This is a genomic window from Veillonella sp. T34266-5, assembly GCF_002959815.1.
Lineage (GTDB): Bacteria > Bacillota > Negativicutes > Veillonellales > Veillonellaceae > Veillonella > Veillonella atypica.
Map to the genome: position 1 here is coordinate 173,015 of NZ_PPCZ01000004.1, position 57,671 is coordinate 230,685.

The 57,671-nt window shown below is 39.6% G+C and carries 46 protein-coding genes (2 of these 46 running past the window's edge); 32 read left to right on the forward strand and 14 right to left on the reverse strand.

The genetic code is table 11. The annotated features are described in order from the left end of the window. From hydF to VIHSUH07_RS02595, 3 genes are all read right to left on the reverse strand, one after another. On the reverse strand, positions 1 to 374 hold the beginning of the coding sequence (gene hydF, locus VIHSUH07_RS02585) for a [FeFe] hydrogenase H-cluster maturation GTPase HydF (protein ID WP_105083785.1). It extends 913 nt beyond the left edge of the window; only the first 374 of its 1,287 coding nucleotides appear in the window; its start codon is at positions 372 to 374; the stop codon falls past the left edge of the window. After that, positions 374 to 1,285: a ParB/RepB/Spo0J family partition protein gene (locus tag VIHSUH07_RS02590; protein ID WP_105083786.1), complete on the reverse strand. Its 912-nt coding sequence runs from the start codon at positions 1,283 to 1,285 to the stop codon at positions 374 to 376. The genes hydF and VIHSUH07_RS02590 overlap by 1 nt, the downstream gene beginning before the upstream one ends. A gap of 115 nt (positions 1,286 to 1,400) precedes the next feature. Further along, on the reverse strand, positions 1,401 to 2,174 hold the full coding sequence (locus tag VIHSUH07_RS02595; RefSeq protein ID WP_105083787.1) for a ParA family protein: 774 nt from the start codon (positions 2,172 to 2,174) through the stop codon (positions 1,401 to 1,403). A 401-nt stretch (positions 2,175 to 2,575) separates the two neighbouring features. Between VIHSUH07_RS02595 and VIHSUH07_RS02600 the strand changes: the two genes are divergently transcribed. The 3 genes from VIHSUH07_RS02600 to VIHSUH07_RS02610 all read left to right on the forward strand — a co-directional run bounded on the left by VIHSUH07_RS02600 (position 2,576) and on the right by VIHSUH07_RS02610 (position 7,103). After that, entirely contained in the window at positions 2,576 to 3,328 is a 753-nt protein-coding gene (locus VIHSUH07_RS02600) for a methionine synthase (protein WP_105083788.1), read from the forward strand. A gap of 384 nt (positions 3,329 to 3,712) precedes the next feature. After that, positions 3,713 to 6,145 (forward strand): homocysteine S-methyltransferase family protein, encoded by a 2,433-nt coding sequence (locus VIHSUH07_RS02605; RefSeq protein ID WP_105083789.1) that lies wholly within the window; start codon positions 3,713 to 3,715, stop codon positions 6,143 to 6,145. Positions 6,146 to 6,245: 100 nt separating this feature from the next. After that, on the forward strand, positions 6,246 to 7,103 hold the full coding sequence (locus VIHSUH07_RS02610) for a methylenetetrahydrofolate reductase (protein ID WP_105083790.1): 858 nt from the start codon (positions 6,246 to 6,248) through the stop codon (positions 7,101 to 7,103). Positions 7,104 to 7,656: 553 nt separating this feature from the next. Here VIHSUH07_RS02610 and rsmG read toward each other — a convergent pair. The 8 genes from rsmG to rpmH all read right to left on the reverse strand — a co-directional run bounded on the left by rsmG (position 7,657) and on the right by rpmH (position 15,285). Continuing rightward, positions 7,657 to 8,406 (reverse strand): 16S rRNA (guanine(527)-N(7))-methyltransferase RsmG, encoded by a 750-nt coding sequence (gene rsmG, locus VIHSUH07_RS02615; protein WP_105083791.1) that lies wholly within the window; start codon positions 8,404 to 8,406, stop codon positions 7,657 to 7,659. A gap of 729 nt (positions 8,407 to 9,135) precedes the next feature. Then, positions 9,136 to 11,007, reverse strand: coding sequence for a tRNA uridine-5-carboxymethylaminomethyl(34) synthesis enzyme MnmG (mnmG, locus tag VIHSUH07_RS02620; protein WP_105083792.1), 1,872 nt, complete (start codon positions 11,005 to 11,007; stop codon positions 9,136 to 9,138). A 39-nt stretch (positions 11,008 to 11,046) separates the two neighbouring features. Continuing rightward, on the reverse strand, positions 11,047 to 12,432 hold the full coding sequence (gene mnmE / locus VIHSUH07_RS02625) for a tRNA uridine-5-carboxymethylaminomethyl(34) synthesis GTPase MnmE (RefSeq protein ID WP_105083793.1): 1,386 nt from the start codon (positions 12,430 to 12,432) through the stop codon (positions 11,047 to 11,049). Between the two features lie 238 nt (positions 12,433 to 12,670). After that, positions 12,671 to 13,456: an RNA-binding cell elongation regulator Jag/EloR gene (jag, locus tag VIHSUH07_RS02630; RefSeq protein ID WP_105083794.1), complete on the reverse strand. Its 786-nt coding sequence runs from the start codon at positions 13,454 to 13,456 to the stop codon at positions 12,671 to 12,673. An 8-nt stretch (positions 13,457 to 13,464) separates the two neighbouring features. Further along, complete coding sequence (locus tag VIHSUH07_RS02635) at positions 13,465 to 14,121, reverse strand: YidC/Oxa1 family membrane protein insertase (protein ID WP_005375962.1); 657 nt, start codon at positions 14,119 to 14,121, stop codon at positions 13,465 to 13,467. Positions 14,122 to 14,346: 225 nt separating this feature from the next. Then, a complete protein-coding gene (gene yidD, locus VIHSUH07_RS02640) occupies positions 14,347 to 14,601 on the reverse strand; it encodes a membrane protein insertion efficiency factor YidD (RefSeq protein ID WP_105083795.1) in 255 nt (84 codons plus the stop codon). Positions 14,602 to 14,723: 122 nt separating this feature from the next. Continuing rightward, on the reverse strand, positions 14,724 to 15,071 hold the full coding sequence (gene rnpA, locus VIHSUH07_RS02645; protein WP_105083796.1) for a ribonuclease P protein component: 348 nt from the start codon (positions 15,069 to 15,071) through the stop codon (positions 14,724 to 14,726). 79 nt (positions 15,072 to 15,150) lie between these two features. Beyond that, entirely contained in the window at positions 15,151 to 15,285 is a 135-nt protein-coding gene (gene rpmH / locus VIHSUH07_RS02650; RefSeq protein ID WP_004692946.1) for a 50S ribosomal protein L34, read from the reverse strand. Positions 15,286 to 16,733: 1,448 nt separating this feature from the next. Between rpmH and dnaA the strand changes: the two genes are divergently transcribed. The 9 genes from dnaA to VIHSUH07_RS02695 all read left to right on the forward strand — a co-directional run bounded on the left by dnaA (position 16,734) and on the right by VIHSUH07_RS02695 (position 26,401). Continuing rightward, positions 16,734 to 18,359 carry a chromosomal replication initiator protein DnaA gene (gene dnaA, locus VIHSUH07_RS02655; RefSeq protein WP_105083797.1) on the forward strand — a complete coding sequence of 542 codons (1,626 nt, stop codon included), beginning with the start codon at positions 16,734 to 16,736 and terminating at the stop codon, positions 18,357 to 18,359. Positions 18,360 to 18,676: 317 nt separating this feature from the next. Then, positions 18,677 to 19,798 (forward strand): DNA polymerase III subunit beta, encoded by a 1,122-nt coding sequence (gene dnaN, locus VIHSUH07_RS02660; RefSeq protein WP_105083798.1) that lies wholly within the window; start codon positions 18,677 to 18,679, stop codon positions 19,796 to 19,798. A gap of 31 nt (positions 19,799 to 19,829) precedes the next feature. Beyond that, positions 19,830 to 20,060 (forward strand): RNA-binding S4 domain-containing protein, encoded by a 231-nt coding sequence (locus VIHSUH07_RS02665; protein WP_005379450.1) that lies wholly within the window; start codon positions 19,830 to 19,832, stop codon positions 20,058 to 20,060. A 3-nt stretch (positions 20,061 to 20,063) separates the two neighbouring features. Further along, positions 20,064 to 21,164 carry a DNA replication/repair protein RecF gene (gene recF, locus VIHSUH07_RS02670; protein WP_105083799.1) on the forward strand — a complete coding sequence of 367 codons (1,101 nt, stop codon included), beginning with the start codon at positions 20,064 to 20,066 and terminating at the stop codon, positions 21,162 to 21,164. Next, a complete protein-coding gene (locus tag VIHSUH07_RS02675; RefSeq protein WP_105083800.1) occupies positions 21,151 to 22,050 on the forward strand; it encodes a DUF721 domain-containing protein in 900 nt (299 codons plus the stop codon). Before recF ends, VIHSUH07_RS02675 begins: the two co-directional genes overlap by 14 nt. A gap of 134 nt (positions 22,051 to 22,184) precedes the next feature. Continuing rightward, positions 22,185 to 22,436, forward strand: coding sequence for an extracellular matrix regulator RemB (gene remB, locus VIHSUH07_RS02680; protein ID WP_105083837.1), 252 nt, complete (start codon positions 22,185 to 22,187; stop codon positions 22,434 to 22,436). A 109-nt stretch (positions 22,437 to 22,545) separates the two neighbouring features. Further along, a complete protein-coding gene (gyrB, locus tag VIHSUH07_RS02685; RefSeq protein WP_105083801.1) occupies positions 22,546 to 24,447 on the forward strand; it encodes a DNA topoisomerase (ATP-hydrolyzing) subunit B in 1,902 nt (633 codons plus the stop codon). A 10-nt stretch (positions 24,448 to 24,457) separates the two neighbouring features. Then, a complete protein-coding gene (locus VIHSUH07_RS02690) occupies positions 24,458 to 25,939 on the forward strand; it encodes an amino acid permease (RefSeq protein ID WP_105083802.1) in 1,482 nt (493 codons plus the stop codon). A 144-nt stretch (positions 25,940 to 26,083) separates the two neighbouring features. Further along, a complete protein-coding gene (locus VIHSUH07_RS02695) occupies positions 26,084 to 26,401 on the forward strand; it encodes a YbjQ family protein (protein ID WP_105083803.1) in 318 nt (105 codons plus the stop codon). Positions 26,402 to 27,081: 680 nt separating this feature from the next. On the opposite strand, the gene VIHSUH07_RS02700 is transcribed toward VIHSUH07_RS02695, so the two are convergent. Further along, the gene (locus VIHSUH07_RS02700; RefSeq protein ID WP_105083804.1) at positions 27,082 to 30,144 is read right to left on the reverse strand and encodes an efflux RND transporter permease subunit; all 3,063 of its coding nucleotides are present in this window, start codon (positions 30,142 to 30,144) and stop codon (positions 27,082 to 27,084) included. Next, entirely contained in the window at positions 30,141 to 31,205 is a 1,065-nt protein-coding gene (locus tag VIHSUH07_RS02705; RefSeq protein ID WP_105083805.1) for an efflux RND transporter periplasmic adaptor subunit, read from the reverse strand. Before VIHSUH07_RS02705 ends, VIHSUH07_RS02700 begins: the two co-directional genes overlap by 4 nt. Before the next feature lie 190 nt (positions 31,206 to 31,395). On the opposite strand from VIHSUH07_RS02705, the gene VIHSUH07_RS09665 reads away from it, so the two are divergent. Then, positions 31,396 to 31,533 carry a hypothetical protein gene (locus VIHSUH07_RS09665; protein WP_199176826.1) on the forward strand — a complete coding sequence of 46 codons (138 nt, stop codon included), beginning with the start codon at positions 31,396 to 31,398 and terminating at the stop codon, positions 31,531 to 31,533. A gap of 589 nt (positions 31,534 to 32,122) precedes the next feature. On the opposite strand, the gene VIHSUH07_RS02710 is transcribed toward VIHSUH07_RS09665, so the two are convergent. After that, positions 32,123 to 33,472, reverse strand: a complete 1,350-nt coding sequence (locus VIHSUH07_RS02710) for a hemolysin family protein (protein ID WP_105083806.1) — start codon at positions 33,470 to 33,472, stop codon at positions 32,123 to 32,125. A gap of 476 nt (positions 33,473 to 33,948) precedes the next feature. On the opposite strand from VIHSUH07_RS02710, the gene VIHSUH07_RS02715 reads away from it, so the two are divergent. From VIHSUH07_RS02715 to VIHSUH07_RS02800, 19 genes are all read left to right on the forward strand, one after another. Further along, on the forward strand, positions 33,949 to 34,548 hold the full coding sequence (locus tag VIHSUH07_RS02715) for a class I SAM-dependent methyltransferase (RefSeq protein WP_105083807.1): 600 nt from the start codon (positions 33,949 to 33,951) through the stop codon (positions 34,546 to 34,548). Between the two features lie 366 nt (positions 34,549 to 34,914). After that, positions 34,915 to 35,610 carry a hypothetical protein gene (locus VIHSUH07_RS02720; protein WP_105083808.1) on the forward strand — a complete coding sequence of 232 codons (696 nt, stop codon included), beginning with the start codon at positions 34,915 to 34,917 and terminating at the stop codon, positions 35,608 to 35,610. Between the two features lie 213 nt (positions 35,611 to 35,823). Then, on the forward strand, positions 35,824 to 37,758 hold the full coding sequence (locus tag VIHSUH07_RS02725) for an LTA synthase family protein (RefSeq protein ID WP_105083809.1): 1,935 nt from the start codon (positions 35,824 to 35,826) through the stop codon (positions 37,756 to 37,758). A gap of 11 nt (positions 37,759 to 37,769) precedes the next feature. Beyond that, the gene (locus VIHSUH07_RS02730; RefSeq protein WP_105083810.1) at positions 37,770 to 38,528 is read left to right on the forward strand and encodes a glycosyltransferase family 2 protein; all 759 of its coding nucleotides are present in this window, start codon (positions 37,770 to 37,772) and stop codon (positions 38,526 to 38,528) included. A 48-nt stretch (positions 38,529 to 38,576) separates the two neighbouring features. Continuing rightward, positions 38,577 to 39,704 carry a glycosyl transferase family 1 gene (locus VIHSUH07_RS02735; RefSeq protein ID WP_105083811.1) on the forward strand — a complete coding sequence of 376 codons (1,128 nt, stop codon included), beginning with the start codon at positions 38,577 to 38,579 and terminating at the stop codon, positions 39,702 to 39,704. An 18-nt stretch (positions 39,705 to 39,722) separates the two neighbouring features. Beyond that, entirely contained in the window at positions 39,723 to 40,652 is a 930-nt protein-coding gene (locus VIHSUH07_RS02740) for a VirK/YbjX family protein (protein WP_105083812.1), read from the forward strand. A 57-nt stretch (positions 40,653 to 40,709) separates the two neighbouring features. Next, positions 40,710 to 41,747 (forward strand): glycosyltransferase family 9 protein, encoded by a 1,038-nt coding sequence (locus VIHSUH07_RS02745; protein ID WP_105083813.1) that lies wholly within the window; start codon positions 40,710 to 40,712, stop codon positions 41,745 to 41,747. A gap of 2 nt (positions 41,748 to 41,749) precedes the next feature. Continuing rightward, on the forward strand, positions 41,750 to 42,406 hold the full coding sequence (locus VIHSUH07_RS09785) for a CatB-related O-acetyltransferase (protein WP_105083814.1): 657 nt from the start codon (positions 41,750 to 41,752) through the stop codon (positions 42,404 to 42,406). Next, on the forward strand, positions 42,396 to 43,568 hold the full coding sequence (locus tag VIHSUH07_RS02755) for a glycosyltransferase (RefSeq protein ID WP_105083815.1): 1,173 nt from the start codon (positions 42,396 to 42,398) through the stop codon (positions 43,566 to 43,568). The genes VIHSUH07_RS09785 and VIHSUH07_RS02755 overlap by 11 nt, the downstream gene beginning before the upstream one ends. Before the next feature lie 200 nt (positions 43,569 to 43,768). Further along, a complete protein-coding gene (locus tag VIHSUH07_RS02760) occupies positions 43,769 to 44,947 on the forward strand; it encodes an AAA family ATPase (protein WP_105083816.1) in 1,179 nt (392 codons plus the stop codon). Then, positions 44,940 to 45,521 carry an RloB family protein gene (locus VIHSUH07_RS02765; RefSeq protein WP_105083817.1) on the forward strand — a complete coding sequence of 194 codons (582 nt, stop codon included), beginning with the start codon at positions 44,940 to 44,942 and terminating at the stop codon, positions 45,519 to 45,521. The genes VIHSUH07_RS02760 and VIHSUH07_RS02765 overlap by 8 nt, the downstream gene beginning before the upstream one ends. Positions 45,522 to 45,609: 88 nt before the next feature. Beyond that, complete coding sequence (locus VIHSUH07_RS02770) at positions 45,610 to 46,788, forward strand: glycosyltransferase (RefSeq protein WP_105083818.1); 1,179 nt, start codon at positions 45,610 to 45,612, stop codon at positions 46,786 to 46,788. 280 nt (positions 46,789 to 47,068) lie between these two features. Further along, entirely contained in the window at positions 47,069 to 48,958 is a 1,890-nt protein-coding gene (locus VIHSUH07_RS02775; protein WP_233187803.1) for an LTA synthase family protein, read from the forward strand. A 98-nt stretch (positions 48,959 to 49,056) separates the two neighbouring features. Continuing rightward, complete coding sequence (locus tag VIHSUH07_RS09770) at positions 49,057 to 49,182, forward strand: hypothetical protein (RefSeq protein ID WP_255404407.1); 126 nt, start codon at positions 49,057 to 49,059, stop codon at positions 49,180 to 49,182. A 31-nt stretch (positions 49,183 to 49,213) separates the two neighbouring features. Then, positions 49,214 to 50,263, forward strand: coding sequence for an AAA family ATPase (locus VIHSUH07_RS02780; protein ID WP_255404408.1), 1,050 nt, complete (start codon positions 49,214 to 49,216; stop codon positions 50,261 to 50,263). Between the two features lie 188 nt (positions 50,264 to 50,451). Continuing rightward, positions 50,452 to 51,759 (forward strand): S-layer homology domain-containing protein, encoded by a 1,308-nt coding sequence (locus VIHSUH07_RS02785; protein ID WP_105083820.1) that lies wholly within the window; start codon positions 50,452 to 50,454, stop codon positions 51,757 to 51,759. A gap of 267 nt (positions 51,760 to 52,026) precedes the next feature. Then, positions 52,027 to 53,355 (forward strand): S-layer homology domain-containing protein, encoded by a 1,329-nt coding sequence (locus VIHSUH07_RS02790; RefSeq protein WP_105083821.1) that lies wholly within the window; start codon positions 52,027 to 52,029, stop codon positions 53,353 to 53,355. A gap of 751 nt (positions 53,356 to 54,106) precedes the next feature. Further along, positions 54,107 to 55,315, forward strand: coding sequence for a hypothetical protein (locus VIHSUH07_RS02795; protein ID WP_105083822.1), 1,209 nt, complete (start codon positions 54,107 to 54,109; stop codon positions 55,313 to 55,315). Between the two features lie 224 nt (positions 55,316 to 55,539). Further along, positions 55,540 to 57,671, forward strand: the 5' portion of a protein-coding gene (locus VIHSUH07_RS02800; protein ID WP_105083823.1) for an autotransporter outer membrane beta-barrel domain-containing protein. It continues 64 nt past the right edge of the window; 2,132 of the gene's 2,196 nt are visible here — the first part of the coding sequence; its start codon is at positions 55,540 to 55,542; its stop codon lies off the right edge, out of view.

Sequence of the window (57,671 nt, forward strand, 5' to 3'; positions counted from 1 at the left end):
TTGATGAATAATGCGATAGGCACATTGTTTTGTTTCAACTTGTTAAGCCACATCATATCATCAGCAGTGGGCGCTTCATCATTACGCAACACATAGACAGCGAGATTGATTTTTTTGATAATTTCTTCGGATTTTTCAATGCGAAGAGCGCCCAGTTCCGATGTATCGTCAATTCCCGCCGTATCGGTAATGACCACAGGTCCTAGAGGCAATATTTCCATAGATTTGCTAACAGGATCAGTCGTAGTGCCTGCCACCTCAGACACAAGGGATACTGGTTGATCCGTTAGCATATTAATTAAGGTCGACTTACCCGCATTACAACGGCCAAAAAAGCCGATGTGTACGCGATTCGCCTTTGGTGTTTGTTCCATTATACGCGAAACTCCATTGTTTCTTCATGTTCTGTGCTCTCCTGAGCATCCATATACGCAATAAGACGTTCTAATTCAGTTTCAGAGCTAAAGGCAATTTCAATTTTACCTTGTACCTTCTTACCGGCTCTAAATTTAATAGATACTGGAGAACCTAGGCTCAATTTTAAACGATCTACCAATGCGCGAACCTCAGCTGTATCATGTGGCTCTGTAGTGTCTTTAGATTTAGTCTTTTTAGACATCATTGCTTTCACGAGCTGCTCTGCTTGACGAGCACTTAATTCGCCCTCTTTAATGCGCTCTGCTGCTTCTACTTGTTGCGCTGCGCTACGTAGAGCCAATAAAGGGCGAGCTTGACCAACAGTTAAATCGCCTTCAATTAAATCTTTTTGAACAGATGCAGCTAATTTCAAAAGGCGCATCATATTGGCAATATAAGAACGACTACGTCCAAGTCGTGCAGAAATCATCTCCTGAGTTTGCTTATACGTATTCATCAAACCTTGATACGCCAAAGCTTCTTCAATCGGATCCAAACCTTCACGTTGGAGATTTTCTACTAAAGCGACTTCTGTCATTTCCTCTGTATTATAATTTTTTACAACTACAGGTACTGTTTCTAAGCCCACCATCAATGCCGCGCGATAGCGGCGCTCACCGGCTACGATTTGGTATTTATCCTTTTGCTTGCGAACGACGATTGGTTGAAAAATGCCTAGATTCTTAATGGACTCAGCCAAAGTAGCTAAACTTTGTTCATCAAAATTCTTACGTGGTTGATCCTCATTAGGAATTACATCCCCTATAGGCAACTCGTGAACTTCACGTTCAGGTAAAGCCGTCTCTATGGACTGTTCTCCCATCATTGCTGCCAATGTTTTACGTTCCTTTTTCTGTTTCATCGCCATAATAATCCCCAATCTATTAGTACTTTCACACCGTATATATAAAATGCAGCACAAACCAATATACAGTTTGTGCTTACATTACAGAATCATATTTATTTAGTCTATTCTATACCAATTATTTCGTTTTCTTAGAATCTCGAATAACCTCTTTAGCTAATTTAGTGTAAACAGCTGCACCCTTTGATTTTGGATCATATACAATAATCGGTTCCCCATAACTTGGTGCTTCACTGAGGCGAACATTTCGAGGAATAATTGTTTTATACACCTTAGTACCAAAGAACGATTTTACCTCATCTGCCACTTGGACAGACAAATTAGTACGTCCATCAAACATGGTAAGCAACACACCTTCAATTACAAGGTCTTTATTAGATGTTTGTTGCACGATTGTAATCGTCTTAACAAGTTGACTAACACCTTCCAAGGCATAAAATTCAGTTTGAATTGGAATCAAAACACTGTCAGCCGCTGTGAAAGCATTCAATGTTAGCAAACCAAGAGATGGCGGGCAATCAATAATGATAAAATCATACTCATCGCGTACAGAAGCAATGGCTTTTTTCAAAATTGTTTCACGTGAAACAATCCCTACTAATTCTACCTCAGCACCAGCCAATTGAATCGTTGCAGGCGCTACAAAAAGCTTTTTAAGCATTGTAGATTGAATAACATTAGCAATGTCTTCGCCATCTATCAACACATCGTGAACACATAATTCCAAATCATCTTTTTCAATGCCTAATCCAGAACTAGCATTACCCTGCGGATCCAAATCTATTAATAACACCTTTTTGCCTGCATCAGCTAAACAAGCACTGAGATTAACAGATGTTGTAGTCTTGCCTACACCGCCTTTTTGATTAGTAATCGCTATTACTTTGCCCACAAAATTCACCTCAACTTTACGTTCAAAAATATTTCATTTCATTATAACATAGGGTACGCAAAAGAAATAGAACTTTATAGGTGTGACCATCATTTTTCAAACAAAATCTAAAACAAATAAGAATGTTTCACGTGAAACATTTCAAAAAAAACATATGTTCACCGACATGATATATCAGCTTATAAATTTATTTGATTATGTATCATTACTAAATAGATTTACACCATTAGGTATAAAATAATTACGTATAACTTTTTTCTATGGACGCACCTTAATAAATTATATGAAGCTATAACCTTTACAGTATATATAGATATATTTATACTTATAAAAGACAGTATTTTAATAGGTTTAACATTTTAACCATACAATCTATTTTATTTTTAAAGGAGGCGTTTCACATGCCCATTTATAACGGAATGCTTCCCGTCATCAACAAAGATGAAGTAAAGCGATATGCAGGACTTCGTCATGCCGAAGATTTTCCAGAAAAATTCGTCGACGAAGCTTGTAAAGAAATCCAATTATTAGCGACACCAAAGGGTGTCTACCAAGAATATGATTACGATGCGGAAAACAAAGTTATCCTAAGTAATCCGCCGCTCAAAATTGAAGGATCTATCATTGAAAAACATCTTGAAAAATCTACAAAGGTGTATGTGCTAGGTGTTACTGTCGGCGAAGACGTTGAAAGACGTAGCGAACAGCTATTCAAACAAGGCAACTACACCGTAGGTCTATTGCTAGATGCGGCGGCAACAACTGCAGTTGAACAAGTGGCTGACCAAGTTAACGAGGTAATCAATAACATTGCTAAGAAACAAGGTTATGCACCTACATGGCGTTTTAGCCCAGGCTATGGCAACTGGCCTTTAGAAATTCAACCACAACTTGGTAAAATCATCAAAACCGAACAAATCGGCCTACAAGTCACAGAAAACTTCTTATTATTTCCAAGAAAATCCGTAACAGCTATTATCGGTTTGATGCCAGGAGATCAATGTTTGACAACAAAACGCGGTTGTAGCTCTTGCTCACAAAAAGATTGCCAATCAAGAAAACTTCCAGAAAAAACAACGGCTACAAAACCAGAAACAAGCAAAACAACAGCCGAAACATCTGGTATAGCTATGAAAGCACAACCAACAGAATAAAATTTTAACACACGATGTTTCACGTGAAACATTACCTTGTACATCTGTACCATTGTACCCATTCTGTACCATTGTACCCATGTGCAATCAAAAATGTTTCACGTGAAACAATCTATTTATGATATTGAAAAGATGCAATTGTTATAATGAACTAGTGGATTGAAAACCCGCATATAGAATAATTTAGAAAGATAATTGTGAATGAACATTACTTTCGCAGCGACTTTGGCCCTGCGGAGCCCGAAGGGCGTAGACAGACCCGGCCGGTGGAGCGAGAAAGAAATGTTCATTCACAGCTCTAATGTTTACATACATTAAGGCGGGTTGACATCACAGAGTTCATATATCAATAATTGCATCTATTATATATAAAGGATGATTCACATGTACATTTTTGACGGCGCTATGGGTACAATGCTCCAAGCAGCAGGCCTAGAAGAGGGCTATTGCCCAGAATTATTTAACGTGGAACGACCAGAAGTAGTAAAAAATATCCACGCACAATATTTGCAACATGGTAGTGATGTAATTACTACTAATACATTTGGCGCATGCGGCCTTAAATTAGAAGATTACGATTTACAAGATCGTGTAAAAGAAATAAATATAGCAGCTGTAAAGGTTGCCAAAGAAGCAATTGCAGAGTTCAAGCCAACCGCTCGTGTAGCCGGTTCTATGGGCCCTACAGGACGTTTTTTACAACCATTGGGTAATATGAGCTTTGATTCTATTTATGATACATATAGAGAACAAGCAGAGGCTTTGATTGAAGGCGGCGTTGATTTCATCGTTATCGAAACAATTATCGACGTACAAGAAATGCGTGCCGCTCTATTAGCATCTTTGGATGCTCGTGAAGCAGCAGGTAAGACTAAAGAAGATGTACAAATCATCTGTCAATTTTCTTTTAGTGAAGACGGTCGTACCATTACAGGCACACCACCAGAAGTGGCTACCACAATTGTAGAAGCAATGGGGGCTGATATCATTGGCATTAACTGTTCTCTTGGGCCTGAACAAATCACACCACTTATTGAAAAAATTGCTAGTGTCACAAATTTACCTATTATTTGCCAACCAAATGCAGGTATGCCACAACTTATTAATAAACAAACGGTATTCCCACTTTCAGCAGAAGACATGGGCCCATTAATGATTCCAATTGTTGATGCAGGTGCAAGTTATGTAGGTGGCTGCTGTGGTACAACACCAGCTCACATTCAATCCATTTCTAACGCTGTGAAAGCACATACACCTAAAGAACGTGCTCACATTGAACCTAAAACAGTAATTACAAGCCGTACAAAATTACTTGAACTAGGCCACAATGTGAAACCATTAATCATCGGCGAACGCATTAACCCAACAGGTCGTAAAGTACTTGCTCAAGAGCTACGCGATGGCTCTTTCATCCGTGTAAAACGCGACGCCTTAGACCAAGTAGAGGCTGGAGCAGACATCCTCGATGTGAATATGGGTGTGGCAGGTATGGACCAAACGCCTTTAATGGAAAAGGCCATTTTTGAATTATCTATGCTTGTAGAAACACCACTATCCATCGATACATTAGACCCTAAGGCTATGGAAGTAGCCCTTAAAAACTATCCAGGCCGTGCATTAATCAACTCTGTCAACGGTGAAGAAGAATCCATTACACACGTTATGCCATTAGCTAAACGGTATGGTGCAGCATTGCTTTGCTTGCCAATTTACAGTGGTGACTTACCTGAAAAGGCTGAAGATCGCGTTGCTTTAGCTGAAAGCATCGTAAATCGTGCATATGGCTATGGTTTACAACCACATGACTTATTACTAGACCCATTAGTTCTAACACTTGCCAGTGGCGAAGACAGTGCACGACAAACGCTTAGCACATTGCGTTTATATAAAGAAAAATTTGGTTTTCCAACAGTAATGGGCTTGTCCAATATTTCCTTCGGTATGCCTCAACGTCCATATCTAAATGGTCAATTCTTAACAATGGCTCTCGCATCTGGCTTGACAACACCAATCATGAATCCACTTAACTATGCTGCTAAAAAAGCATTTGTATCAAGTACTACACTTCTTGGTTGGGACCCAGGTTCTGCAGAATTCATAAAAGAATATGGTTACGAAGACGAAACTACAGCACCAGGTAACGCAGCACCAAAAGGTCCAGATAAAGCATCCTTCGATAGCAATGACCCATTAGCAAATATTCGCGCTTGTGTAGAACAAGGTGAAAAAGAAGCTATTATCGATTTAGTTAAAAAAGCCTTAGCCGATGGTATTGATCCATTGGATCTTACGAAAAAAGGCTTATCTGAAGCGATGAACGTAGTAGGAGACAAGTTCGGTTCTGGTAAGTTATTCTTGCCACAAGTAATGCTTGCTGCTGAAACAATGCAAGCCGCTTTCAACACGATTAAAGAAATTATTCCTGCTAGCGACAGCTTGGATAAAGGTACAGTCGTTGTAGCTACCGTTAAAGGCGATATCCACGATTTAGGTAAAAATATCGTAGCGGCCTTGCTTGAAAATAATGGTTATAAGATCGTCGACCTCGGTAAAGATGTTGAGCCAGAAGTTATCGTACAAGCCATTAAGGACAACAAGGCTGCTCTCGTTGGTATCTGTTCCTTGATGACTACTACAATGCCTCAAATCGACAACACAATCGCTGCTATTCGCGCAGCCGGCCTTAAAACGAAGGTTATGGTTGGTGGTGCCGTAGTTTCTCAAGACTACGCAGACCAAGCGGGCGCAGATATTTACGCCAAGGACGGCATCGCGGCTGTAAACCACGCGAACGATTTCTTTGAAACTTTGAAATAATTGCTAATCTAGGCATATAATATAAGTAATACTCATAGTGAAAGCCTCACATAACGCATGCGAGGCTTTCACCATACATAGAATGAATACGAGGTATATGATGACATTACGTGAGAAACACCAAAATGGCCAGTTCACCATCACCGTTGAATTGGACCCACCTAAAAGCAGTTCTGCCCAAAAGGTTTTTGAACAAGCAGCGCGCCTAAAAGGCAAGGTTGACGCCATAAACATTGCGGACAGCCCTATGTCTAAAATGCGCATGAGCCCAATTTCTTTGTCCTATTTATTACAACATAACGAAGAAATCGAAACAATTTTCCATCTTACATGCCGAGACCGCAATATTATAGGTTTACAATCCGAATTACTCGGTGCTGCAGCACTCGGTGTTAATAATATTTTGACACTAACTGGCGATAAACCAGACCATGGCGATCATCCATTCGCACAATCCGTATTCGAAGTAGACTGCATGGGTCTACTTAATATAGCTAAGACATTGAACTCAGGAAAAGACCTTGCTGGTAATGACCTTGATGAACCAACAAGTTTCTATATCGGAGCTACAGGCAACCCTGGTGCTTCTGATTTAGAAATCGAACGTCAGAAACTAGCTGCTAAAATCAAAAATGGGGCCCATTTCGTGCAAACACAACCAATCTATGATTTAGAACAAGCAAAACGCTACATCGATAAAATGTCCGAATTCAATGTACCTATTATGCTTGGCTTGATTCCTCTTAAAAGCTTTAAAATGGCAACATACCTTCATGAAAAAGTACCTGGAATCAACCTTACCCAAGACATTCTAGACCGCGTAGAAAAAGGCGGAAAAGAAGCGGGTACAGAAATCGCTATCGAAACACTGGAACAAATCAAGAAAATCGCTGCAGGCGTACATATCATGCCGCTTAATGATATAGATACGACTTTGCATATTATTGATCACGTGTAATCTTTAAATACAATAGCAAAAGGAATGACCTCCCAAAACCTCCACCGGCCGGGTCTGACTCCGCCCTTCGGGCTTCGCAGAGCCAAAGTCGGTTTTGGAAGGACATTCCTTTTTATTCATTTATAAGACATTACACGTGATTAAATAATATACAAATCTTAAAAGAACAGGGAACAAATCAAAATAGATTTGTTCCCTGTTTTGTTTCCGATATAGCCGTTAGTATTAATATGCTACAATCTTTTTCTATTTATTGTTACTCATAATATAAGTTTAATCTAAAAACACCTTTCAAAAAATGACTTTACCTTCACTGTGGATTTCGATTCTCGAAATCTTACGTTCAGGACTAAGTGATGTGTGGCTCCCATGCGTCGCTACGCTCCTTTGTTAGCTCACACCCTACTTATGGCCCTGCGGAGGCCATAGGCCGGAGTCAGACCCGGCCGGTGGAGGCTTTTGTTATAACAGAAAATAAAAATAGACCATTCCAAAAACGATTTCGGGCTCCGCGAAGCGCAGTAGCGTATCGTTTTTGGGGATGGTCTATTTTTTATAACGGTTTATCCTTTATCTCTTTTGGTTTTCTAGGATATTTCCCAGGTGTTTTTCCTGTTTTCTTAATGTACACGATAGCTCGTTTATCGTCCAATGTTGGTAAGGTCACGGTTTTTACATCTTCGATGGATGCTTTTAATGTGCTAAGGGCTTTATCAGATTCGCCGATTTCTTCTTCGTAGATGGCGCCTTTTAAGGCGATAACATAGCCGCCTTGTTTAACGTAGGGCACGGTCCATTCTAATAAGATTGGTAATCTTGCAACGGCACGGCTTGTGGCGATATCAAAGCTTTCACGATACTCCTGATGACTCAAATCTTCAGCGCGTCCATGCAAGGTCTTGCAGTTCGTCAATTGCAATTCGTCGATAACGGACTCAAGAAAGGTAAGGCGTTTCTTGAGGGAGTCAAACAAGGTCACGTGCAAGGTTCTGTCATAGATGGCCAAGGGAATGCCAGGGAAACCAGCACCTGTTCCGACATCGATAATGGAGGATCCAGATTTGATAATTTTCGGATCATAACAAGATAGAGAATCAATCATGTGCTTAACCACGACTTCTTTCATATCCGTAATACCGGTGAGGTTAAGATATTTATTTGTTTCAATCATGCGTGCATAGTACACGTAGAAATCTTTTGCTTGCTGCGGTGTGCATGGCAATCCAAATGATACCATTTGTGAAAGCATATATTCTACAAACTCAGATTCACTAGCGATAGGCACATCATATTTTTCTTTCATCAGTGCTCCTAACTATATGTATGTAATTCAGGATAAAATTCATTTATTCGCACTGTAAGGCCTGTTTATGTGCTTCTAGGATAAATTACACTAAAAAAGAGCATACAAGCGAAATATAAGAGTCATATTTGTATCTATTATACCATATTCTCAATATATTCTCATTTTTAATATAAATAAGACTACAAAAGAGGGGCTATGCATAAGAAATAGACTAATTTTAATTATTATCATTTAAATTATATTATTGAGAAATCGCTTCATCTTTTTCAAGTACATTTCGAACACTTCATCCTGTTTTAAGATTTTCTATTTATTTCAAATTTATCACTATGAACTTTTCTTCATATATAAATTATTTTGTCTATTCTGAATGTACATCAAATGTGTTTATCCAGTGTACATATTTTACCTGTAGAATAATATGTGTTTTATAAATATTCATATAAATATACAAACATCTACCGATATAACTCTCTGTTACATAAAAACAAAACTTGCCAATCACCCTATTTATAGATACACTACCATTAATAGGGAGGTGGTACCCATGAAACAAAAATGTATGTGTTTCTTATTTAAACTTGGGCTATCCTTATTTACTCCAGATTATATGAGTCAAGGTCGCGAAGTCAATGAGCATCAGGAACGGGAAACCTTATAACAGAAAAAGCTAGTTAATCAAAAACGATTAGCTAGCTTTTTCTGTTATGTAATTACTTATCGCAATTATTTACTTCGATTATATTGTTCTAGTTGAATCAACAGTACAGACACATCCGCCGGTGATACGCCAGAGATACGGCTGGCTTGGCCGATGGAGTGAGGGCGAATTTTGTTGAGCTTTTGTTGTGCTTCAAGGGAAATACCTTTAATTTCTGTATAATCCCATTCTTTTGGAAGAATTTTTTCTTCCAGTTTGCGAACCTTCTCAACTTGTTCCATTTGCTTTTTGATGTAACCTTCGTAGGTAATGGCAATATCCATAGCTTCTTCTACGTCAGGTGTAAAGCGTTTCAAACCGAATGCATCAGCTACGGTAGCATAGGAGAGTTCATTACGTTTTACTAAATCATATGCGTGGATGCCTGTTTTGATAGGAGCTGTGCCCAAGCTTTCAAGTAAAGCTTGTGTTTCCTTGGACGGATTGACAGGTGTGTTTCGTAATAATTCCATGCCTTCTTCAATGGCCGCTTTCTTAGCTGTGAATTTAGCCCAGCGATCGTCTTTCACAAGGCCGATTTCACGACCTTTTTCGGTAAGGCGCATGTCCGCATTGTCTTGACGAAGCAATAAACGGTATTCACTACGGCTCGTCATCATGCGGTACGGTTCGTTGGTACCTTTTGTCACGAGATCATCGATGAGAACACCGATATATGCTTCGGAACGAGCGAGGATGAAAGGTTCTTTGCCTTCAATCCACAACGCTGCGTTAATACCAGCCATGAGGCCTTGTGCAGCCGCTTCTTCATAACCAGATGTGCCATTGGCTTGACCTGCAGAGTAGAGGCCTTCAATATGTTTCACTTGAAGGGCTGGCGTCAATTGTGTTGGGTTCAAGCAATCGTATTCAATGGCATAGGCAGGACGCATGATTTCGACGTTTTCAAGACCAGGGATGGTGCGAAGGAATGCGTATTGTACGTCCATAGGAAGGGATGTACTCATGCCTTGTACATACATTTCATTTGTGCCCGTTCCTTCTGGTTCTACGAATAATTGATGGCGTTCTTTATCGGCAAAGCGCACCACCTTATCTTCGATGGAAGGGCAGTAGCGCGGGCCAACACCTTCAATTTTACCGCTGTACATAGGAGCACGATGAATATTGCTTTTAATAATCTCATGCGTTTCCTTATTCGTATACGTCAACCAGCACACATCTTCGTTGCGGTTGATCCATTCGTCCATAAAGGAAAAGGCATGATGATGTGCATCGCCTTCTTGAACGGCCATATTTTCAATATTAAGCGTCCGTTTATCTACGCGGGCCGGCGTGCCAGTCTTAAAGCGCATCAATTCAACGCCATTATCTAGTAGGGATTGAGAAAATTGTTCCGCTACCCGTTGCCCATTTGGGCCACCTACATAGTCGATATCGCCGATGAGGATCTTGCCTTTCAAATAGGTCCCTGTACAAAGAATGACAGCCTTAGCGCCATAGAATTCGCCAAGCTCAGTAATGATGCCCGTTACCTTGCCATCCTCAACCTTGAGCTCCGTAACCATGATTTGCTTAACATTGAGATTATCCGTATTTTCCAAGGTATGTTTCATCAAATGCTGGTATTTAATTTTATCTGATTGGCAGCGCAAGGAATGCACGGCAGGGCCTTTACCCATGTTGAGCATACGCATTTGAATAGCCGTAGCATCCGCATTGATACCCATTTGACCGCCCAACGCATCGAGCTCATACACAAGATGGCTTTTACCAGGACCGCCAACGGCAGGATTACACGGCATAAGTGCAATATTATCCAAACTGATGGTCGCCATCAACGTGCGATGACCCATGCGGGCGCAGGCGAGGGCCGCCTCACAACCAGCATGACCGCCACCGATGACAATGACATCATAATTATCTACAGTATACATATCTATTGAATTCCTTATATTTATTACTTATTTTGAAAGTTATTTACCTAAACAGAAGCGGCTGAATAGTTCGTCGATCATGCTTTCACGGATGGTATCGCCCGTGATGTCGCCTAGTAGTTCCCAGGCGCTGCGCAAATCGGTAGCTACAAAGTCTACTGGCATGCCCATGTCGATGGAGGATAGGGCTTGTTCTACTTGAGCCTTCGCTTGTTCCATGAGGCTGATATGTCGCACGTTACTAATCGTGGCGCTGTTGTCTTGTTTTACACGACCGCCATAGACGAGTTCTTGCACCCATTTGGAGAGAACTGCAGATCCTTCGCCGTCTTTGGCACTGATGCGCTCAATAGCTGTAAAATTCCCGTGTTCTTCGATATTTTCGTCTGTAACAACTTGTGCCACGTCGGACTTATTAAGGAGTACGATGGTATTCAAACCGCTCACAGAGATCAAAATTTCGATTTCTTCAGGGGTCAATGGGGTAGACCCGTCGATAACGCAGAGCACGATATCTGCTTTGTTGATATAATCGCGAGCACGCTCCACGCCGAGAGCTTCTACCGTATCTTGTGTGTCTCGAATACCTGCCGTATCGATAAGGCGCAATGAAATGCCTTCTACGGTCATATATTCTTCAATACTATCCCGCGTCGTCCCCGGAATATCCGTTACAATAGCGCGGTTTTCACGCAAGAGAGCGTTCATAAGGCTCGATTTACCTGCATTTGGGCGGCCTACAATAACCGTCGTAATACCGTCGCGAATAAGGCGACCTGTATTCGCTGTGGACAACAAATCGTCCATAGTTTTCAAAATAGGTTCTAGTTGATCCCGAACCTCTTGGCTTGTTACATCCTCGATATCCTCCTCAGGATAGTCGATAGTTACCTCTAAATGAGCAATCATGGCGATGAGCTGTTCACGCACATCTTTTACAAAGGACGAAACCGTGCCGTCCAGCTGCGATACAGCGAGAGAGAGGGAGTCCTCCGTTTTTGCTTCAATAATATCAATGATCGCCTCTGCTTGAGTGAGGTCGATACGTCCGTTCATAAAGGCACGCTTCGTAAATTCGCCGGCCTCTGCCATGCGCACATCGTGATTGACGAGCAATTTCAGAATTTGTCGAACCGGCACAATACCGCCATGACACTGAATTTCTACCACGTCCTCTGCGGTGTAAGAATGAGGGCCTTTCATTAATAACACAAGAACCTCGTCGATGGTCTTATTCGTCGCTGGATCCACAATAGTCCCGTATTGAATCGTTCTATTTTGGCGGTCCATCAATGGAACGGTGCCAGCGCTCTTGAACAGGCTATTTACAATAGGAAAACTATCCTTGCCGCTGACCCGAATAATACCAACCCCGCCGATGCCGGGCGGCGTTGCAATGGCCGCTATTGTATCATCTATATACATAAAAAACTCCGTACTTCGAATATCTTTAATTTCTTCGCCTGTGAAAGTTAAACTAAACCAATCTTACCCATGCGAAGATTACCTTAGGTTAGCTTTCACCATAACCTATCGTATTACGTATAAATAAAATGGTGGTGGCGGTGGCATTCTGAAACCGACTTTGGCCCTGCGGAGGCCGTAGGCCGGAGTCAGACCCGGCCGGTGGAGGTTATCAGAATGCTATCGCCACCAAACACTTTTATTTTTTGTAAGAGATCACGATATGGCGGAATGGTTCATCACCAGCGGATTCTGTGACGATGTGTTTATCATCATGCAACGCCGTATGAATGATTTTGCGTTCAAATGCATTCATAGGTTCTAAGGAAACCTTTTGACGATTACGTTTTACCTTAGCTGCAAGACGTTTTGCAAGATTGATCAACGTTTCTTCACGACGAGCTCGGTAATTTTCCACATCCACCACGATGTGACAATGGCCAGACACCTCTTTGTGAGCCACCAAATTCGTTAAATATTGGATAGCATCAAGGGTTTGACCGTGTTTACCAATCAAGATACCAAGGTCTTCACCATGTACTTGGAACGTGATTTTATCACTGGTAAACATCTTTTCAATCATCACGATAAGGCCCATTTGACCGAACATCTTTTCAAGGAATTCCTTACCTTTTTCAGCGATGATTTGTTGTGTTTCTTTTGAAAGCTCTTGTTTAGCTTTCACAGATACCGGTGAATCATCAACAGATTCAGCCACATCGCGTTCATCAGTCGCAACAGGCACATCCGACACAGCATCAGAAGTCTCAGCGATGACTTCTTTTTCTTCTTCCGTAGCCGCAGCTGCTACCGTTGTATAGAACAAACGAACCACAGCTGGTTTACGGCCAATACCTAAAAAACCATTAGAAGGTTGTTCAATAACCTTTGTTTCTACCAATTCACGGCCATCTATAGAAAGTTCTGCAACCCCTTTAGCGATGGCATCTTCAATCGTTTTAGCAGATACATCGATAAATTCCATAGTGCCTCCTATTTATTAGCTTCTAAGCCTTTGTAAATGAAATGTTGTTGCACCAATTGGAACACATTGGATACAATCCAGTAAATAACAAGACCAGATGGGAAGTTCAAGGAAATGTAACCGATGAACAATGGCATAAAGATTTGCATAATCTTTTGTTGTTGTGCAGCGGCACCACTAGCACCCATACCAGTTTGTCGGGACATAAGCCATGTGGACAAAGCACTCAATACTGGCAAAATGTAGTATGGATCTGCTTCGCCAAGGCTAGGAAGCCATAAGAAATGTTCGAATTCAGGATTGTAAGGATATCCTTGCAATGCGTAGAAAATAGCGATCAAGAACGGCATTTGCACCAATAAAGGCAAGCAGCCAGCCAATGGGTTTACACCCATTTCTTTATACATAGCACCCATCTCAGCTTGTAAACGTTGAGGGTCGTTTTTGTATTTTTCTTGAAGCTCTTTCATGCGAGGTTGTAACTCTTGCATTGCTTTCATAGATTTAATTTGTTTTACTGTCAACGGCGCTAAAATCGCTTTAATAATGACAGTAATAATGATAATAGCCACCCCATAGCTTGGGAAGCCGACCATGTCAGTGAAGTTGAAAGCATATGTCACAAGTGTGCGCATAAATTCAACTAAATAGTTAAAAATTTCCATTGTTTCTCCTTCGAGTGCAGGTCTAAATTGGGTTCCTTCGCGCATCCATATATCGTTATGGTATGGTCTAAATTTCATCCATACAGATGCTCAGGTATTTCCAAAACTGTGCTCGCTTAGACGAATGTTAATCGTGAAAGTTTTTACTAATATTATCTTTCACTAACACCATTCTACTATTGATTGTGAAAGACTCAACTAGTGTTAGCTTTCAGCAATATCCATCTACGGAACGGGATCGTACCCGCCCTTATGGAATGGATGACAACGCAAAATACGTTTTAGCCCAAGCCAGCTACCTTTCAAAGGCCCATATTTTTCAATAGCCTGCAGAGTATATGCGGAACAAGTGGGATAATATCGGCAACATCCCGGTTTGAGAGGGGAAATGGCAATCTGATAGAAGCGAATAACGAGCCATAAAACAAAGGTTACACCTCGTTTTATATAGTTTGATATAGTTATACATGTTTCTTTCATAGAATTCACCCTAATGTAGCTTAAAGGCTTAGTTTAAATATATGCATATAAACCCGTAAGCTTCATAATACGCGAATAGGACCAAAGCATAGCGCTGTCCATGCTTGTGGTCCTATATAGGATTATACTAAGAGCTTGCTTTTACGCAATAAGTACAGTATTTCCTTTTCCGCTCGTTCATAGGTTGCGTCCTTCAGAGGGCCACGTCCAACGATAACAATATGATACCCTTCGCGAATTTGATGCTGATTGAGGCGATACACCTCTTTCATAAGGCGACGTGCTCGATTGCGTTCAACCGCACAACCCACCTTTTTACCCGTCACAAATCCGATACGAGTCTTTTGCTTCGCTACAGGCATACGATATAGAACGCATAGGCGTCCTACCTCGTAATTACCATGCTTATACACAAGGCGATATTCATTATTGTTTATAATACGTCTCGTTTTATCTAAGCGGTAATCCATTGTATCGTCCGAGTCCTATAGAATAGAAAAACTTGGCAAGAGCGCCAAGTTTTCTGAAAGCTCTTGCTGAGCCATTATATTATGCAGATAAGCGTTTTCTGCCTTTAGCACGTCTTCTTTTTAATACGAGACGGCCACCGATAGTTTTCATGCGTTCACGGAAACCATGGGTACGTTTTCTCCAAAGAGTATTTGGTTGATATGTACGTTTCATTAGTAAAACACCTCCTCGTTATATATTTGTTTTACTTATACCATAACAGGGTAATTATAGAGGGAAAACGCAAATCTGTCAATAAAAAACAGGTGTTTTCTTAGCATTTTTAGTATGTGCGAAACCGATATCACACTATTTTTGAATATATAATTTGTTTGCTGCCAACATTTTCATAATTTAGTAATGAGGAAAGGGCCATGATTTTTCGCTCCACCGGCCGGGTCTGACTACGGCCTGCGGCCTTCGCAGGGCCAAAGTCGCTGCAAAATCATGGCCTTTTCCTCATTCTACTATGACTATGAAAACGTCAAACAAATTATATTACATTCAAAGATCATCCTATCGGTTTCGCATCACTAAAAATAAACAAGTAAATACCTGTTTTTTTATTGAAACAGATTGCGCGCACCTTCCATTAGCGGGGAAGACAGAATCTACTATTTTAAAGCAACATACATACACCTCTTTTGAAATAGAACAGGCCTGTTCTATTTCCGGAACACCCTATACACATACCTATTTTGAATTACTACACGCCTGTTCTATTTTTCAGAACACACTATACACATACCTATTTTGAATTAGTACACGCCTGTTCTATTTTCCAGAACACCCTATATACATACCTATTTTGTATTAGTACACGCCTGTTCTATTTTCCGGAACACTATATACACATACCTATTTTGAATTAGTACACGCCTGTTCTATTTTCCGGAACACCCTATACACATACTATTTCGAATTAGTACACGCCTGTTCTATTTTTTAGACACCACATATTATCCTTCTTCCCATTATGAAATTTGTTTATTTTAACTAGTTTTAGATTAAAATAGGTTTGATGGTCACTTTTTCGCGACTTTGGCCCTGCGAAGGCCGTAGGCCGAAGACAGACCAGGCCGGTGGAGCCCAATAGGGGCAAAATGCATTTTGCCCCATTTTCCTTCTACCCATATGAAATTTGTTTATTTTAGCAAATTTTAGATTAAAGTAGGTTTGGTGGTCACTTTTTCGCGACTTTGGCCCTGCGGAGCCCGAAGGGCGGAGTCAGACCCGGCCGGTGGAGCTAAAAAGTGACCATCAAACCGAATTCAGATCAAACTGCTAAAATAAATAAATTCCATAAAAGTTATCCACAGATTGAATGACAATCTCCCTCATTTTTGGTACAATTATATATGAATTTGGTAAAAATTATATGTTTTAATAAGTTTTTTCGGATAGTTTAGAAAAGTTATCCACATTTTTTCTCTTTTAACCTGTGAATAGTATAAACTCAGTATTTATAAGGTTGGAAGGGAATTTTATTTTTTCTTATTCACAAGTTGTGCACAGGTTATTCACAGGGTTTTGTGGTTTTTCCACAGTTTTAGAATAAGTTATGCACATAATTACCAAAGTTATACACAATTTTAATAAAAGTTATACACAAGAGGCACAACATGCAAGCAGCTGATATTAATGATATATGGGAACATATATTACAAGTAGCGAAACAAACACTGCCACCTGCGATTTATTCAAGTTTAAGTACTTCTCTTATACCGATGAGTATAGATAATAATTCTATACACATTGGAGTTATGCAGAGTTTTATAAAAAACGTCATTGAATCTCAGCAAATGGTAAGTAAGATGTTAACAGATGCCATCCAGCAAGTGACGGGCAAGCAATTAAATATGGTGTTACTGGACGTATTTCCTCAAAAGGGAGAAACACCAGCACCGCCACAAGTAGCAGATACTTTCACAGGTAATACTACGGATAGTAGTTATACAGGTACAAGCACATTAACAAATACTAACGTAAGTGATATGGACAGTAGTATCGAAAAATCCTCAACACCTGCGAAGCAGGAGGTTCCATATCAAGAGGAGTTTTACACACCGGTGTACGCGGATCCTGTGTATATCCAGCGCAAAGAGGTGGATGAGTTAATTCCAGATGAGCCGATGTTTCCTGTAGAGCAGCCACAAACGGCGCAAACCTTGCAGTCTACGGATATTCCTATCGATTTATCATCGTCTCAGCTCAACAGAGGCTATCGATTTGATAATTACATTACAGGCAATGCAAACCGCATTCCTTTTGGGGCGGCCCAAAATGTGTCGGAACATCCAGGCGGCGATTATAATCCGCTATTTATCTACGGTCCATCCGGTCTTGGCAAAACGCATTTAATGCACGCTATCGGCAATGCCATCGTTGAAAGATATCCTAATCTCAAGGTGATGTGCACGACGAGCGAAAAGTTCATGAATTTATTCATCGAATCCATACGCAAGCGGCAAGGCGAGTTGTTCCGCAATACGTTCCGCAACATCGACGTATTGCTCATCGACGATATTCAGTTCTTGGAAAATAAAGAGGGAACAAAAACAGAGTTTTTCAACACCTTCAATGAATTATTGGACAATAACAAGCAAATCGTCCTCACCAGCGACACCATGCCGAACGATATGGATCAGTTCGAAGAGCGCTTGCGTTCTAGATTCCAAGCGGGTTATGTGGCGACCATGGAAAATCCAGATTTGGAAACGCGCATCGCCATTTTGAAAGCCCTCGTTGAAAAGGAAAACAACAAGAATCGTAATCTCATTATCGACAACGATGCCATCAACTACGTGGCGTTGCAATTCGACGAAAACATCCGCGTACTACAAGGGGCTTTCAACAAGCTCATCGGTACGGCATCCTTGGAACAACGGACGAGCAGCATCGATTTGGAATACACGAAGAAAACATTATCCGACATCATCACGACGGAGCGCGTAACCCTCATCGACATCGAGTCCATTCAAGACTTTATCAGTACCTATTTCAACATTAAGAAACAAGATTTGTTAGGCAAGAAACGGAAGGCTCAATTCGCATTTCCACGGCAAATTGCCATGTATTTGTGTCGCGATGTGATTAATGAAAGCTACCCACAAATCGCAGCGGCTTTTTCCAGAGATCACACGACGATTTTGCATGCGTACGATAAGATCAGTAAAGAAATCGACAAGAATCCGGAAACGAAACAGATTATCCTAGACATCAAAGCAAAGCTTTCATCACTTAACTAAATCACTCAACTAAAACGGGTGTGGATAACTCTGTGGATATATTGTGTATAAATCTGTGGATATGGCAGAAATCAATATTTTCTGTGACTATGTGGATAACCTAAAACAAGGTATACACACACTTATCCACAACTGTGGAAACGCATGAAATCTAGAAAACTTTCACATGTACACACATTCACAGCGCCTACTACAAATACTACTAAACTAACAAACAAATCAAAAACATATCAGAAAACCGATCTATCGTTGATTATCTATAGAGGACTAACGAAAATCGCACAACGAATATTACAAACAAGGAGAGTATTTACGTTATGAACATCAAATTTCCTAAGGCCAATCTACAAAAGGCCATCAACGTTCTACAAAAGGTATCTCAAAATAAGACAAGTTCAAATCTACCAGGTTCCATTTATATAACGACAAAAAACAATCAAGTGGAATTACAAGGCAACGATTTCGAATTGGGCATCAAATTAACAATCGACGCCGAAATCTTAGAACCAGGTACATTAGTGGTTGCTTCTCGTTATTTCCAAGAATTAATCCGCAAATTACCAGGCGAAACAATTCAATTAAGTAAACCAGAGGATGGCAATACGCTAAAAATCACGTCCGGTTCTTCTGAATTTAATTTAGTAACCTTGCATCCAGATGATTTTTCCTTGGTAGAACAAATTCACGACCAAGATTATGTGAATATCGATAGCCAAGCTATGAAAGAACTCATCGACCTTACAAACTACGCTGCAGCAAGCGACGATGATCGACCTGTATTTGCTGGTGCTTTGCTAGAAATTAAAGATGCAAACGACAAAGAAGTGACCATGGTTGCTACCGATACACATCGCATGGCTGTTAAAAAGGTAACTATCGATGAACCTGCCACATCCCCTATGCGCGTCATCATTCCAACAAAGGCTTTGGCAGAAGTATCTCGTTTATTGCCAACCGATAATCCTTCTATTATTAAAATCATTTGGAACCGCACACAAATCGTGTTCATGTTCGAATCCATCTACATTATTTCCCGCTTGATCGAAGGCACATACCCAGAATACGAAAAGGTAATTCCTGCTCAATTCGACTCCAGTGCCGTTGTAGACCGCAAGGACTTTGCCGGCGCTGTTGATCGTGTATCCTTGTTGGCAAAGGATATGAGTTATAACGTAATTCGCTATGACTGGTCCGAAGAACAAGTGACTTTGTCCAGCCAAAATGCTGAAATCGGTATGGCGAAGGAAGAAATTCCTGTGGAATTTAAGGGCACACCGTTCACCATTTCCTTCAATGGTCGTTACATTTCAGATATTTTGCGTCACAGTACAGGCGATAACATCCATATGTACTTAAAACAAAATGGTCCTGTTGTGATTCGCCAAGATAATAATCCGAACTATACGTACGTAGTTACACCTGTTCGTACGAATTCTTAATTCTGTAATTTGTCCACCATAGGAGGACGTTATGAAACAACAACCTGTACCAATCCATACGGAGTACATTCAAATCGATCAATTGCTCAAATTGGAAGGCGTCATTGAAACAGGGGGCCAAGTAAAAGGCCTCATCGATGATCAAGTTCTTACATTAAATGGCACTATCGTTACAGAAAAACGTAAAAAATGTCGCGTTGGCGATGTGATTGGTGTAGAAGGCCTCGATGTGGAATTCATCGTTACCAAAGAGGAGGCATAATCGGTGAGAATTAACTCACTGCAATTGTTCCAGTTTCGCAACTATAAGGATTTAACAATAGATTTGCAGCCTGAAATCATCGTCTTGTACGGTACCAATGGGGCTGGTAAAACCAATATTTTAGAGGCTATTTACGTCGGTACCATTGGTAAAAGCCACCGCACAAATGACACATCGGATATGCTATTATTCAATGCTGATGAAGCGGGCATTGTGGTGAACTTTGAGAAAAAGGATACACCGCAAAAGGTCAATATCAAGCTATTTCGCCAAGGGCCTAAGGATATCCGCTTAAATGATACTAAGATTTCCCAGAAGGAATTGATAGGTACATTAAATACGGTCATATTCTGCCCAGAGGATTTACAGCTTATCAAGGGGAGCCCATCGGGTCGGCGTAGATTTTTAGATATGGAAATATCCCAAACCAGCGCTACCTATTATCATAAATTGTTACAATACAATCGGTTATTGCAGCAACGGAATACATTATTAAAGGAATATCGCGGTAAACAAAATATTCCTCTTGCTGAATGGGATGTACAACTGGCGGATATGGCGGCTTTCATCGTAAAAAAACGGATGGAAAGTCTAAAGAAAATCAATTTGCTCATCGATTTGATGAATCGTAAATTGACGGGTGGCCTTGAAAATCTAACTATCGGCTATGAACAACCGTATGGGGAGGAAGGCCATATCGTGTACACGAAGGAGGCCTTTTACGATTTATTGCAAGACGCATTGCCTCAAGATCGTCATCGCATGACGACGAGCGTAGGACCTCATCGCGATGATTTACGATTCTTTTCCGATGCTATCGATTTAAAAAAATTTGGATCCCAAGGACAGCAGCGGACGGCCGTGCTTTCACTAAAACTGAGCGAATTAGAATTCATCAAATCTGAAGTAGGCGAATATCCCGTATTGCTGTTAGACGATGTGTTGAGCGAGCTTGACGAGGCTAGACGGAACAATTTGTTGCAGTTCATTCATAAACGCATTCAAACCGTCATTACCACGACGGATATACATGATTTTGAAAACCTGCAAGGGGTTCAATTTATTCAATGTCAGGAGGGGCACATCCATTATGGAAAGCCTTGATATGTGCTTAGCTGGTGGCCTACATGAGTTAGGTTTACTGGAACAATTCAAACTGAATACACTTATTCATCATTGGCGTGATGTGGTGGGCCCCATTTTTGCTGGTCATACGCGCATTATCGATATCAAGCCTCCAAAAATCGTGCTCAGCGCCGATACTTCGCAGTGGATGCAAGAGGTTAAAATGAACCAAAAACGCATCCTTAAGGCTATCAATGACTATTATAAGAGTGATATCATCACCGAAATGGGCCTTATCATGCATCGGCAGAGCTATGTGAAAGAAACGGTTAATACCGAAATTTTGAAAATCGATATGCCCGATATAGATGGCTATATCGACATGTCGAAAATCGCCTTGTCCGATGATGATATGAAATCCATTGATGTTATGGTTGAAAGCTTAGCAGAAGAGACATTAAGAGAACCATTTCGTAAGGTGCTCATTAGTAGTCGTAAAAAGGAAATCTATTTACTAGAACATGGATTTCATCGATGCGATCGCTGCCATACATTGATGAACAGGCAAACAAAATATTGTGTGTCCTGCGAATATGAAATGCATCGCAGTCATATTAATGATATAAAAACACAAATCAGACGACGTCCGTATATAAAATATAGCGAAGCTCAACAATACATAAAATGTACCTTTAAAGATTTTTCCATAGCCATGCGAGAATTGATCTACTTCTATCTAGATAAGGTCTACCATGGATCTATTAGCCGAAACCATATGTACATGGCCACCATGCTCATTACCCACAAACGGCTTGAAGAATTGACAGACCAACACGTTATCAACCTGTGTAATAAATACAGATCAAAATTCTTGAGCGAAGAAAAAACTAAGGAGCTAAATATGCTTAGGGGTATATTGGAATAACATTAGGCTGTATGAGGTGGATGGGGAGTACTTTCGCAGCGACTTTGGCCCTGCGGAGCCCGCAGGGCGTAGACAGACCCGGCCGGTGGAGCGAGAAAGCACTCCCCATCCGCCTCAAAAGAATAAGGAGATTTATGTACTTACATATTGGCGATAATTTTAGTATCCCTATGAATTCAATTATTACTATGATTCATGCGGAATCTGGTAAGCATCATAGGACGGGCATTTCGCATTATGACGCAGAGGTCGTGTATGTGGTGCCCGAGGATAAGGTAAAAACATATATTGTAACAGATGATGGTGTGTATGCTTCTGGTATATCACTTAAAACATTAAAAAAACGGATTGATGAGTTTTATATGCTTTTAAGTAGCAAATTATAGGGCTTTCACGATACAAGCAATCTATAGTATAATAAAGAGATAATCTAGCACCGCAGATGTGTTGTGTATGAGCATGTTGCGGTTTATGTCGTTAGGAGGAGTTTGTTTAATGGCTGAAGAAAATTATGGCGCTCAGAATATACAAGTTCTTGAGGGTCTAGACGCGGTCCGTAAACGCCCAGGAATGTACATTGGTAGTACGTCCATTCGCGGTTTGCATCACCTCGTTTATGAAGTAGTAGACAATTCAGTGGACGAAGCGCTCGCAGGGTATGCGACGCATATCGAAGTGTCCATTAATGAAGATAATAGTATTACCGTTGTCGATGATGGTCGTGGTATTCCAACAGGAATGCATGAATCCGGCATGTCTGCGGTAGAGTTGGTTTTAACAAAATTGCATGCTGGCGGTAAATTCGGCGGCGGCGGTTATAAGGTGTCCGGCGGTCTTCACGGCGTAGGTATTTCCGTAGTAAATGCGTTGAGTGAATGGACTAAGGTGCAAGTATCTCAAAATGGCATCATTCAAGAAATCGATTTTGCACGCGGTCATAAAACATCCGAATTGCACGAAATCGGCAAGGCTGAAGGTACAGGTACGACGGTTATTTTCAAACCAGATCCTGAAATCTTTGAAACAACGGTGTTCAATTTTGATACCTTGAAAATTCGCTTACAAGAATTGGCATTCCTTAATAAGGGCCTTCGCATCACATTGAGCGATATGCGCCAAGAGGAACCTCGTATTGAAAGCTTCCACTACGAAGGTGGTTTAAGTTCTTTCATCGCATTCTTGAACGAAAACAAAGAAGTTGTTAACCCAACTGTTATCGACATTGAAAATACAAAGGATGACGTTGTGGTAGACGTGGCATTGCAATACAACGATAGCTACAGCGAAAACTTGTTGTCCTTCGTAAACAACATCAACACTGTTGACGGCGGTACCCATCTATCCGGCTTCCGTGCTGCCTTGACGCGTACCCTCAATGATTACGGACGTAAATCCGGTTTGATTAAGGAAAATGAAAGCAATCTTTCCGGTGAGGACGTACGTGAAGGTTTGACAGCAGTTGTGTCTGTGAAAGTATTAGAACCTCAGTTCGAAGGTCAAACTAAAACTAAACTTGGCAATAGTGAAGTTAAAGGTATTACCGATGTTATCGTGTCTGAAGGTCTTAAAACATTCTTTGAAGAACATCCACAAGATGCGAAGAAAATCATCGAAAAAGCAACGATGGCAAGCCGTGCTCGCGAGGCAGCTCGTAAGGCCCGCGACTTAACTCGCCGTAAAAATGCGTTGGAAGTATCTAGTCTTCCTGGTAAATTGGCAGATTGCTCCGAAAAAGATACATCTATGACAGAAATTTATCTCGTCGAAGGTGATTCTGCGGGCGGTTCTGCAAAACAAGGCCGCGACCGTCGTTATCAAGCGATTTTGCCATTGCGCGGTAAGATTCTTAACGTAGAAAAAGCGCGTCTTGATAAGATTTTGGCAAATAACGAAATTCGCTCCATGATTACCGCATTCGGTACAGGCATTGGTGACGAATTTGATATTACAAAATCCCGTTATAACAAAATTATCATCATGACAGATGCGGACGTTGACGGCGCTCACATCCGTACATTGCTTCTTACATTCTTCTACCGCTATATGAAACCATTAGTAGAAGAAGGCCATATCTACATCGCACAACCGCCTTTATATCAAATTAAAAAAGGTAAATCCCATTGGTATGTGTACTCTGATGCAGAATTGACTGCTAAGCTTGATGAAGTAGGCCGTGATGGTATTACAATTCAACGTTACAAAGGTTTAGGTGAAATGAACCCTGAACAATTATGGGAAACAACAATGAACCCTGAAAATCGTACGATTTTACAAGTTAGCTTAGAAGATTCCATCGAAGCTGATAAAATCTTTACGGTTCTTATGGGCGACAAGGTTGAACCTCGACGTAAATTTATTGAAGATAACGCAAAATATGTGCGCAATCTAGATTTGTAAGAGGTGACCCATGGCAGATAATCAGAATACTAACGTAGAGTATACTTCTAATACTCAAAAACATTTAAAACGATCCCTCAAAGCGCGTCATATGAATATGATCGCCTTGGGTGGTGCCATCGGTACAGGCTTATTCGTAGCCGGTGGTGAAGTAGTAAGTACGGCTGGTCCTGGTGGCGCTCTTGTGGCCTATGGCCTCATCGGTATCATGGTATATTTCCTCATGACATCCCTTGGGGAAATGGCGACGTACTTGCCGATTCCAGGTTCTTTCGGAACCTACGCAAAACGCTATGTAGACCCTGCCTTTGGCTTTGCTTTAGGTTGGAACTACTGGTTTAACTGGGCTATTACATTGGCTGCCGAAGTGTTGGCAGGGGCGCTTATCATGAAATATTGGTTCCCTGACGTGCCGGCCATCGTTTGGTCCGCATTGTTCCTGTTAATTCTATTTGGGCTTAACTATTTGTCCACTCGTTCCTTTGGTGAAAGCGAATACGTATTCTCGTCCATCAAGGTTATTACCGTTTTCGTATTCCTATTCTGCGGCTTTATGCTCATCTTTGGTATCGGCGGTACATCCCCTGGACTTGAGAACTGGACAGTAGGGGAAGCACCATTCGTAGGCGGTTGGGAATCCATCCTCGCTATCTTCATGGTAGCTGGCTTCTCCTTCCAAGGTACTGAACTTATCGGCGTAGCCGCTGGGGAAGCAGAAGACCCTGAAAAGAACGTGCCAAAAGCGATTAATTCCATCTTCTGGCGCATTTTGTTGTTCTATATTGGGGCTTTCACAGTTATCGGTTTCCTCATTCCTTACACTGATCCAAACCTATTGAATTCCAGTGTAGAAAACGTATCCATCTCTCCATTTACACTCGTATTTGACCGCTTTGGATTCGCGTTCGCCGCTAGCTTTATCAATGCTATCATCTTAACAGCCGTATTGAGTGCTGGTAACTCTGGCCTTTATTCCTCTACGCGTATGCTCTATGCACTCGCTAAGGAAGGTCAAGCGCCACAAATCTTTGCTAAACTCAATAAACGCGGCGTTCCAGTACCAGCATTGGTATTGACTACAGCTATTGGCTTGTTTGCATTCCTTACAAGCTTCATCGGCGAAGGTACAGCGTATACATGGATTGTTAACATCTCTGGTCTTTGCGGTTTCATCGCTTGGGTAGGTATTGCCATTTCCCATTATCGTTTCCGCCGTGCGTTCATTGCACAAGGCAGAGACCTTAAAGAATTGCCTTACAAGGCGTGGTTGTTCCCATTTGGTCCAATCTTGGCGTTCATCCTATGCGTCATCATCATCTGTGGCCAAAACTACTCCGCTTTCACAGGCGACACCATCGACTGGTATGGCGTATCCGTTGCGTACATCGGATTGCCTATCTTCTTCGCTGTTTACCTAGGTTACAAATACATTAACAAAACTAAACTCGTTCCGTTGAAAGAAGTAAACTTAGACCGCGATTTTGATAAATAAAAACGCAAAAAAACTAGACCTGTTCATTATGAAAGTAGTGAATAGGTCTTTTTTTGTACATGCCATAATATGTAATTGTATTTCTGTAAAAGTCTTGCTATAATAAATCAAAATATATTGTAGTCAATTAGAGAGGATACAATTATGATTATTACTACAACTATGCATATTGAGAATAAACCTGTACAAGAGTACAAAGGCATCGTATTTGGCGAAGTCGTTGAAGGTCGTAACTTCGTAAAAGATTTTATGTCTGGCATTCGTGATATCGTTGGTGGCCGTAGCGGTAGCTACGAAGATTCCCTAATGAATGCCCGCCAAGCGGCACTCGATGAAATGGCAAAACGGGCTAGTAAAATCGGCGCTAATGCCGTTATTGGCGTATCATTCCAATACAGCACAGTAGGTGCTCAAAACGGCATGCTTATGGTGACATGTAATGGGACGGCCGTTGTAGTTTAATAAGGGGAGAAAGCTGAGCATAACTTCCCTGCTCCACCGGCCGGGTCTGACTACGCCCTTCTGGCTCCGCAGGGCCAAAGTCGCATGAAAGTCATGCTCAGCTTTCCTTATTAAATACAACAGGCTAAACTAGAAGAAAATCAGCAGATGATTATCTGCTGATTTTTTAGGTTTACTCAAAAGTCGTTCGGAAATACTACTTATCCTATTTTGCTTAAAACTTCCACCGGCTGGGTATGAGTGGGAAGGGCTATAAGTAGGGTATGAGGCAGCAGATTTTGTGATTTGCTGATTTTTTGTATGTAATAAATAGGCTCTTAAAAAATAGAACAGGCGTGTACTAATTTTAGAAGGGTATGTATGGTGCTTCTAAAAAATAGAACAGGGTGTACTAATTTAAGAAGGGTATGTATGGTACTTCAAAAAAATAGAACAGGCGTGTACTAATTTAAAAAGGGTATGTATAGTGCTCCTAAAAAATAGAACAGGCCTGTTCTATTTTAAAATAGGGATATGTATGTAAGGCAATATAAAACAGCAGGGCTGCCACCCTGCTGTTTTTTCTTTGTTGCGTGAATACATTGCAACTTATTTATTTCCCTTGTCAAAATTATATTAACATTATCAGAATTAGTAGTCAATCAATTATTAGATTATAATAGATATCTATTATATATTACTTATTTAACCTTATACCATGTTGCGTACATAACTGGTAATACGATGAGTGTTAGTATGGTTGCTACGAGTAGACCGCCGCTGAATGCGATGGCGAGTGGACTCCAGAATACGGATCCCATGAGTGGTATCATACCAAGGATGGCCGCGATGGCGGTTAGCATGATTGGTCTGAAACGCAATGTAGCGGAGTTGATGATGGCTTCGCGGGCAGATTGTCCTTCGGCGCGGTGAATTTCGATTTGGTCCAACAGGATGATGGAGTTACGAATGATCATGCCGGAGAGGGCAATGATGCCGAGTATGGCCATAAATCCAATTGGTGTACGCGTAATATTTAAGGCCAGTACAACACCAATGAGTCCAAGCGGGGCCGTAAATAGGGCCATAAACATAAGGGCAATTCTCTTTAATTGGAACATGAGAATCGTCATGATCGCAAAGAGCATGATTGGCATTGGCACGAGCAATTTTTGTACAGCAGTGACGCTCTTTTCAGCAGAACCATCGAGATCAATAGTATAGCCAGTTGGTAAGTCTTGACGATATTCAGCAAGTTTATTGTAAATTTCTTTTGTCTTAGCATTACCGAGTACGCCTGGTCCTACATTAGCATGAATGCTGATAGTTGGCATCATGTTGCGGTGCCAAATAATGCCTTCTTCTTGACTCATAGAAATCGTTGCGATTTGGCTGAGCGGTACATAGGAACCATTTCCTGTTTGGATTGGTAATGATGAAAGTGCCGCCAAGTTGTGGTTTTCATTGCCGCTTAATCTGAAAGTAACAGGAATGGTTTGGTTTCCTTCGTAGTATTCACCGGATTTAGTGCCGGATAATAAACTTTGTAGATGAAGCGATACGGCGTAACTATTAATGCCTAACAAACGTGCTTTATCTGGGTCGATGTGGATTTGAGCAACTGGCTCTGTATCCGGCCAATCGAAGGCGATATTATGTAAATCCTTATCTTCTTGCATCTTGGCTTTCACATCGTTTGCAATCGTTTTAACCTCAGACGCATCAGGACCCGATACGCGGAGCATAACAGGGTATTTGGACGGCGGTCCGATTTGGACGAATTGCATATTGATGAGCGCCGATGGATATTGATCGTTTAGTTGATCTTGTAAATCCTTGAACAACGCATCTCGATCCTCTAAGGATTTGGTAACGATGATGGTTTGCATGAAATTAGCACGCGGCAATTCCGGTTCTAATGTTAATACAAATCTTGGTGACCCTTCGCCTACATAGGTGGTGAAATGGTCGATATGTTCGTTATCCTTTAACAAAGCATCCAGCGATTTAGCTTGGCTTTGGGTATAATCGATGGACGAGCTTTGAGGAAATTGCATGGATACGATGATTTCATTCCGCGTCGATGATGGGAAAAATTCCTGTTTGATGAGCGGTAATGAAAGCAAGGATAGGATGAAAGCCCCTAATGTTATGAGTAAAACGGCCTTATGATGACCTAGTGCCCAGTGAAGTAGACTTTCAAAACGAGCATAAAAAACGGTTTTCATACGATGCATAATATAATCGCGACGAGTCCATTCCGAATCGGGTTTCTCGGCCTTGTTTTCGATGATTTTATAGCCCAGCACCGGACTGACCAGAACGGACGCAATCCAGGATAGGATGAGGGCCATAAAGACGACGATGGACAGGGATTTTGTGAATTCTGCAACCATGCCCTCCGCCAAGGCGAGAGGCAAGAAGCCGGCACAGGTAATGAGCGTGCCGGACAGCATCGGAAAGGCCGTCGATTCATAGGCGAACGTTGCGGCGCGCCAGTGGTTAAAGCCTTCTTCGAGCTTAACGCTCATCATTTCAACGACGATGATGGCGTCATCTACGAGCAGGCCCAGTGCCAAGATGAGGGCACCAAGGCTAACCTTATGCAAATAAATGCCATTTTCATACATCAGTACAAACGTTGTAGACACGACGACCGGAATGGTGAGGGCCACTACGATGCCCGTACGAATGCCGAGGGATGCAAAGCTGACGAGCAATACGATGGCGATGGCTTCGAATAAAGATTGCGAGAAATCGCCAATGGATTCCTTAACAATGTGAGGCTGATTCGATACTTGGTCGAGGCTTAAGCCTGCAGGAATCGTCGTTTTTAGCTCTTTTAGTTTCGTATCGATAGCCTTACCAAACTCGATGTTATTGGCACCCGCATCCATGGAAATGGCGATGCCAATGGCCGGCTTGCCTTCGTAGTAGAACTGTGGACTGGAAGGATCCTTATAGGTCATCGTTACGTCCGCAATATCGCCGAGTCGAATCGTCTGGTTATTGATGCGAACAGGCATATTTTTTACCGCATCCACGCTATCAAAGACGCCGTTAATGCGTAAATATACATTATTCGTATCCGTATTGACCATGCCCGCTGGCACCATGGCGCTTTGCTGTTTGAGGGCCGTCAATAATTGTTGCGTGCTCACCTGATACGATGCGAGCTTGTCCTTGTTAATCGTTACATCTAAGGACTTTTCTTGCACACCGATGAGGGTAATCTTTTTAACATTCGGAACGGACAAGAGCTGCCGTTTTAAATCTTCTGCCTGTTGCCGTTTCTCTTCGTACGAGAATTCGTCACCTGAAAGCGCGTAAATTGTGCCGTACACATCATCGAATCGATCGTTGATGGACGGGCCTTGCACGCCGGATGGCAAAGATTTCCATTCGTCATTGATCATATTCCGCGCTTCTTCCCAGGCAGGACGAATTTTGTTCGATGGTAAATCTTCTTTCAGATTGATATAAATAACCGATTTACTACCGTCTGTGAAAGACTTCGTATAATCTACACCCGGCAAATCTCGTAGTTTTTCTTCGAGCTTATCCGTTACTTGGTCCGACATTTGTTGCGGTGAAGCACCGGGCCATGAGACACCGACGACCATGGTACGCATCGTAAAGTCTGGGTCTTCCATGCGTCCCATGTAGGTGAACGAGAATATACCAAAGGTGAGGAGTACGGCGATGAAGTAGTAGATGATAGATTTATGGCGCAGAGCCCAATCTGCTAAGTTAAACTTCTTCATTCATGCACCGCCGTTCCTTCTTGTAATTGTTGGGTCCCTGCGGTGATGACAATATCCCCTTTAGCAAGGCCATTTTTAACAATGACCGAATTATTACCAAATTCGCCAGTTTGAATAGGAACGAGATGTGCTTTCTTGTCTCGAATGATATACACTGCGTTATTACCTTGTTTGTCTTTCACCAACGCCGTCAACGGTATGGAAATATCCGCTGTATCCGTTTGATTGAGAATGGCATTGATGGTCATACCGAGTTGCACATCTTTTGGAGGATTTTGTAAGGTAATTTTGACCGTATACGTCCGCGCTACAGGGTCTGGAACCGGTGAAATTTCACGGACAATACCTTGTACTTTCACATCAGGCAAAGCCCAAAAACTAATGGTAGCTGTGCTGCCTGGATGAATCTTACTCATTTCTTGCTCTGGCAAAGCGATGACTGCCTCAGGTTCGTGACCGGCCGCCAAGGTACCTATAGCCTGGCCTGCTGCCACGACCTGACCGGCCTCGACATTGAGGGCCGTGATAATACCGCTATCTGGAGCAACCAAAGTAGTATAACTATTTTGATTGTTGCTTAAATTGAGACCTGCTTGAGCCTGTTGCAACTGAGCCTTCGCCGCATTCAGTTGATTTTCCGCTTGATCCAATTGCAATTTACTGATAGCCTGCTCAGCGTACAAAGCACGATATCTTTCAGCATTCGTACTGGCTAAATCATAGGCGGATTGCGCCGCTGTAACAGCACCTTGCGCATTTTGCACCTGACTCGCCGTGTCAGCGCCATTAATCTGAGCAATCACCTGACCGGCCTGCACAGCCGTACCAACACTGACAAACTTGTTAATCACGCGACCGCCCACCTGAAACGCCAAATTCGTTTCCGTCCGATTCTTAATGGTCCCCGAATACCCAGCACTCGTCGTACCAGCCTCTTCGCCAATCGTGATCGTCCGCACCTTGAGACTCGTATCCTGATTATCTTGATTCGACCCACAACCGCCGATGATGAGTGCACCCATCAACAGTGCTGCGGTCAAACCTAATACACTACGATTCATAATCCTCTCCTTCACACACGTAATAGAGATTATTGTGAAAGCAATAACTACTACGAAATATATATTTTATACGATTAAATAATACTACACTTTAGATAAAAATTCTATAAGGATATTAATTATATTAGGAAGAGGGGACCTTCGGGGAGAAATTTAGGTTATAATAGTTTTGATAAAGGTTGGTGGAATTATGAAACAAGAAAAAGATAGAGATAAATATAATCAAAAAACATTAGATGCGATGAAAGAAGCAAAGAAAATAACTAGAGATTTGAAATACCCTAGTTATAAAACGTTAGAAGAACTAAAAAAAGCTTTAGATGATTAAATTAACCAAGTTGTGCAACAAACGTAGAATAGAAGAAGAGAGAACCCCTCCTAAAAACGACTTCGGGCTCCGCGTAGCGTGTTTCTCTCATAGATTATGTTTAACCAGTTGTGCGAACTACAGTAAGAAAGAAAAAGACACATGGTGCTACCAAAACAACTTCGGGTCCCGCTTTAGCGCGATAGCGTGTCTCTCTCATAGATTGTGTTGAACCAAGTTGTGCGAATTACAGTAGAAATGAAAATTTGAGCACGTAGAATCATAGTATAGTAGTAATAAAAAAATAGACTTCCAAAAACGACTTTCCCAGATGCTGTGGATTTTCTGATGGAAAATCTTACGCCTCTGGATTAGCGATGTGTGGCTCCCATACGTCGCTACGCTCCTCTGTTAGCTCACACCCTGCGTCGGCCCTGCGGAGGCCGTAGGCCGGAGTCAGACCCGGCCTGTCTATTCACAATAGATTATGTTAACCAAGTTGTGCAACAAACGTAGAATAGAAGAAGAGAGAACCCCTCCTGAAAACGACTTCGGGCTCCGCGTAGCGCAGTAGCGTGTCGGCTTTCAGGAGGGGTTCTCTCTGCAATCCTTATTCTTCTGTTTGTTCCACAACTGGTTCAACATAACTAACCAAAATTTTGTCTATCCGTGTATTATCCATGTCCACGATTTCGAATGTGTATCCGTCCCAGCTGGTTTTGTCGCCTTCGCGTGGGATTCTACCGAATAGAAGGTTCATGAGGCCGCCCAGTGTTTTGTAGAGGTCGTCTTCTTCGCGTGGTAGTTCTTTATCGATGTGGAAGAATTCTTTGAATTCGTCTACGTCGAGTAGACCGTCTACGAGCCAAGTGCCGTCTTCGCGTTCGACGATGCGGTTTTCTTCTTCTTGGCGCTCTTCTTCGCCGGATGGCATGAGGCCTACGATTTCTTCCATGATGTCGTGCAAGGTAACGAGGCCGCTAAAGCCGCCGTATTCGTCGAGGACGATGGTTTCGTGAACGCCTTCGTTACGCAATGTGTTGAGTAATTTCATAAGAGAAATGGACTCAGGTACGAGCAATGGTTCTTTCAGACAAGAATGGATTACATGATGTAAGGATTTTTCGCCTTGTAAGCATTGGACCATCACATCGGTTACATTGACTACGCCGCGTAATTCGTCGAGCGAGTCTTCACCTACTGGAATGCGGTATTGGTTCGCTGTTTTTAGGACTTCCATGATTTCTTCTTCGGATGAGTTCAAGTCAATCCATTTGAGCTGCGTCCGCGGTGTCATGACATCGCCTGCGTTCATGTCTGCTAGGTGGAAAATGTTTTCCACGAGGATTGGTTCCTCTTCTTCAAAGGCCCCCATGGCTACGCCTTCGGTGAGCATTTTATTGATTTCCGACTCTGTTACAGGCGCTTCTTCTTTCACAGTGACGCCCAATATTTTCAATAGAAAATCCGTAGACACGCCGAGGAACAGTACGATTGGTTTTAATGCTTGTGAAAGCCAGTAAATCGGCTTGGAAACAACAACGGCAATCGCTTCAGGGCTGTTGATGGCTAGGCGTTTAGGCACCAATTCGCCGATGACAAGCGATAAATAGGTGATGATGGCAACAATCAAGAAGGAACTGATAGAAGCCGCATAAGGAGCGATACTAGGGAAGGCTTTCACCAAAACGTCCTCTAACGGCGCAGAAAAGGTGGCACCGGAATACAAACCAGTCAAAATGCCGACGAGGGTGATGCCGATTTGGATGGTAGAGAACATTTCGTTCGGATTCTCCGCCAACTCAAAGGCCTTCTTGGCGCGCTCATTGCCAGACTCGGCCATCTCCTCGAGACGGCGCTTCTTAGCATTGACAATGGCGAGCTCGGTCATAGAAAAAATGCCGTTCGCGATGATTAAAATGACGATAATTATAAAATCTAAGGTCAGATCACTGTCCATGTAAGTAAATACTCCTTTTTATGAGATACAATTCTGCACATGAGAAAAATTGAAATATTACTCTTAAGTATATCATATCTGAATCATATATGGTAAATACAACAAAAGCACCCATGGAGGATGCTTTTGTTGTATACTATAGGTGTTACTGCCCCATACTGGTAACAGAAAGGGGGTGAAAATGTGTTTGACACTTTGACTTCCTTAATAGTGTCTATCATAGCAGGTGTAACCTGTCACTACATCTGCAAGTGGCTAGATAGATATTTTCGTCAGTAACTAGCACAGAAAAAGGAGGGCGGGCACCCTCCTTTTTCGTTTGCGTGAAAATGTGTCACACATTGACTTCCTTTGTCATATATTATATTACATGATTATCTAATGTTTGTAAATGATGCAATCTATGTATACAATGATTCATAAGAACATTAATAAAACTATAATGTACATATATAAGCAATAGGGAGCAGGATACGATGACAAGCGAACAGGAATGGGAACAAGTGTTACAGATTAAAACCACAGGCCGTGATGATAGCCGTTCGGATGCAGAGCATCATCCATATGAGCCAACGGATTATTGTGTTCTTGAACGCCTTGCCAATAGTGGTTATATTACGAAACAAAATACTCTCATTGATTATGGTAGTGGCAAGGGCCGCGTCAGCATATTTATGGCGAATCAGACGCGGTGTCATTCCATTGGTATAGAATACGATGAACGTTTGTATGAACGTGCCATTATAAATGGTGAAAGCCCAGCTGCCAAGAACCGTGTATCCTTTGTCCTCGGTGATGCAGCTACCTATACATTGCCAGATAATGCAGATCGATGCTTTTTCTTTAACCCCTTTGCACTTCATACCATCAAACGTGTACTAGGTAATATATTTGATTCGTTATATCATCATCCGAGAGAAATTCTATTATTCTTCTACTATGTTAACGAAGAAGTAGAAAACTTCCTAAATAACCACGTGCGCCTCGAAGCAGAAGAAATAATACAATGCGGTGATTTATTTCAAGAACGTGATGAAAAAGAACGCATATTAGTGTATAGGGTGAATGTGTTTTAGTAAATTGACCTTATATTGGAATACATCTAAAAAAACTGCTTCAAAGATGGTGAATTATATATTAATTCAGTTGTAAAATATTATTTTATAACTGAACGAGATAGTAAGAATTACAAAAAACGCATTATAAATTCAGTATGGATGCATTTAAAAGAGATTAATAAAAAATAAATTTTATAAGTTACTAAAAAGATATCCTTCAGGGGATATCTTTTTCTATTATCTTCAGTAAATCCGCATATTTTCTGATATAATAATAGATTAGAGAGTATAAAAATTTATTTTTCTATTCACCATGGTATGTATTGATTCGTAATGATTAATCATAGTGATTAGGGCTGAGTATATACCATAAAGGAGGAACGTATGGAACGCGTGTCAGCTAGTCTTATTGAAGAAATTCGCAGTGCCTTAGTAGAGCGTTATAATCGTGATCAAGAGATTCAGCAAATGATTGAAGAAATCGGTGCTGAAGAAGGTCTTAATGAAAAAGAACTGTTTGTTATTCATCAAGCCTATTTAGAGGTTAAGGAACGCATGCAGTATACGGCGAATTTGATGGAATTGTGGAATCAAATTGAGACCGTTCAAGACCGCATGAGCATGCTTAATTCTTATGAAAGCTTGGAACGCGATTTGTTTGGCGATGTTCTTTCCTTTGATAAACCGATGGGCTATGGTGCGTCGAATCAAGACAACTTAGATTATGCGATGGAGCAAGTTAAGTTACACGATGTAGATCATGACCTCGAAGATATTGATGATGAAAGCGTATTAGACAGAGATGTTCGCACGTCTTTAGATCCTTATGATATGGTAAATTCCTTGTTGTACTCCAAACAATCTGGTGATGATACAACTAAAACCAAACAACAAAAGGAAATCGATAAGCTTATCAAAAAACAACTGAAACGAGTGGAAGAAGAATGGGCGAAGCTTTCAGGGAAAAAGGCTAAAAAAGATAAGAAAAAGAAAGACAAAGACGCTAAGAAGGATAAAAAGGCTAAGAAATTAGAAAAAGCCTTGAAAAAAGAATCCAAAAAGTCCACAAAAAAGGACTAACCGTAGATTTCACAGATGACCACGGCCAGAAAACTACGGATAGGGGCTGTGGAAAATGCAAGCGGTGCAAAGGGCCTCAGTGTAGGAAATATCCGAATACATAGTGATATAAGAGGTATCCAAATATATAGTGGCTATGTGTAGTACATATAGCATGTAAATATTAGTATATTTAGTATAAATTTGTAGACAGTTATAAAGTTGGGGAATGGTATGAATCGTTGGTTGAATTGGATACAGGGAATTCAACAAGAGATAAAGGCGTTTTTGTTCTTTTCTATCTTGTTTACGCTCTTTAGAATTGTATTTTTAGTCATTTTTCAGTCCCAATTGGCTACGGCTACGATGAGTGACATTTTGATGTCCTTGTGGCTCGGCTTTCGATTGAGTTTGAAAACGGTTGGATCCATTGTGCTCGTAGGACTGATATTTGGCACATTGCCGTCCATCGTATGGTCTAAATGGAAGTCCCAAGGTGTGCGCAAGGTTTGGTATGGCCTTGTTACGATTCTATTTACGTTGCTCTTTATGGGGCGAATTCCGTTTTATACCATATTCAATTCTTCGTATAATGCGATGCTTATCAATGGCAAACATGACGATATTCATGCCATTATCAATACGGGTATCAATGAATACCATGCTATCCCATTTTTAATAGGCGGCATTGCGCTTAGCATAGGTTTGACTTGGCTATTGGTGAAAGTCCTCAATACGAACACCATTCAATGGGCACCTAGCACCAAGCGCAGTAAATGGATTACGGGTATTCTCAGCTTTGTTGGATTTGGTGTGCTATTCTTATTTTTCCGCTTTGGTGGCGCCTTTGGTTACACGAATTCCATTAACTGGGAAAGCGCAGCGCGCCTTAATTCTAATCTATTAAATGAAACCATTTTGGATGATGCACAAGCCTTATACCGTGTAAAATCCATTGCGAAACGGACTTCAGAATTAGAGGATATTCATTTAACGCCTGCTGAATTACATGAAAAAATACAATCCATTGGCGGTAATCCTAGCAGTACACGATTTGATGAAGCTTTCACAAAAACGTTAACAACAGAACGATTACAGCAACAACCACAGTCTATTAACATCATTCTCGGAGAATCCTATGGATTGTGGCCATTCCTTGCTGAATTCAACGAACCTGGAGCCTATCTTGTAGAGCAAGGTCGCAAATATGCAGCCAGTCCTCAGGCGATGGGTACGCAAATGGCCTTGGCTCAAGGAACGGGCACGATGCCAGCCATTATCGGATTATTGACGGGCATGCCGGATACGGGGATGTATCCAAATTATAATGTAGGCATGTTACAAGAACCGTATGGACTTGGTATTGGACCGGTCATGAAAAAACTCGGTTATAAAACCGTATTTTGGTACGGCGGGTTCAGCACTTGGCAAAATGTTAAGAACTTTGCGTTGGAACAAGGCTTTGATGAATTCCACGATGCATCCGAAATGCCAAGCGATGAAGAAAACGCTTGGGGCGTAGCCGACGGAGATATGTTCAAGGCCATCAATGCGTACATGGACAAACATCGCGGTGAAAAAATCATCAATGTCATCATGACGACGTCAAATCATCCTCCATATAGTGTAAATGTGGCTAAGGAAGGCTATGATGCGGATAAGGTTCGTAAGAACTTGCCAGATTCCATTGCGAATACGGATAAACAAATCAACGAAATGGGCCATATTTGGTATGCGGACCATGTGATGGGCGAATTTATCAGCAAAGAGGAACAAGTTGATCCAACAGCTCTATTCGTCATCACTGGTGACCATAGTGAACGCTTTACCTTCGCTCGTGAAGAAGGTCCTAAGGTGGCCTCCACGATTCCAATTATTTTCTACGGTCAAGGCATCAAAAAAGAATGGCTTTCACCAGACACATTCGGCATGAGCATTCAAATTATTCCGACCTTGGCGGAACTCGTAGGACGCACGGGGCAAACCTATGAGGCCATGGTGCCGAGCCTATTTAATCAAGGACCGTTCGTATTCAATCACCGTTTGTGGATGGATAAGACCGGTATATACTTAGAAGATGAGAAAATGCCGCAAGCCTATGCTAACTCTATGAAAACCATGCGGGAACTTACGGCTTGGCGTTTGAAACATGGGGATAGTATTCAATAGGGGAGACATATATGGCAACAGTAACGGTCATTATTTTGGCTAAAAATGAAGAACAACATATGAAAGACTGTATCGCATCTGCACAATTTGCTGACGAGGTACTTCTTATTGATGACGGTAGCACGGACAAAACGGTAGAGATTGCTGAATCTATGGGGGCTCGCGTCGTACATCACGCTATGAACGGCGATTGGTCCCAACAACGACGCTTTGCCGTCGAAGAGGCTCGGTCCGAATGGATTTTTTTCCTCGATGCGGATGAACGCATTTCGCCAGAATTGCAACGAGAAATACAAGATGTACTAGCTAAGGATGATAAAAAAGCATACTGGATTGAACGGTCCAATGTGTTCCATCACAATAAGGCCACTCATGGCGTGTTGCGTCCCGATTACGTGTTACGATTCATGCCAAAAGAAGGCACAAATATAGAAGGATTTGTACATGAAACTATATCCAGTACCTATCCTGAGGCTAAGTTACATGGCAAAATGTATCACTACACCTATGATAATTGGCATCAGTACTTCAATAAATTCAACAATTATACGACATTAGCGGCTAAGAAATATAAGGAAAATGGGAAATCTTGCTCCTTTGTAAAGGATATTCTTATCCGTCCAAGCTGGGCTTTTTTCAAGGTGTACATTTTAGATAGAGGCTTTTTAGATGGAAAAATGGGATTTATCCTATCCGTGAACCACTATTTCTACACCATGATTAAGTATGTAAAGCTATATTATTTATTGAAATCTAATGGGAAACTATAAAAATTTTAGACAATAGACGAGTGTGAGTATGAGAAAGGAAGGACCATAATGCGCGTAGCCATTTTGGAAAGTATCATTATGCCCGCCGGTCATGAGGTGGAATTTGACCGCATGATCATCAATGAATTAAAACGCCAAGGTCATGAACCGGTATTGATGGTGCCGGAGAACTTTACCTTCAAGGTTGATTATGGCGTTGAGGTTATCTATCTTGAGGGCGGAGAGGTAGTGACCTATGCAGGTGCATCGAAATGGAAAAAGCCGTTCTTGTCTATATTACGTGAACGCCGTCGTCGTGCATGGTTTACTTCGGCTGCTAAGAAATTAGAGGAACATAATTGTGATGCCCTAATCATTCCGACCTCTACCTATCGTTACATAAAAGCGCTATTAGATACGCCTCTAAAACATGCAAAGGTACCAGTTCATTTTATTTTCCATGGTATTGGTAAAGGTGAAAACGTACGATTCTTGAAACAAGCGGAACGTGTCAATCGATATACAAATATTTACTTAGATGTCATCACCTTGCGCGACGATATGCTGCGCAGTGATCTACCGCGCGTACGTCCTATTTTGCCACCTGTGTTTACGCCATCAACAGGCGAAATGCCAACCTTCTCTACACATACGCCACTTCGTCTTGGATTTTTTGGTCAATTCCGCAAGGAAAAGAATATTATCCCTTTATTAGATGCTTTCAAAACGGCTACCTTTACAGGTCCCGTAGAACTGTTGGTACAAGGGGCGACAGCTAAACCTGAGGACGGCGAACTATTCGATGCTATTGCTGATGAATATAAGGATGTGCCAGGACTTTCATTTTTACATGCGAACCTCATCGGCCCCGATTGGGACAAGTCCTTACTCGATGTAGACGCCATATTGATGCCATACGGTGCTGAACGCTATCGTTATCACTGGAGCGCCATGCTCTACACAGCTATCGGGTTTTATAAACCGGCTTTAGTGTCGCCTGAAATTAACCCTGAGGTGCTGCGCGATTATCATGTTGGTGAAAGCTTAGATATATCTTCAGTAGATACGATTCGCGCTGGATTAGAACAATTCGTAAACAAAATGATTGAACATCCAGACATATATGAGGCAGGTTTGGTACAAGCCAATGAAGACTTTGGACATAAACGGATGATGGATTCGATTATTAATGTATAGAACAACTAAGGAGAGTGTATGTTTCAATATATAAAGGACCAATGGGCTAATGGTCGAGCTATTTATGGGAAAAAATCGTGGCGTGAAACACGTCGCGTAATCTTGCATTTCTTGCGAACTGTAGGCCACAAACAAGAGATGATGGAATACAAGGCTTTTTTTGAAAGCTACGCACCAGATCAACATATTTTAGATAAACAAGAAGGCCTGTATGAGTTGATGAGCCGTATTTTCTTGTTTAAAGAATCTACCTTGCGTGAACGCATTGATGCGGTAAAGAATCACTTTACAGCCTTAGAAGACGTATTTACGCCAGAGACTATCAAAATGCTATATAATCCCGATGAACTAAAACCGGAAGGATTAAAACAAGGTATTCTACTTTGGGAAGATGCTGATTTAAACATGACGGCACACCTTAACTTTATGACTGGTCAACGTAAGGAAGGTTTATTTACTATTCTGTTACAACTAGGGGACCAAGGCGTATATCATGCGAATATCCGCCTCGGCAAAGGCCTAGAAGGGGAACCAGCGTTGTGGATTGGTACCATCCAAGGGTATAAGGATGGCCTCGATAACGCAAAACATATTACAAAGAAAATGTTTGGCTATCGTCCAAAAAACTTTATCGTATTTTTGATTCGGGAACTCGCTAAATACTGTAAAGTTCAATCCATGTACGCCGTATCTGACGAAGGTTTCTACGCCAATACGCACATGGTGCGTGGCCATAAGGCAAAAGTAGCTGAACTCGATCCATTGTGGGAAGACATTGGTGGCACAGTTACACAAGATCCACGATTCTTCAAAATTCCATTGGAAGAATACAGAAAACCTATTGAAGAAATCAAATCACAAAAACGTAGTCAGTATCGGAAGAGATATGAATTATTGGATGGATATCAAGAACAAATTCGGGGGAATTTGAAGGCGTATTTGAAATAATAATACTGTAATAAAAATTGAATAAATAAGGGTGTTAGTTAATTAGGGGATTATACTATGTATAAGCATATTATATTAAGTAGGTTTGGTGGCTTAGGAGATATGGTTATGATGTCACCATTATTAAAGGGTATTAAGACATTATATCCAGATATAAAATTAACTGTTGTGGGGAATACAAATGCTAAACAGTTAATGGAAGCCTATCCATTTGTAGATGAGTATCTTACATTTGATAAAACGAAGAAAAGCTCTTGGAATCTTATAAAAAAATTATGGCGTTCAGATGTGGTATATTTAATGGATACGCTTTATCGTGTATCTATTATTTATGCTTTAGCTTGTATCAAAAAGCGTGTCGGATTGCCACATAAACGTAAATTTTGGCTCACTGATAATCTTGAAATAGAACCTTGGATGAATCATGCATTTGAGCCTGTTGTATATGCACATTTTTTGAAAGAGGCAACAGGAATTGATGTAACGACATTGCCTAATTGGGATACTTTTGTATATCCAGATGCTAGGGATGTAGATAAGCAGCATGTAAAAGAATTGTTGGAACCTTTACAAGGTAAAGACTATATTGTATCTAGTTTAGAAACAGGTGGATATGCCAAAAATTGGCCTAAAGAACATTGGCAAACCTTATTTAATGAACTTCGTGAAATGGAAAAATTCGTTGTTCTTATCGGTGAATCATCACAAAGCTATATTGATATTAATTTGTCAGATAACGTTCTTGATTTACGAGGTAAAACTAATCTTTTAGAAGTTGGAGAAATCATAAAAAATGCAGAACTGGCTATTAATGGTTGTAGTTTTCCAGTACATGTAGCGAATGCAGTTAATACACCGGTTATAGGTTTATATGGGTCACAACCTGTTTGGCGTGGTGCTCCACAACGTATTTATAAAGCTATTATTTCACCTGTAAAGTGTGCTGGTTGTGATCTTTTATTTAATGGTCCTGGTTGGTGTGAAAAGCCAGTTTGTATGAAACAGATAACACCAGTAGAAGTTATGAAATGTGTAAAACAATTCTATGATGAGGGAAAATCATTAGGTGATTATAAGTTAGTTATGGGGAGATAATTATGAATTTGCAAGAAAAATATGAGGTAAGTACTAAGGATATTTTATTTGCGAGTGCTATTCGTCATATAAAAGGTTCACGTATTTGTCCTAAGTTTTTACACGAATACTCTTTAAAGCATTATGGAGCTAAGGATAATTTAGCTAGATATTATTTTGAAAAATATTCTAATATTCCTATTGGAAAATTTACGTGGGGATATCAATTTATAAGAAATGACATAATTAAATCTATAGGTGCATATTGCTCTATTGCTATAGATCAATTGGTTGTACCTAATGGTCATCGTATGGATTATGTGACAACATGGAATTCTGAGATTACATATCCAGATATGGATCCTTTTCAACGTAGCACTGTAATTGGAAATGATGTCTGGATTGGTGCACGTTGTATTATTCGGGATCATGTAACAATTGGCGATGGTGCAGTTATAGGTTCAGGCAGTATTATTACCAAAGATGTACCACCATATGCAGTTGTGGTAGGGGCCAATAAAATAATTAAATATCGTTTTCCAGATGAAATTATTCAAAAATTATTATTAATAAAATGGTGGGAATGGGATGATAATAAGATTCGTGAAAGTTACAATTTATTCCATGATCCTATAAAATTTGTGGATACTTATTCTGGAGATATGAAGAATGGATATTGAAAGTCAGGATAATACTAAAAGAATTTGTAATATTTTATTTGGTCCTTCTGATGCACCTGAGGTGTCCTATAAAGATTGTGGTATGTTTTTATATACATTAGCAAAATATTTCAATTGGAATAGTACTTATGTGTATTTTAAAACAAGAGAAAGTGATACAGTCTGGAATCAAGAGTTTTCATCATATGTGAATACGATTTGTATTGGTGAAACTAGTGATTATAAAAAGCAAATTGAATTAGCAAAATTATACTTGAGAGAACATATACATGAATTTGATGTAATTATGTTTTTTAATTATGGCAGCATAGTTTGGAAACTTGCTAAATACTGTAAACAATTGAAACCAGATATTGTAGTATATAGTAAATTAGATATGGGTATAGGTGGTTTTGAACATTTTTGTGGTAATAAGCCATTTATGTGGCTTCGTAATTATGCAGAAAAATTAAAAAGCCAATATGTTGATTTTTTTACAGTAGAGACAAAGTCTTATTATGATGTACTTTCTAAAACATCTGTGTTTAGAAATAGATTAGGATATTTGCCTAATGGTGTATCCACATTGGATATTAATGTGAATGAGATAGATTGTATTTCTAAAGAAAATATTGTTATAACCGTTGGTCGATTAGGTGAGTATGTTAAAAATAATGAGTTATTATTAGATGCTATTAAATTACTTTCAGATGATATTGTAAAAAAATGGAAGTTTATGTTTATTGGTCCATCGACGGAAGCATTTATACAAGCTGTAAAGAATTTTAAAGAAAAATATCCAGAAAAAGCAAATTCGATTATAATGACTGGAAATATTACAGATAGAACGCAACTTTATACTTATTGTAGACGAGCTAAAATTATTTGTATGACTAGTCGGACGGAAAGTACTTGTTTGGCTACTTTAGAAGGAATGTATTTTGGAGCATATCCTATTATTACGAATTATAGTGATTTTACTAAAGATACGACAAACAATAATTTATGTGGATGTATTGTAGATAATAATGATATTCAAGGTTTGTCTAATGCATTATTAGAAAATATGCAAAATAGTATTTTAGAATATAAATGTATTGAGAGCCAAAAGTATGCTAGAGAAATGTTTGGATATAAAGAATTGACTGAGAAATTGAATAGATATTTAGTTGAGTTGATTTAATAAACTATATTATTTTAGGTTTTAGTTTTCGTAATAAGGATGTTTTATTCTTGGGCTTTTAAAATTGGAATAGATATGTAAATCATAATTGAAGGTACTGTTGAGTTTTCATACAATTAAGTTAGAAACTGAAGGGTGTTGTCCTGTGTTATAATTAAAATAATTAGTAAAGGCATTGTTGATTTTATTAGGAGATAATTATGCTATTAGATTTTACATTTAAGAATGTAAGGTCCTTTAAGAATGAGACTTCTTTTTCTATGGAGGTAGGAGAAGGTATTTCTCGATTAGTGAGAAAAAATACTCATCACCAAAAAGGAATACGTTTATTAAAATCTGCTTATATTTTAGGTGGCAATGCTACTGGTAAAACTAATTTAATTTATGCATTAGATATACTTAAAATGATTATTTTATCAGGAACTTCATCTGAATTGAATAATTTATTTACTGATACATATGCTGCAAATAAAGAAGATACAGAGTTTCATATAAAATTTTATAAGAATGGAAAACAATTTGATTATTTACTTATATATAATTTTAAACAAGTAAAATTAGAAATATTAAAGGTTAATAAAAAACTCATTTTTAGTAGAAATCACGATGAATTAGTTGTACCTTCACTTCTAAAAGGAATAAAAGATACATTGCGTAATAATCAACCTTTATTATATTTTGCTCAAAATAACAATGTTTTAGAAGCCAAAGAAGCTTATGAATGGTTTGGTAAAGATTTAGTATCACCTCGTTTAGTAGGGATTCCTTCGATTGATCAACAAATATTTAAACCATTATTAGAGAATAATAGTTTAAAAGAAGATACTTTATATTTTCTTAAGGCTGCTGATTTTAATATTGTTGATATTAAAGTTTCTGAAAGTGTTTATGAGAGTAATGCTGATTTTAAAGAAAAGAGATTGCAAGTAGATTTTGTTCATCAAGGAGATGAAGGTAATTCGTTTGTATTAAATTGGACTGCTGAAAGTACTGGCACCAAAATATTTATAATGCTATCTATGTATATCTTACAGAGAGCTTATAGGAACTCTGTATTTTTAATAGATGAATTTGATCGTTCTTTACACCCTAAATTGGTAATATTATTGATTCGTTTATTTAATGAGTATAATGAACATAATCAATTTATTGTAACAACTCATAATAATGAGATTATAAATAATAATTTACGCCTAGATCAAATATGGTTTGTTGATAAAAACTATCAAGGTATATCTGAATTGTATAACGCATTTGATTTTGATGAAAAACCGACTATGAATCAAGTAAAAAAGAATTATCAAGATGGTTTGTATGGTGGGGATCAAATTATTAATGAGGGAATGCTTTTAGATATTTTGGGGAAACAGCATGGCTAGAAAACCGTTGGATAGACCTATAAGAAAAAGGAGACTTATCGTTGTAGATGGTACGACAGAAAAGATTTACTTAGATATCATAAAACAGAAAATTCGAGGTGCATCTATTGATGTAAAACAGGTAAACCCTTCTGGCGCTGAGGCGATAAGTAGTGCATTAAGAAACTGTAAAAAAGAAGCTGAGGGGAAGCATATACATTATAAGCATTATTATATAGTAATTGATAAGGATGATTTAACAGTAGAGGATTTTAATCAAATACTTCAGGATGAGAGAAATAATGCGGATGTGACTCTTGTATTTTCTAATGAGGCATTTGAGGTTTGGTTATTAGCTCATATAGAGGTTATGAAACCGGGCATTATTCCTAGAGCGAAATTGAATAGTAAGTTGACTAAATTTTTAAAAGAAGATTATGATAAAACAAATCAAAAGCAAATACTAAGAATTATAAATGAAGCAGAACCTAATTATATAGATACACTAATAAGTAATACAAACTCTATAAATTCCATTTCTTATTCTAAACAATGTACTAATTTTGGTATTTTGTTAGATGTATTAAAGTCTTAGTTTTATATTTACAGATATTAGATGATTCCCTCTATATTAGTGTAAAATTAATATAGAGGGGTATTTTTATATTAAAAAGGTGAGTGTAATGCGTATTTTATTAGCAAATTTAACAAAGATGGTAGGCGATACAGGAGGTCTTGCTAAGGTGACGGCTGCATTTGCCAATGAGATGCAGCGTCGTGGCCACGAGGTGAGTCTTGTATATAGCGATGTGCAAACAGGGGATTTCTACTATCCTCTTGATGCAGGTATCGAAGCATATGATTTGTGTCATTATGAAGGTGAAAGTCATTCTATCCCTCTTTGGTATAAGGCAAAACGGGAGATTTTGCGTGCTTTTGATAAGCGTAAAGCTCGTGGTGTAAATAATGAGTTTACGAAGAAGTATTTATTAGGTCATCTTCAGTCTGTATTAGATCGTACTAAGCCAGATGTAATTGTGTCTTACCAACCAGCAGCATCGAAGGCTTTGTTGCTTGATTTGAAAACAGATATTCCTGTTATCACCATGAGCCATGGCGACCCTGAGGATTATTTTAATACCTACCCTGTAGAAGAGGTTGAAGCGGTTGCTAAGAGTACGGTAAATCAAGTATTATTACCATCTTTTGAGGCACATATTAAAAATCATTTACTAGAGGCTAAGACTGTTGTTATCGGTAATGCCATTCCACAATATACGGAGCAGGCGGAGCTTTCACAGGTGAAAGACCGTTACAAAATCGTATTTGTAGCGCGACTCGATAAGAACCATAAGCGACCACATTTGTTGATTGAGGCATTTGCACCATTGGCCGCGAAGTATCCAAACTGGGATATCGAATTATGGGGCCAAGAAGACCGCAAGATTTACAAGAAAGAATTGGATATGATTGTGTCCAAAGCGGGACTTGGAGATCGTGTTCATTTTATGGGGACGACCACCGATGTACCAAGTGTACTTGTTAAGGCAGATATATTTGCATTCCCAAGCGCCTATGAAGGATTTGGACTTTCACTAGGCGAAGCGATGAGCATGGGATTGCCAGCAATTGGCTATAAATCTTGCTCTGCTGTTAATGAACTCATCATTGATGGGGAAACAGGCGTCTTATGTGATGATGGGGTGGCACCATTGACGGCAGCCTTGGAACGATTAATGCAAGATCAAAACCTCCGCGTTACTATGGGCCAAGCCGGGCGTGACCGCATGAAACAATTCAGCCCAGAATCTATTTGGGGGCAATGGGAGGAACTATTGAAGGCTACAAGAAAAACTAAATAAACTATAAATACCAGTGGAGTAATTATTTAGTACTTCACTGGTTTTATTATATTACTTGTATATTTTATTTGTGATTATTGTATACTAATATAGATAAGTAAAATATTTACGTTCTCAGTAGATTATATAACATGATAACTTTTAGCAGAGGTGGAATATGCTTGAGTCACTACTAATAGGACTACAACAGGATTTAAAAATCTTTATATGGGCACCTATAATCAGTGCTATATTTAGATTTATTTTTATTAAACTATATGGACCTTCGTATCATTGGAATGTGGATAAGAAAAAACTAGTTAAAACCTTTACTTATGGATTTTGGTGGGGACTCGATTTTCATGCTTATGTATTATTAATTTCCTTTTTAGCTATCTCTTTACCGGGTGCATTTATATCCTCTTATTTTGCGGTGGGAGATATAGTAAGAACTATACTTTTAACATTATATCTAATGGTACTATATGCTGCATTTATGGGAAAGCTGATATATTATTATCACTTTAAAGATACCTATAATGAATTAGTTCGTTTGGGTGGTAATGCTGATAAAAAGAATCTATTAGATATATTTTTTAATGAAAATCATGGATTATGGATATTACTTGGTTTTATTCCCTTTGCAGTAATTACAGCGTTAGGAATTTATGCTACTTTATTAACACCAGTATTGTTGATACCTACATTGCCATTTGTAGGACAAGTAGTGGGGATAATTGTATCCGTTATTCTTACTGTAGTGTTTTTTTATTGGTTACGTTATGGTGGTACATTGAACCATCGTAATAAGCCGGAGTGGGATTTTGTACCAGCTATTATTAAAAATGATATATTTTTAGCTAAATCTGTTATTGATGATTTGATTGCGTTAGAATTAGTGCATAAACATAATATTAATGAAGTCTTGAATCACGATGATGGTACGGCAATCAAAAATTTATGTGTCATTCCAGAATTTAAAGATATAAAAATAGGGATGAATCCATTAGAGCTTTTACAAAAAAAAGCTGAAGGTCCGCGAATTTCAAAGCCTAAGCATATTTTTATTCTTGTTGGTGAAAGTCTTACACAATCTGTGACGGATGATATTTATTCAGAATATCATATTGCCGATGCAGGAAAGCAGTTTAAAACACAAAAGAATACTATTTCTATGGATAATTTTTTGCCTGCAGGTATGATTTCTCAACCGGCTATCACAAGTCTCATTTCAGGAATTTATGATTCTAATTTGGAAATTAATGAGAAAACACAATTTTGGGAACATACTATAATTACTTCTCTGCCAGAACAAATTAAAAAGTTGGGTTATAAAACTAAACTTTGGTATGGGGGGAATATTTCTTGGGCTAGCTTAGGTTTATTTGCTCCATCAATGGGCTTTGATGAATGTATTGGTGGTCCAGATATTTGTGGTGAAGATGCACCTGCCACATGGTTAGGCGTGTATGATCATTTATTTCTAGATGAGGTAAAAAAACGTATATTGGCAGCTGATGATGAGCCAACTATGCATTTTATTTATACAACATCTAATCACTCACCAAGTACAATTCCTATTGAACGATATGGATGGGATGCAGATACGATTTTTGGAAATATTCCTAGAGAGGTAAGAGATAATAAAAGTAAAGTAGCAGCTTTAGGTACTTATTGGTATGCAGAACAGGCCTTATTCCATTTCGTTGATGCTATGAAGGAACATTTTGAAGATAGTCTTACCATAGTCACAGGTGATCATTCTTGTGGAATAGCAGATTCTCTACTTTCGTATAGAAAACAAACTATTAGAGAATCATTTTGTACATATTTTGCCATGTATCATAAGGACATTGATGATAATTGGATTGATAAAAATAGTATTGGTAATCATATGCAAATAATGCCTACTATTTTTGAACTTATTGCACCAAAGAATTTTGAATATTACTCCTTAATGCCGTCGTTATTTGAACCGCAAGAACACATTGTAACTCCGTACCATTGGATGACACAATCTGAAATCGGTTTTTATGGTAACTATACAGCACAAGATATTAACTGGCGAGATTCCAAACAGCAAGATTCACCTATAACACATATAGAACGACATGATTTTGAAGAGATAAAACAAGCTTATGTTGAGTTGACTTCATGGGTTGTGCGACATCCAGAAATATTAAAATGTTAAATATAAAATTTTAAGACCACCATCATGTAGATTTTAGCAACTGACAATTGTTATAGAGAAGTTTCCTTTGATGAGTATTTGATAAACGATACCTAGATTTGTTTACATCAGAAGATCAAATTAAACTAGCTTCCTTTGTATTAAGTCATGATAAATCTAATAATCATAGCATTAGTGAAAAGGCTGCAAAAGTACTTATAGAGGATTGGAAAAATAATGCTTAATTAGTATTTATAAGAGTAGGTAAATGTTATTATAAATTATCTACTATACGATAATTACGTTAATGCATCTGGAAAATCTAATGTGATTAGAGCTTTCCAACTACTTAGAGCTATTATTGTTCATGGCACATCTTCTGAGTTAGAGGCTTTACCTGTTGATTCTTTTGCCAATGGAGAAGGTAATACTTATTTCAAAATTCAATTTATTAAAAATGGAAATTTATATTGTTATGAATTAGATTATGATGCTCATAGTATTAATGAAGAGCGTTTAATTATGAATGATGATATCATTTTTAATAGGACTGTTGATGATATCATTATGCCGTCATCAATAAAGGGTTTAAAGGGCGCATTAAGAGCTAATCAGCCATTGCTATTTTTTGCTCAATCAAATAATGTACCAGAAGCTAAAGAGTCATATGAATGGTTCACACAAGATATCCTTATACTTGGTTTAGGACATAATGTTTTATGCAACCAGGAATTATTTAAGCCGTTATATACTAATCCTGATTTAAAAGAAAAAGTCTTGTATTTTTTGAAGGCTGCAGATTTCCATATAAAAGATATTAAAATACAAGAATCTTTCATACCTATACAAGAAAATAATCAAAATTTAAAATCTAGATTATTGCTTCAATTTGAATATGAATGTAAGGATAGCGGAACCTTTACTATTGATTATGAAGTAGAAAGTATAAGCACACGGATATTCATGTTTTTAGCAATGATGATTTTGAACAATTATCATAATTCTAAGCTATTTCTAATGGATGATTTTGATTGTTTTTTGCATCCTAAATTAGTTAATATCCTATCACGTATTTTTAATGAATGGAATGATACAAGCACGCAACTAATTGCAACTATACATAATACGGATATATTGGATACTTCTATAAGAACTGATCAAGTTTGGTTTGTAGATAAGAGTTATTATGGTGTACCTACATTAGATAGTGCTTTTGACTATAATGAGTTAAGTATTAAGGGGATTAAAAAGAACTATCAAGATGGTTTATATGGGGCTAATCAAATTATTAATGATTCGATGATAAAAGATATTTTATTATGTTAATAATAAAATATAAATGAAAAATTTCATGAAAATTTAAATGATATTTAATCTCTATATGATACAATATACGTATATCTTGTAAAGGTATACGTATTATTTGTATGGAAACATGGACACATAGGGATAAGCGTATTGCTTTGCAAGATCGTATAGTAATTGTTTTTAGTGTAAAGAAGAGGTATTTTATTATGAAAAAACAATTCGCAGCAATCTTTGCAGCAACAGCAGTTTTGGGTGTAACTACTGCATTCGCAGCTAACCCATTCTCCGATGTAACTCCTGATTCTTGGGCATACCAAGCTGTATCCCAATTGGCAGCAGCTGGTATCGTTAACGGTTATCCAGATGGCACTTTCAAAGGACAAAACGATATCACTCGTTACGAAATGGCTCAAATGGTAGCTAAAGCTATGGCTAACCAAGACCGCGCTAATGCTGAACAACAAGCTATGATCAATCGTTTGGCTGATGAATTCTCCAACGAATTGAACAACTTGGGTGTACGTGTAGCTCGTTTGGAAGACCGTGTTGGTAATGTGAAAGTAACTGGCGATATGCGTATGCGTTTCATGGGCGCTCAAAAGAAAGATGGTAACTATGTAAACCTTTATGGTGACTACTACAGCAAAGCTTCTAAATTTGACGCTCGTGCTCGTGTTCAATTCAATGCTAAAGTAAACGATCGTACAGAAGCTGTTGTTCGTGTAGCATCTGATGATTTCGAATTTGGTGATGCATCTGATGGTGCTGCTGTAGGTGTTGCTGTTGACCGCGCTTATGTAAACCATAAATTTGGTGAACGCGTATCTGTAAAAGCTGGTCGTTTTGACCAAATGCTTGGCAATGGTTTGATTTATGATGATGCATTTGATGGTGCTCAATTCAATGCAGGCAATGATAAAATTCAATTCCAAGCTGCTTATGGTTATGCCGTTGCTGGTGCAGCAGAAGGTTTGAGTCAAAAAACAAATAATACATTTACATATGCAAGCATTAAAGGTGACTTGAATAAACATGTTAACCTTGGTGGTTTCTATGCACGTAAAAATGCACATAAATCCGGCAATGATGATTACAGAAATCTTTATGGCTTCAGCACAGACATGAACTTTGATAAAGTTTGGGTTGGTGGTGAATGGGTAAAAGCTGCTGGCTTATCTCACGGATCCGCATGGACTGCTGGTATCGGTTATGGCAATTATGACCAAGCTAAACAAGGTACATGGGATGTAAAAGCTCAATACTTCAACTTTGGTGAAAATTTGGGTGCAGTTTCCTCTACTTGGGAAATCCCTTATGATTATACAAATGTTTATAGTCGTACTAACTTTGATTTCCGTGGCTTCAAAGGCTGGTTGGCAACTGCTAACTATGCATTGCAAGACAATGTTGGTTTGACTGCATACTATGGTTTCAATAACAAAACTAATAAAGCAGATGGAAATAACTCTAAACTTTCCAACTACTACCGTGTAGATCTTAACTACCAATTCTAATTAAATAGATTGGTATAACTTAAGTAAATATAAAGGGATGGCGAAATGTATATTTCGTCATCTCTTTTGTCATGGTAGAGGTTTTATTTTTACCCCCATGAAAATCCAATGAACTTTGCATTGAAATATAAAATCTTTGTTATAGTATGTTATACTTATGTTATATTCTGCATATAATGGTTATCACTTATAAGGGGTTGGGGAGATACGTGTTAGTAGGCCGATTTGCAGATGTGTATGGTTCTTTTTTTGGAGAGAGGTATAGTTATGAAAAAACAATTTGCCGCTATCTTTGCAGCAACAGCTGTGTTGGGTGTAACAACTGCGTTTGCAGCGAACCCATTTTCCGATGTAACCCCTGATTCTTGGGCCTACCAAGCCGTGTCTCAATTGGCTAGCACTGGCATCATCACTGGCTATTCAGATGGGACTTTCAGAGGCGAAAATGGCATTACTCGTTTCCAAGTGGCACAAATGGTAGCAAAGGCGCTTGCTAACCAAGATCGTGCGAATGCGGAACAACAAGCCTTGATTAACCGTTTGGCTGATGAATTCTCTAACGAATTGAATAATTTGGGCGTTCGCGTGGCTCGTTTAGAGGACCGCGTGGGTAATGTGAAAGTAACTGGCGATATGCGCCTTCGTTATCTTGGTTCCCAAAAGAAAGATGGTAACTATGTAAACGCTGTGGGCGATTACAGCAAAGGTTCTCAATTCGACGCGCGTGCTCGCATTCAATTCAATGCGAAGGTCAATGACCGCACAGACGCTGTCGTTCGCGTAACATCTGGGGACTTTGAATTTGGCGATGCAACTAATGGTGGCAATGCAACGGCTACTATCGATCGCGCTTATGTAAATCACAAATTTGGTGAACGCGTGTCTGTGAAAGCTGGTCGCTTCGACCAAATGCTCGGCAACGGTTTGATTTACGATGACACATTCGACGGCGTTCAATTCAATGCAGGCAACGACAAAGTTCAATTCCAAGCAGCCTACGGCTATGCTGTGGCAGGCGCTTTTGACGGTTTAACTAAGAAATCCAACAAAACTTTCACCTATGCAGGCCTTAAAGGTCAACTTAATAAACATGTGAACCTTGGTGGCTTCTATGCGCGTAGAAATGCACACAAATCCGGCAGTGGTGACCTCAGAAACATGTATGGCTTCAGCACAGACATGAACTTTGATAAAGTTTGGGTTGGTGGCGAATGGGTGAAAGCTGCTGGCGTTTCTCACGGTTCTGCATGGACTGCTGGCCTTGGCTATGGTGACTACGACCAAGCAAAACGCGGTTCTTGGGACGTAAAAGCGCAATACTTTAACTTCGGCCAAAACTTAGGCGCTGCATCCTCTACATGGGACATTGCATACGATACAACTAATACGGCATGGGCTACAGTTGCACCTGGTATAGCTACTACTACAATGAATTACCAAGGCTTTAAAGGTTGGTTATTAACTGCTGACTATGCATTACAAAAGAACGTAGGCTTAACAGCATACTACGGATTTAATAACAAAACAAACAAGGCTACTGGCGATAACGAAAAACTTTCCAACTACTACCGCGTAGACCTTAACTACCAATTCTAATATGATGATTGGTATCGTTCATAACTAAAACAATCCCCTTGATGAGTATCTAGGTACTCTTATCAAGGGGATTTTAAATTAGAACAGGCCTGTTCTAATTTATGAAACATTATATATGTATTGAGTTCATTTGAATTTGACGATATATATAATTATCTTTATAATATAAGAAGATAGTCGGACGAGTAGATTCGTCAGGCTCATCTCAGTAATTCAAATGCATGATGAAATAGCCTTTCAGTTACCTAGCTATCCTAGGATAACGAAGGGCTATTTGTCTTTTCCAAGACAAATAAGAGCCACAAGTGCACCAAAGGCAATAACAATAGTCATCACCTCTAGAATTATCATGATTAACTCATAATCACTCATAGAGCACCCCTCCCTCCATTAACGAAGAGAGACCCAACCTCGCTGACTATCTTAAACTAATTATAATGCGAACATATGAGTTAAGCAATAAGCATCTATAAATACAGATATACGAATTAAAGGAAAATAAGGATTTTACATTAGAATAGGCGTGTACTAATTAGTAAGATGAGCCTGATATAGTGTCTCTAGAATTAGAACAGGCGTGTTCTAATTCTTAAGAGAGGTATAAAAGGGCTCAACCAATGCTACCGGCCTGTTCTAATTTTCAGTTGATATATTAATAGGTCGAGGCCTTGCCTCTAGAATTAATATACCCTCTCGTGATATATTACAGATAAGTAGTATTTTTACGTTCATATGTATAAGGAGATACTCTATGTTTCGCTTTCAAACTGAGTTACTATTGCGTTTACAGAAACAATTTCTATCTGAACATGAGTCTGATTTCAAACCTATTGAGGATTTGATAGAAGCATTTATGACTCAATATAATCGTGGTGATTTTAATGATACGATAGAAATGAAATTACGTGATTTATATGAGGCTGCAGAAGAGGCTGATACGACTGAGGAATCAAAGAAATTCTACAATAAGATTCTTGCGTTATGTCCTGATGAAGTAGATGCTAAACGGGAACTTATAGCTCTTGAGTTACATCCAAGCTTTCAACTTCATCAGCTAAAACAGCTAGTAGAATCGTTGAAAAAACCTAAGAAAATGGATTGGCATATAATAGAGTCTCGGCCTTATATGCGCTGCCTCATCGACATGGGGATGATATATTTAGAATACAATATGCATAATGATGCGATTGCATGCTTTACTCCTGTCTTTCACGGGGACAAGCAAGATCATTCGGGGTTCCTTGTGTACATGATGGTTGCTTGTTGTGGCGCTGCCAATTGGGATCGTGGTCGCAAGGTGTATCAACGTTATCTTGCATGTTGCGATGATATACAAAATGCATTTAATCAGGCGCCGGATATCATGTTGCCGATGCATATGCTGTATATTTTATTGGCTTTGCAGTGTGGTGAAAGCAAGGTTGCCCATGATGTATTAGCAGATCTTGTTGATGAATATGAAGATATTGATTGGTTATTACAAGATGCAACGCGCTGGAACGATTTTGTAGAAGACCATTTAGAGGCCATTATGTATATGGTACATCAAGTGATTAACATAGATTTTGACCCACGGGAATTGATAAGTTTATATACTGCTATCTCATTTTTACCGACTCAATTGGTGATTTTTGAAAGTCCATTATGGCAGATTTTATATGATGCGTATGAACGTGTTACTGGTCGAACTGTTGCGAATCGGTACTCTAATGATAGTTATATAGGAAAACACGAGTCCGCTCATATGAGTCCCGTAGAGGTTGCTAAAGGCGGGGCTGTGCGTAGCAATCCGGTATATGACAATATACGGTTTGGTGCACAAATTACGCTTTCACAAGCCGGCCTATACACAGTAGATGATTTTAAAACAATTACTAAACAAGAAGTATTGATGTTACCGGGCATTGGTAAAAAAACAGTGGAACAACTAGAGCATAATGGTGTTATATTTAAAGCCTAAGATGTGACTTGAGTTCACTAGCTATCCTAGGATAACGAAAGGCTATTTGTCTTTTCCATAACTAAAACAATCCCCTTGATGAGTATCTAGGTACTTATCAAGGGGATTTTAAATTAGAACAGGTCTGTACTAATTTTTCCTCTGGTATTTACAAATGATAATCTATAAAATATAATTTAAGATAATTTATAGTTTATTTATGTTGTGAGAGTGAGAGGATTTTTATGAGACATATAAGTAAAGCAAAGCTATCGCTAGCTGTAGCGCTGACAATTGCTGGCATGATTATTCCTAATGCTATGGCTATGGATGATGATGGTGTAATTCGTGCTGATAATTTTTATGTTATGAATCTAGGTGAAGTACCGGGAGTTCCTGAAGGTATCGAGGCCGATCATAGAGCGATTATTGCTATAGATCGTGTACATGCTCGTGCAACTGATGATAGACCTGCTATTATAGTGGCTAAGAATGATAGTTCCATTACTATTAGAGAAGGATTAATTCAAGTAGGAAATGTAAGTAGACCTGTAGTAATCTCTAATGGTGGAGTTGTAAATCTTGGCGTTGATGGTTCTCATGGAAAAATACAAGGTTATGATATCAATCTTGACGGTGATGTGCGCATTGACGGCCATGATGAGACTTCCTCTATAATCAATATTGGTTTAGATAATAAAGATGCATTATGGGTTGGTTTTGCTCTTAATTTAGCAGATAAAAATTCTCCTCATGATAATCATATCAATGTATTTCTTGGTGAACAGGGGTATTGGGATCATTTTTATCAAGGTGGTTTATCTGGTACAAGCTATTCTACTATGACTACACCGAGTCATGTACATCGTTTAGTAGGTGCTAAGAACCGCAATTTTAACAATGGTGTTACACAATCTGAGCATAATGAAATCCATATAGATAAACTCGAGGGCCATGTGAACTTTATTTATGATCCTAATGACGAATATGCAGATACCGAAGATCCAGAATATACACCGCCAACCACAACATATAATGGTTTAACGGCTGATTCCTTCTGGGGTGGTGACATTCATATCACAAGTGCAGCCCCTAATTCTGGCGCTCATCTATACACTAGCCGCAAAGGACTAGATTTGTCTACTGAGGATAATGTAAACAAGGTTTTAGATAATCTTGCACATAAGGTGTATTACCATAACTATGTGACTGGTGAAAGAAACCTTGAAGGTACAGTAGCGATTGCTTCTGAAGGTGCTGAATCTGGACGCTTTAAGATATTAACATCTGGTTATGCTAAAGACGGTGCTATTACATGGCAAGCCGATCAAAACGGTCAAGGTAAATATGTGTACGGTAATACAACAGTAACACCTGTGCCACAACCAGAGCCAACACCGGCACCGCAACCAGTGCCAACACCAACACCAGTGCCAACACCGGCGCCACAACCGGCACCAACGCCAACACCAGCGCCACAACCAACACCAACACCGCAACCGGCGCCACAACCAACACCAGCACCGCAACCGGCACCAGCCCAATCAACGGCATATGATACTCCGCATATGCGTGGTGCTCGTTCTGCGATTATGAGTAATATCAATGGCTGGCGCACATTAACAAATACTTACCGTCCTCGCGCATTGCAACAAGGCGCAACAACAGGTATTTGGGCCCATATCGGTGGCGGTCAATATAGCTATGATGCACAAGGTATTGATACCGACACAACCTATACACGCATTCAAGGTGGTTACGACGCTAAAACTAGTAGCGGTTGGACCGTAGGTGGTCAAGTGTCTTACCTTCGTGGCCATGATGATTATGTATTCAATGGCTCTGGCAAAGAAAAGGCCTTTGCTGTTGGTGCCTATGGTTTGAAAGACCTCGGCCAAGATCAATACATTCAACTTGAATCCCAAGTTGGTCGTGTAACGAATACTTTCACAGCTCGTAATGAAATTGGTGAAAGCCTATCTGGCGAAACGAAGGCTAATGCATACACTATCGGCGCTCGCTATGGTAAAACTGTGAAATTACAAAATGGTGTATACATCGAACCGCAAGCACAATTGAGCTATACTCACTTTGGTGGAGATAGCTTTAATGCAGGCACCATGCATGTAGACCAAGCTGGTGTAAGCAGCACTGCTGGCGGTCTTGGCCTTGAAATTGGTAAGACATTTGGCGCAGGCAGTATCTATACTCGTATCGGCGTTAACCATGCCTTCTCTGGCTCGGTAAAAACTACATACACAAGTGGTTCTACTGTGAAATCAACAGAACAAGACCTTAAAGGGACATGGACTGACCTTGCATTCGGTGGCCGCTATGGCATCAACGCTAACAACAGTATCTACGCTGATATTAGCAA

What these genes read in the sequence shown, in the direction of transcription:
- VIHSUH07_RS02590 (WP_105083786.1), bottom strand. Translation starts at nt 1,285, where the DNA reads ATGGCGATGAAACAGAAAAAGGAACGTAAAACATTGGCAGCAATGATG.
- VIHSUH07_RS02600 (WP_105083788.1), top strand. Translation starts at nt 2,576, where the DNA reads ATGCCCATTTATAACGGAATGCTTCCCGTCATCAACAAAGATGAAGTA.
- VIHSUH07_RS02605 (WP_105083789.1), top strand. Translation starts at nt 3,713, where the DNA reads ATGTACATTTTTGACGGCGCTATGGGTACAATGCTCCAAGCAGCAGGC.
- VIHSUH07_RS02610 (WP_105083790.1), top strand. Translation starts at nt 6,246, where the DNA reads ATGACATTACGTGAGAAACACCAAAATGGCCAGTTCACCATCACCGTT.
- rsmG (WP_105083791.1), bottom strand. Translation starts at nt 8,406, where the DNA reads ATGAAAGAAAAATATGATGTGCCTATCGCTAGTGAATCTGAGTTTGTA.
- mnmG (WP_105083792.1), bottom strand. Translation starts at nt 11,007, where the DNA reads ATGTATACTGTAGATAATTATGATGTCATTGTCATCGGTGGCGGTCAT.
- mnmE (WP_105083793.1), bottom strand. Translation starts at nt 12,432, where the DNA reads ATGTATATAGATGATACAATAGCGGCCATTGCAACGCCGCCCGGCATC.
- jag (WP_105083794.1), bottom strand. Translation starts at nt 13,456, where the DNA reads ATGGAATTTATCGATGTATCTGCTAAAACGATTGAAGATGCCATCGCT.
- VIHSUH07_RS02635 (WP_005375962.1), bottom strand. Translation starts at nt 14,121, where the DNA reads ATGGAAATTTTTAACTATTTAGTTGAATTTATGCGCACACTTGTGACA.
- yidD (WP_105083795.1), bottom strand. Translation starts at nt 14,601, where the DNA reads ATGAAAGAAACATGTATAACTATATCAAACTATATAAAACGAGGTGTA.
- rnpA (WP_105083796.1), bottom strand. Translation starts at nt 15,071, where the DNA reads ATGGATTACCGCTTAGATAAAACGAGACGTATTATAAACAATAATGAA.
- rpmH (WP_004692946.1), bottom strand. Translation starts at nt 15,285, where the DNA reads ATGAAACGTACATATCAACCAAATACTCTTTGGAGAAAACGTACCCAT.
- dnaA (WP_105083797.1), top strand. Translation starts at nt 16,734, where the DNA reads ATGCAAGCAGCTGATATTAATGATATATGGGAACATATATTACAAGTA.
- dnaN (WP_105083798.1), top strand. Translation starts at nt 18,677, where the DNA reads ATGAACATCAAATTTCCTAAGGCCAATCTACAAAAGGCCATCAACGTT.
- VIHSUH07_RS02665 (WP_005379450.1), top strand. Translation starts at nt 19,830, where the DNA reads ATGAAACAACAACCTGTACCAATCCATACGGAGTACATTCAAATCGAT.
- VIHSUH07_RS02675 (WP_105083800.1), top strand. Translation starts at nt 21,151, where the DNA reads ATGGAAAGCCTTGATATGTGCTTAGCTGGTGGCCTACATGAGTTAGGT.
- remB (WP_105083837.1), top strand. Translation starts at nt 22,185, where the DNA reads ATGTACTTACATATTGGCGATAATTTTAGTATCCCTATGAATTCAATT.
- gyrB (WP_105083801.1), top strand. Translation starts at nt 22,546, where the DNA reads ATGGCTGAAGAAAATTATGGCGCTCAGAATATACAAGTTCTTGAGGGT.
- VIHSUH07_RS02690 (WP_105083802.1), top strand. Translation starts at nt 24,458, where the DNA reads ATGGCAGATAATCAGAATACTAACGTAGAGTATACTTCTAATACTCAA.
- VIHSUH07_RS02695 (WP_105083803.1), top strand. Translation starts at nt 26,084, where the DNA reads ATGATTATTACTACAACTATGCATATTGAGAATAAACCTGTACAAGAG.
- VIHSUH07_RS02700 (WP_105083804.1), bottom strand. Translation starts at nt 30,144, where the DNA reads ATGAAGAAGTTTAACTTAGCAGATTGGGCTCTGCGCCATAAATCTATC.
- VIHSUH07_RS02705 (WP_105083805.1), bottom strand. Translation starts at nt 31,205, where the DNA reads ATGAATCGTAGTGTATTAGGTTTGACCGCAGCACTGTTGATGGGTGCA.
- VIHSUH07_RS09665 (WP_199176826.1), top strand. Translation starts at nt 31,396, where the DNA reads ATGAAACAAGAAAAAGATAGAGATAAATATAATCAAAAAACATTAGAT.
- VIHSUH07_RS02710 (WP_105083806.1), bottom strand. Translation starts at nt 33,472, where the DNA reads ATGGACAGTGATCTGACCTTAGATTTTATAATTATCGTCATTTTAATC.
- VIHSUH07_RS02715 (WP_105083807.1), top strand. Translation starts at nt 33,949, where the DNA reads ATGACAAGCGAACAGGAATGGGAACAAGTGTTACAGATTAAAACCACA.
- VIHSUH07_RS02720 (WP_105083808.1), top strand. Translation starts at nt 34,915, where the DNA reads ATGGAACGCGTGTCAGCTAGTCTTATTGAAGAAATTCGCAGTGCCTTA.
- VIHSUH07_RS02725 (WP_105083809.1), top strand. Translation starts at nt 35,824, where the DNA reads ATGAATCGTTGGTTGAATTGGATACAGGGAATTCAACAAGAGATAAAG.
- VIHSUH07_RS02730 (WP_105083810.1), top strand. Translation starts at nt 37,770, where the DNA reads ATGGCAACAGTAACGGTCATTATTTTGGCTAAAAATGAAGAACAACAT.
- VIHSUH07_RS02735 (WP_105083811.1), top strand. Translation starts at nt 38,577, where the DNA reads ATGCGCGTAGCCATTTTGGAAAGTATCATTATGCCCGCCGGTCATGAG.
- VIHSUH07_RS02740 (WP_105083812.1), top strand. Translation starts at nt 39,723, where the DNA reads ATGTTTCAATATATAAAGGACCAATGGGCTAATGGTCGAGCTATTTAT.
- VIHSUH07_RS02745 (WP_105083813.1), top strand. Translation starts at nt 40,710, where the DNA reads ATGTATAAGCATATTATATTAAGTAGGTTTGGTGGCTTAGGAGATATG.
- VIHSUH07_RS09785 (WP_105083814.1), top strand. Translation starts at nt 41,750, where the DNA reads ATGAATTTGCAAGAAAAATATGAGGTAAGTACTAAGGATATTTTATTT.
- VIHSUH07_RS02755 (WP_105083815.1), top strand. Translation starts at nt 42,396, where the DNA reads ATGGATATTGAAAGTCAGGATAATACTAAAAGAATTTGTAATATTTTA.
- VIHSUH07_RS02760 (WP_105083816.1), top strand. Translation starts at nt 43,769, where the DNA reads ATGCTATTAGATTTTACATTTAAGAATGTAAGGTCCTTTAAGAATGAG.
- VIHSUH07_RS02765 (WP_105083817.1), top strand. Translation starts at nt 44,940, where the DNA reads ATGGCTAGAAAACCGTTGGATAGACCTATAAGAAAAAGGAGACTTATC.
- VIHSUH07_RS02770 (WP_105083818.1), top strand. Translation starts at nt 45,610, where the DNA reads ATGCGTATTTTATTAGCAAATTTAACAAAGATGGTAGGCGATACAGGA.
- VIHSUH07_RS02785 (WP_105083820.1), top strand. Translation starts at nt 50,452, where the DNA reads ATGAAAAAACAATTCGCAGCAATCTTTGCAGCAACAGCAGTTTTGGGT.
- VIHSUH07_RS02790 (WP_105083821.1), top strand. Translation starts at nt 52,027, where the DNA reads ATGAAAAAACAATTTGCCGCTATCTTTGCAGCAACAGCTGTGTTGGGT.
- VIHSUH07_RS02795 (WP_105083822.1), top strand. Translation starts at nt 54,107, where the DNA reads ATGTTTCGCTTTCAAACTGAGTTACTATTGCGTTTACAGAAACAATTT.